The organism is Erwinia tasmaniensis Et1/99 (assembly GCF_000026185.1).
GTDB lineage: Bacteria > Pseudomonadota > Gammaproteobacteria > Enterobacterales > Enterobacteriaceae > Erwinia > Erwinia tasmaniensis.
This window is the reverse complement of the sequence record NC_010694.1, coordinates 1,380,649-1,438,319: the sequence shown is the minus strand read 5'-3', so window position 1 is coordinate 1,438,319 and position 57,671 is coordinate 1,380,649. Positions and strand designations below refer to the sequence as shown.

Sequence of the window (57,671 nt, the reverse complement as noted above, 5' to 3'; positions counted from 1 at the left end):
GTGGGTAACACCTTTTATTCACGCCTGGCATCGCGCTGTGACAGCGGCACGCAGCTGGCGAAGCAGCAGCTGTTACGCGCCGGGATAGTGCTGTATGGCTTTCGCCTGACGGTACAACAGCTTACCGATGTCGGGATAAGCGGGGTGTTGATCGATGTGCTAACGCTGGGCTCGACCTTTATTCTCGCCTGCTGGCTTGGACAGCGTCTGCTGAAACTCGACCGCGATACCAGCTGGCTGATTGGTGCCGGTAGCAGCATCTGTGGTGCTGCCGCCATTCTTGCCACTGAACCGCTGATCAAAGCCGATACGGCCAAAGTCGCCGTGGCTATCGCCACCGTGGTGATTTTCGGCACGTTAGCGATATTCATCTACCCACTGATGTGGCCACTGGTCAGCCACCTGCTACCGCTGCTGAGCGCCGGTGAATATGGCGTGTACATTGGCTCAACGATGCATGAGGTGGCACAGGTGGTCGCCGCCGGGCACGCGATTGGCCCCGATGCGGAGAACGCTGCGGTGATTGCCAAGCTGCTGCGCGTGATGCTGCTGGCCCCCTTCCTGCTACTGCTGGCGGCACGGGTACAGCGCAGCGAAGGCCCCGGCCGCAGCGGCCCGATCGCCTTCCCGTGGTTTGCCCTGCTGTTTATCGGCGTGACTTTATTTAACTCACTGCACCTCCTGCCAGCATCCTGGATCGCCCACATTACCCAGCTGGATAATCTGCTGCTGGCCACCGCGATGGCCGCGCTGGGGCTGACCACCCGCATCGACGCGCTCAAGCGTGCCGGGTTTAAACCGCTACTGCTGGGGCTGTTCCTGTTTATCTGGCTTATGGTCGGCGGCGGGGCGATCAATCTGCTGGTACAGCATTTGCTGGCATAATTTCACGCGCTTTCCGGTTATCATGGCCTGCCTGCCATTAAGCAGGTCATTAACAGGAGAACGGCATGAAATATATCGGTGCCCACGTCAGCGCAGCGGGCGGCGTGGATCGGGCGGTAGAACGCGCCTCGGAGTTGGAAGCCACGGCTTTCGCCCTCTTTACTAAAAACCAGCGCCAGTGGCACGCGGCTCCGCTCACTGATGAAGTGATTTCCGCCTTTCGCCTGGCCTGTGAAAAGCACCGCTATACCCCGGCGCAGATCCTCCCCCATGACAGCTATCTGATTAATTTGGGCCATCCGGTGGCTGAAGCGCTGGAAAAATCACGCGACGCGTTTCTTGATGAGATGAACCGTTGCCAACAGCTTGGCCTGACGCTGCTCAACTTCCATCCCGGCAGCCATTTGCAGCAGATTACGGAAGATGAGTGCCTGAAGCGCATCGCCGAGTCGATCAATATCGTGCTGAATAACACCGCGGGCGTTACCGCAGTGATAGAAAATACCGCCGGCCAGGGCAGTAACCTTGGCTTTCGCTTCGAGCATCTTGCGGCAATTATTGACGGCGTTGAGGATAAATCTCGCGTTGGGGTGTGTATTGATACCTGCCACGCCTTCGCCGGGGGCTACGATCTGCGTAGCGAAGAGGCGTGCGTCAACACCTTTGCCGAATTCGAGCGCATCGTGGGTTTCCAGTACCTGCGCGGCATGCATCTTAACGATGCTAAAAGCGAGTTTAATAGCCGGGTCGACCGTCACCACAGTCTGGGCGAAGGCAATATCGGCAAAGCCGCGTTTAGCTGGCTAATGAAGGATAAGCGTTTTGACGGTATCCCGATGATCCTGGAAACGATCGACCCAGAGATCTGGAAAGATGAGATTGCATGGTTGAAGTCAGAACAGAAGTAAAAATGACGGAGCGCGTTAACGCTCCGTCACGGTCAGCCTAGTCTCTGTCTTTAAGGGTGGCCTTTACACGGCCAACCCTTTTTTTAAGGCTGTCATCAGGCCTGGGCCACTTCCGTTTCCGGGCGTTTCAGCAGCGCGTAAGACAGGCCTGCTACCAGCGTACCGGCAATAATCGCCAGCAGGTAGCCCACTACCGGTGTGATCGCGCCAGGGATCAGCAGCACGAACAGACCACCGTGAGGAGCCATCAGCTTAGCGCCGATGGTCATGGAGATGGCTCCCGTTACCGCACCGCCAATAACGCAGCATGGCAACACGCGCATCGGATCACGGGCAGCAAAAGGAATGGCCCCTTCAGAGATAAAGCACATCCCCAGTACCAGCGCTGCCTTGCCTCCCTCCTGCTGACTTTTGCTAAATTTGCTACGCGCTACCAGCGTTGCCACGCCCATTGCCAACGGTGGCACCATACCCGCTGCCATGATCGCCGCCATTGGCGCATAGGTTTGCGAACTGAGCAGCCCGACGCCAAAAGCATACGCAACCTTGTTCAGCGGCCCCCCCATATCCAGACACATCATGCCGCCGAGGATAGCCCCCAGCACCACGGCGTTGGCCGTTCCCATATTTGCCAACCAGGCCGTCAGGCCAGACATGATGCCGGCAACCGGTTTACCCACCACGTAGATCATCAGCAACCCCGTGACCAGGCTGGAAATCAGCGGGATGATCAGGATGGGCTTCAGCGCTTCCATACTGGTTGGCAGCTTCAGTTTTGAGCTAAGGAATTTCGCCGCATAACCGGCAATAAAACCAGCGATAATCCCGCCAAGAAAACCGGCATTAATACTGGTCGCCAGCATACCGCCGACCAGGCCCGGTGCCAGACCAGGGCGGTCGGCAATGGAGAAAGCAATAAAGCCGGCTAAGACTGGCACCATCAGCGCCAGCGCGGTGCCGCCGCCGATCTGCATCAGCGCGGCCGCCAGCGTGCCGGGTTCTTTAAAGGCGGTGATACCGAAAGCAAATGACAGGGCGGTAATTAATCCCCCCGCCACCACCATCGGCAGCATATAGGAAACGCCGGTCAACAGGTGACGATAGGCTCCTGCCTTCTGCTTTTTCTCTGGCTGAGCGCTCTGCTCGCCACCCTGGGGCTGATACGGCTTGGCTTCCGCCACCGCTTTGTCCAGCTCCTGCGCGGTTTTCTTCAGCGCCAGACCGGTTGAGGTGCGGTACATCGGCTTCCCGGCAAATTTCGCCAGATCCACTTCAATATCCGCAGCGACGATCACCAGATCGGCCGCCGCCACCTCTTCATCGGTGATTACGTTGCCAGCACCGACTGAACCACGGGTTTCCACCTTGACCCACCAGCCGCGTTTTTTCGCCTCGGTGTTAATGGCTTCAGCCGCCATAAAGGTGTGCGCCACGCCGGTTGGACACGCGGTGACGGCTAATACGCGTTTTGGTCCGTTCGCCGTGGTTGCCGGAACGGCTGCCTCGGAAACGGGCGCACTATAAGGCCGGGCTTCAGTTTGCGCCTGCGCCAGTACCTGCGCCGGTTGACGCAGCAGCTGCGCGACATCCGCCAGATAGAGCGCTTTACCATTGAGCGCGGCGTCGGCCGGAATGTTTTGACCTGCCACGATCGCCAAATCGGCTTCCGCCGGGTTTTCGGTCAGCGTGATGTTGGCGCCGGCTGCCGCCGCCGTGGTGATTTTTTTGGCCAGATAGCCTGTAGCCAGTCCCAGTGAAGGATCGATTATCAGCAGCGTTTTCATTATGCGTCTCCTGCTGTCAGTGGTTAATAGGATGTAAGTCGACACGCGCCATCATCGCGGCTAGCCGCGTGCGGTCTGTCACGCCGACATTGCTCTGGCTGACGGCCAGCGCCGCCACCGCGGTAGCAAGACGCAACGTGTGCTCGCTGGATTCGCGCATCAGCAGTCCGTAAATCAAACCGCCTACCATAGAGTCGCCTGCCCCCACGGTACTTACCACCTCGCAGGCCGGTGGCTTCGCCATCCATTCGCCGGAGGCGTTAACCCATAGCGCCCCTTCAGCCCCAAGCGAAATCACCACGTGCGCGATGCCCTGCTCACGCAGCGCATGAGCGGCGTCGATCACATCTTGTAACGTCGGTAATTTTCGCCCTGCCCAGATTTCCAGCTCTCGGCGATTAGGTTTAACCAACCACGGTGCGGCCTTCAGTCCGGCAACCAGCGCCTCGCGGCTGCTGTCGAAAATGATGCATGGGCAGTGGCTGCGCAGTTGGGTCATCCACTCGGTAAAAGCATCGGGCTCGACACCGGCCGGCAGACTGCCGCTGACGCAAACCATGTCGAACTGGCCGAGCCAGGTCAGTGAGTCGGTGGTAAAACGATCCCAGTCCTGCGGCGTGACTTCAAATCCGGAAAAGTTCAAATCGGTTACATCACCGTCCTGCTCCGTCAGTTTGACGTTGATACGGGTACGTCCTTCCACCACCTGGAAACGGTTAGCAATACCCAGTTCGCTGAACAGCAGCTGAAAACCGTCCTGGTTTTCTTTGCCGAGGAAACCGCCAACGGTGACATCGATGCCTAAATCTTTCAGCACCTTAGCAACGTTAATCCCTTTTCCTGCCGCATGCAGCCCGGTCGTTTTTACCAGATTGACTTCGCCGCGCTCAATTTCCGGGGTATATCCTACCAGGTCATAGGCGGGATTAAGGGTGATAGTGGCTACGCGTCTGCTCATGCTGCCCCCTCGCCCAGACCCGCGGCGATAGCTTCACCGACCGCATCCAGGGCACGGCGCGCATCTTCACCGCTGGCGGTGAAGCGCAGACGATGGCCTTTTTTCACGCCGAGTGCCACCACCTTCATCAGGCTGCGACCGTTGGCCGGTTTACCGCTGCCGTCAAGATTAATCACGCTAACCTCGCAGTTATACTGCTTGATCACACTGACCAATGCGGTGCCCGGACGGGCGTGCAGGCCGTGCTCATTGCGGATGGTAAATTCTTCGGTCACCACGTCAGCCTGTTCGGACACGTCGCTGGTGAGTAATGCCAGAATACCGGCGGCATCTGCGCTTAACAGGCGCTCAGCCTGCTGTTTAATCAACAGATCGCTTAAGTAGTTCAACACGCTCAACGGCTGGTCATCGGCAACGGAAACCGTGATCAACAGTGCTGCCGTTTCCCCCTGTACATCGAAGGGTTTAGCCGCACGGCTAACCGCAACAGCGCTGGCCACGTTGCCATCCGGGCTGTCGCTCAGCCAAATGCCCTGGCCAAGGTTGAGGGGTTTTGCTGAAATGACGCCGGTGACGAAAGAGGCTTCTACCGCGCCCGTCTGTTGCAGACGTCCGGCGTTCAGCGCCTGTAACGTCATCAGATCGCTGGCGGCAACCTCGGTAGCAATCAGCGAGGTATCAAACTTGAATTCAGCAGCCAGCTTTTCGCCCATCAGGATGCTGCGTAACGTTTCGGCTGAATCGGTATTTTTGAGCTGCTCCGCCACGCTGTCGTCACTTAGCACGTGCGTCAGCTGGCGCAGCAATGCCAGGTGTTCGTCAGATTTCGCCGCAATACCGATCACCACATAGGCCGTCTGGTCTTCTCCCCAGGCGATGCCCTGCGGAAACTGGAAAACCTGTACGCCGGTTTTCAGCACCAGATCGCGGGTATCGGTTGTTCCGTGCGGAATGGCAATGCCGTTACCCAAATAGGTTGACGTTTGCTGCTCGCGCGCCAGCATGCCTTCGACATAGCCCGCGCCAACGTTTCCGGCTGCGGTTAATGCAGCGGCGACTTGACGAATGGCGTCCTGTTTATCATCAGCCCTGGCTCCAGGCTTGATGGCATTAAGTTCTAGTTGGAACATAGTTCTCCCCGTTGCTGAATTTGAATCGTTTCAGCTTATTTGAGAAAAAAAGCGCAACCGCTACAGTAACAACCTGAAGAGACAGCGCTGAAACGTTTCAATGATTTTGTTATGGTTCATGGAACCGTTGCAAGTTTTACCGTAAACGGCATAGCAGATTTTTGACAGTCAGCACATTTTGACGCGGGTTTTCGGAAAAATACGCTGGTAAAGAACGCGGCTGAAGCGGACGCTGAAGTCCCTCCCCTGCCTCTGATATCGTACCTGACGATTGTGACACATCGCCTATGGAGCCGTTTTTGCTTCCAGATCCAACAGAAACACCATCGCCTGCTCGCGGCTGGTGCCGCACATTTCCCGCTGGGGTTGTAGTCCGGCACACGCTTTTGGCCGCAGCGGGGAGCCAAAAATCATGCAGCGTCGCTGAGCATCCAGCTGAACGCATGGCGTATTTGCCGGTTTACCCTGCGGCATACCCGGTATAGGCGATGAAATAGAAGGAGCGGTACAACAGGCTCCGCAGGCGGCTCGACACTCCATACCTTTCTCCCGTCAGAAAAGCGCGACAATAGCAGGGCACGGTGCTGAATACTATGCTTACAGCAGCCGGGCGATGCTTCTTCTTCCCCGACTGACGCAGGCAGATCTTGCCTGGCGACGCGAGCGCGAGTAACGTGTCGCGATAAATTGTTTCCCTATCTACCCTCGAGACCTGTTTTATGCCAAGAGCTAACGAAATTAAAAAGGGCATGGCCGTGAACCTTAACGGCAAGCTGCTGTTAGTGAAAGATATTGATGTTCAGAGCCCAAGCGCCAGAGGCGCATCTACGCTGTACAAAATGCGCTTTACCGATATTCGGAGCGGGATGAAAGTTGAGGAGCGCTTTAAGGGTGATGAGATTATCGACACCATTTCGCTCAGCCGCCGTCAGGTGACCTTCTCTTATATTGATGGTGACGAGTACGTGTTTATGGATGATGAGGATTACACGCCGTACAACTTCAAGCGCGAGCAGATTGAAGATGAACTGCTGTTCCTGCCAGAAGGCGGCATTCCGGGGATTCAGGTTTTGACGATGGATGGACAGATTCTGGCGCTGGAACTGCCCCAGACGGTGGATATGGAAATTGTTGAAACGACCCCTGGAATAAAAGGAGCTTCAGCCAGCGCGCGGACGAAACCCGCCGCCATGAGCACCGGTCTGATTATTCAGGTACCTGAATATCTCAGTAACGGAGATAAAATCCGCATTCATATTCCTGAACGCCGTTATATGAGCCGCGCCGACTAGTTCAACGTCACTGTGCCATCATCCGATGGCACCAGAGCCTTTTTAAATAATCCACTAATTATTATTGATAGTGGATAGTGACCGTACCGCGGCGATGCTGGCCATCCAGCCAGGATATTCGCACATTACCAACGCTATTAGGCAACTTTTGCCATGCTGTATCTTCCAGCGCCAACGTTTTAATATTTGCCAGACCGGCCTTATTGCAGGATACATCGACTCGTTTCTGCTGTATTGTCGTATCGCAAAGTGATTCGACCACCGCTCCGATAAATGTAATAGTTCCCGAATCACTTCCTGTTTGGCTATTTCCTGCCAGTGCTATGCTCGTCCATGAGGCGAATAACATTATGACCGAAGCCGCTAATATACTCTTCATGCTAACCTCACTTTTTAAAACCAGTATTAGATAAATCTGTACTGATGTCAGAGCGGATAAGAATGATTGCCCTGTAACAATTTATCTTAGCACTGAAATCCAGCCGGACTTTCTCACTACGACGACCCTGTAGCGCCACTGATTATCGGCGTTGAAAAGCACAACTTTAATCATCGTCATCCACACAAGAGTTCTACCGCTCGTTACGCAGACGGGCAGAAAATGTCTCGAGGACTGATGTTGCAGGCCAACGGTAAGGCCCTGGCAAGGACGATGTAAGCAACCCAATGCCTGCCAGAGAAAATGAAGTGTTTTGTCAAATACTCAGTACATTCTTAGTTTATAATTCCGCGCATTATTAACCCGCTGCTTTTTATGAAGATGGCTTACCGGTATGAATTTTAAACGCTTATCACTTATCCTATTGCTAAATGTGCTCGGTTTAGCGCTGTTTTTTTCCTGGTATCTGCCGCCCCAGCATGGCCAGTGGTTTATTATTGATAAAACCATCTTCTATTGGTTTAACCAACACATACGCACCAGTCCGGCACTGCTGTGGCTGGTGGCAATCACCAATTTCCGAGCCTTCGATGGCGTTTCGCTGCTGGCAATGGGGGGACTTTATCTTTGGTTCTGGCAAAGAGAAACGCCACAAGGACGCCGCAGGATGTTCGCCATCGGAATTGCCATGCTAATTAGCGCGGTAGGTTTGAATCAGCTTGGCCATCTGATCCCGGTTTCACACCCCAGTCCAACCCGATATTTCCCAGACGTGAACCATGTAGCCCAGCTGACCGGCATACCGACCAAGGATTCTTCCGCTGACAGCTTCCCCGGCGATCACGGATTAATGCTGATTATTTTTGCCTGTTTTATGCTGCGTTATTTCACGCGTGGTGCATTTGTCGTTGCGGCGATGATCGTGCTGGTCTTCGCCATGCCGCGTGTGATGATAGGCGCACACTGGTTTACCGATATTGCCGTGGGTTCCTTGTCCATTGCGCTGGTGGGTATGAGCTGGTGGTTGCTCACACCGGCCAGTGATTATCTGGTTAACTGGCTACATCGTCATTTACCGGGTAAATATAAGCCGACGCGTTAAGGTCGGATTAACAGCGGGCGCGTCAGTGTTTACCGCCCGCTGTCCTCTTGTCCGCCACGTTCGTCTCCCGATGGCGATGATTTGTGGTTGCCATGATCAGGCTACCTTATCCCCTTCAGCAGCGTGATTTTCACTACGATGGCTATTCCATACATCCATGTCTTACGGGCAGAACAGATTACGCCGCTCCGCGCTCTGTTAAAACCAATTAATGCACGTCGATCGCACAGCAAAAACCTCTAAGAAAGTACTCAAAAGCTCTCGCCATGCGGCTTGTAATCGGGTAACCTCAAATTCGGTCAGACAATAAGCGTTAAATTATTTCGGTAACTTACATTTTGAATTGTGCTTATTAACACTTTTTAACGCTTTCCGAATTGTCTTATCACTATGTACTCATTTAATCTCGTTCTGTTTCGCACCTTTCTAGCGGCTCCGTCGCTAAGGACTTCAAGGGATCACACACACAATGGTCACGTCTCAACCTGTTCTGAGATATATCTTGCGGGCTCTCCCCGCCGTTGCATTAGCAACACTGTTGTCAGCATGTAGTTCGAACAGCGGACATAACGTACAAACTGATACTCATGCAGTTAAAGATAAAAATGGTTTTTTACTGCAAGCGTCTCAGGATGAGTTCGAACAAATGGTTCAGAACGTGGACATTAAATCCCGTTTAATGGATCAATATGCCAGCTGGAAAGGTGTCCGTTATCGTCTCGGCGGCACCAGTAAGCGCGGCATCGACTGCTCTGCTTTTGTCCAGACCACCTTCCGTGAACAGTTCGGTCTCGACCTGCCCCGCTCTACCTATGAGCAGGAAGATACTGGCAAAAGCATACAGCGTACCAAGCTGAAACCCGGCGATTTAGTGGTATTTCATTCGGGTTCAACGGGTCGTCATATTGGTATTTACCTTACCAATGACAACTTTGTTCATGCCTCTACCAGCAGCGGCGTAATGATTTCAAATCTGAACGACTCCTACTGGAAAAATCGCTTCCGTGAAGCTCGCCGGGTACTGAGCCGAACGCAAAGTTGATTGTAATCCGTTGAGTTCTGCGAAACAGAGATAATAAACGCTGCCCACGGCAGCGTTTAATTTATATACCCTTTCCGTTTTTTCACTCCCCATGCCGCGATATTTGTTTACTGCACGATTTGCCTTTCCTGTTGAATGGGATGTTTCTTAGCCAAGAAAAGACAAAGGTGTCGAAATGTTTCAATAAGTTAGAGACAAACTCCCTCGCCTCGTTATATCCTCCTTGACTGACGCTCGCGAAAGCAGTTTGCATCCGATACAGGCTAAAACGAGAGAGATAAAACTCTATGCCATTATCTACCACAGTCAGACGGCATGCTCTCCAGCCGCACAGAGTCGTATTTCTGAGTGCAGGTATTAGCTTTCTCTCATTTCTCCTTTTTATCGTCATCTCTGTCGCCGTCACCTGCCATCAACGCGCTGAAGCGCATAACCAACTGATCGGCCAGACTAGAAGCTACGTGATCCGTGTGATGGATGAACTCAAACAAATCCTGCTCCCTTTGCAAGCAGAAACATTTGACCACTGCGATCGCGTACGTGACGATCTGGCGGAACAGGCGGCATCGACTCCCAATATTCGCTACATTCTACTGGTAAACAATAACGCCGCCTTCTGCTCCTCGGCATCCGGCCCGATGAACAATGAAATACATCAAATATCCCCTTTTACTAACGACAACAAAGCGGTGGATATTCGTCTGGTTTCCGGTGCGCCGATGCTACGAGGCAAACCGGCTATGGTGTTGTGGTTGAGAAATCCCACCACGCCCGGTAACGGGGTCCTGGCTACCCTTAACTTAAATATGACGCCTTACCTCCTGCTGGCGTCGCAGCAGCGTGAAAATACCGGCATGGCTATTGTGACCGGAGATACCGCCATCACGACATGGAATGAGCAGGTCATTAACACCGATGCGCTGCCGCCAAATCCACTACGGCGCATTGCTATCCCCGGCTATCCCATGATGCTTTACTTTTACGGCGAAATACTCCCCGAGCGCGACCTGCACATCATCATCATGGCCGGGTTGCTGGTCGCTGTTCTGGTTGCCAGCATCTGCTACGTGCTTTTCAGACTGCGGCTGCGCCCAGGTAAAGAAATTATGCAGGGGATAAGACGTGGCGAGTTTCACGTAGAATATCAGCCCATCATCGCCACCGGCAGCGATACGGCATACGGGCTTGAAGCGCTGATGCGCTGGGTTCATCCCACCGAGGGCCGTGTACCGGCCGATGCTTTTATCAGCTATGCCGAAGGGCAAAATTTGATTGTGCCGCTCACGCGCCATCTGTTTGCCCTGATTGCCAGGGATGCCCATCAGCTGTGTAAAGTGGTGCCAGTTGGGACTAAGTTAGGGATTAATCTCTCACCCAGTCACCTGACCAACCCGGACTTTCGTAAGGATGTGCGTCAGTGGCTGGCGATGATGCCCGTTGACCATTTTGAGTATGTTTTTGAGATTACGGAACGTACGATGGTTTCGGAAAGCAATGCCGACGAGATGTTTGACTGGATACATCAGCAGAATATTAAAATTGCCATCGATGACTTTGGTACAGGTCATAGCGCTCTGCTTTATCTGGAGAAGTTTCATTTTGACTATCTCAAAATAGATCGCGGTTTCGTGCAGAGCATCGGCATGAAGACGGTGACGTCTCCGGTACTGGATACGGTACTGACGCTGGCGCGAGAACTGAAATTGAAAACCGTTGCGGAGGGTGTCGAAACAAATGCACAGGCACAATGGTTGATTAATCGAGGCGTCACCCACCTGCAAGGATACTTTTACAGCCGCCCCCTTGGCGTCCAGCAGCTCGCGAAATACTTTAGTGGATCGCAGCCAGCGTCTGAAGACTGCGCAGACATAAGCGGTTCGATCGCCCCTGTCAAAACAGGTAAATAACTTTTAATATCGTCTTATTCGCCAGCGCAATGGTGCCGGCTGGCCCATCGCGAATTCATCACTGCCCGGAGCCGTCAGACCATGATCGTGCGTGTTGCTGCCCTTGTCTTACTCGTCCTGAGCGTCGGCTATTCCCATGCTGAGAAAATCAATCAGAGCGACAGCTTTGCCCAGCTTGGAACTCCAAAATACCAAGCGGGATTCACCCACTTTGATTATACCAATCCGACTGCCCCCAAAGGCGGCGCGGTAACGCTCTCCGCCATCGGCACCTTTGATAATTTTAACCGTTCGGCAATGCGTGGCAACCCCGGCATCGGTACGGAAACGCTGTATGACCGTCTGTTTGTCTCCTCTGATGATGAAACCGGTAGCCTATACCCATTGATTGCGACCTTTGCCCGCTACCCGGATGACTACCGCTGGGTTGAGATTACCCTTAATCCGCAGGCCCGCTTTCATGACGGTTCCCCCATGACGGCGGAAGATGTGGCCTTCACTTTTCACCTGTTTATGACCCAGGGCGTGCCGCAATATCGCCTGGTTTATAAAGGCGTGACGGCAAAAGTGATTTCTCGACTGACGGTGCGTTTCGATTTGCCTAAACCCGATCGAGACCAAGTGATCTCCCTGCTTTCCACGCCGGTTTATCCGCGCCACTACTGGAAAGATCATAATCTTGCCGATCCGCTGCCAGCCCCGCCGCCGTCAAGCGGGCCTTACCGCATCAGCGCCTGGAAAATGGGCCAGTCCATCACCTATACGCGGGTAAAGGATTACTGGGCGGCCGATCTCCCGGTTAACAAAGGACGTTTTAATTTTGACACCCTCCGCTTTGACTATTACCTCGATGATAACGTTGCCTTTGAAGCATTTAAGGCTGGAGCCTTCGATTACCGCAGCGAAGGTTCCACCAAAAAATGGGCTACCCAGTATACCGGCAGCAATTTCGCCAACGGGTATATCGTCAAAGACGAGCAGCCTAACGCCGTAGCTACCAATACCCAGTGGCTGGCATTTAATATTCAGAAAAGTCAATTTGCCGACAGGCGAGTACGCGAAGCCCTGTCGCTGCTGTTTGATTTCGAATGGATGAACAAAGCGCTGTTCTACAACGCCTACAAACGGGCGGACAGTTATTTTCAGAATACCGAATACGCGGCGCGCGCTTATCCTGATGTCAAAGAACTGGCCGTTCTGACGCCGTTAAAAGGCCAATACCCGGCGGAAGTGCGCGACAAAATTTATCAGCCGCCTAAGACCGACGGTTCAGGCTACGATCGTGAAAAGCTGTTACAGGCGCTGGCCCTGCTGAAACAGGCGGGATGGGAGCTGAAAAACCAGCGGCTGGTCAATGTGAAAAGCGGCCTGCCGTTTCGTTTCGAACTGCTGTTACCCGGTGGGGGCAGCACGTCGTGGGTGCTGCCCTTCCAGCATAATCTCTCACGCGTCGGTATTACCATGGATCTACGCCAGGTGGACAGCTCGCAATACCTTGCGCGTTTGCGCAAGCGCGACTTTGATATGACACCCACGCGCTACCTCGCTTTCGCTACCCCCGATACCAACCTGAAGATTGTCTGGGCATCCGCCTATATTAATTCCTCATGGAATACCCCAGGCGTGTCCAGTCCTTTGGTTGATAACCTGATCGACCAGATTGTTCAGCACCAGGGGGATAAAGTCGCATTATTGACGCTTGGCCGGGTGCTTGACCGCGTGCTGTTGTGGAATAACTATATGATCCCAATGTGGTACACCGCCAACGATCGCTACGCGTACTGGAATAAGTTTTCCATGCCCGCTATACGACCTGCCTATGCGCAAGGTTTTGATAACTGGTGGTTTGATGTCAATAAAGCCGCACGGTTGCCGGCACAACGTCGTTAAGGAGCCTGACTGTGGGTGCGTATTTAATTCGTCGCTTATTGCTGGTCATTCCCACGCTGTGGGCGATTATTACCATTAACTTTTTTATTGTGCAGGTCGCACCCGGTGGGCCGGTAGACCAGGCGCTGGCCAACATCCAGTTCGGCCAAAGCACCGGGTTAGCGGGCGGCGGCGGCGAAGGGTCGGCGCACGGACGTAGTGCGCTGAACGCCCAGCCGGGCGACAGCCAGTATCGCGGATCGCGCGGGCTCGACCCGGAAGTGATTGCCGAGATAACCAAACGCTACGGTTTTGATAAACCGCTGCACGAGCGCTACTTCACCATGCTATGGAACTATATACGCTTTGACTTTGGCGACAGCCTGTTTCGCAGCAGTTCAGTCATTCAGCTGATAAAAGAAAGCCTGCCGGTATCGGTTTCACTCGGACTGTGGAGCACGCTGATTATTTACCTGGTTTCCATTCCGCTGGGGATCAAAAAAGCGGTGCGTAACGGCAGCGCCTTTGATATCTGGAGCAGCACGCTGATTATTATTGGCTACGCGGTCCCGGCATTCCTGTTCGCCAATATTATGATCGTGATATTTGCCGGCAGCAGCTATCTGGACTGGTTCCCTCTGCGCGGCTTAACCTCGCCGCAGTTCGATAGCCTGCCGTGGTACGGCAAAGTCACCGATTATCTTTGGCACATCTGCCTGCCGGTGCTGGCGACCACCATCGGCGGCTTTGCCACCTTAACCATGTTGACGAAAAATTCGTTTATGGATGAAATCCGTAAACAGTACGTGGTGACCGCTCGCGCCAAGGGGCTGGACGAAAAGAAAATCCTCTATCGTCACGTCTTTCGTAATGCCATGCTGCTGGTGATCGCCGGTTTTCCGGCCACGTTTATCAGCATGTTTTTTAGCGGCTCGTTGCTGATTGAAGTGATATTCTCACTAAATGGCCTGGGATTACTGGGTTACGATGCCACTATCCAGCGCGATTATCCGGTCATGTTCGCCACGCTGTATATTTTTACCCTGGTTGGCCTGTTGCTGAATATTTTGAGCGATATCACCTATACGCTGGTCGATCCCCGCATTGATTTTGAGGGCCGTCAATGAGCCGCTTAAATCCGATTAATCAGGCGCGCTGGGCGCGATTTAAACATAACCGCCGCGGTTACTGGTCGCTGTGGATCTTTGCAGTGCTGTTTATTCTTTGTCTTGGCGCGGAGCTACTGGCCAATGACAAACCGCTGGTGATGCGCTACCAGGACCGCACCTGGTTTCCGCTGCTGGTGAACTATCAGGAGAGCGACTTCGGCGGCCCGCTGGCGACGCCTGCGGATTACCAGGACCCCTGGCTACAATCACGTCTCGCGCAGAACGGCTGGGCTATCTGGGCGCCCATCCGCTTCAGCGACGACACGATTAACTTTGCCACCCGCACCCCCTTCCCTTCTCCGCCTTCCGCGCAAAACTGGCTGGGTACTGACGATAACGGCGGCGACGTGCTGGCGCGTATTCTTTACGGTACGCGTATCTCGCTGCTGTTCGGCCTAATGCTGACCCTCTCCTCCAGCGTTATCGGTGTCTTTGCCGGGGCGGTGCAGGGCTACTTTGGGGGCCGTGTGGACCTGTGGGGACAGCGCTTTATTGAAGTCTGGTCAGGCACCCCGACGCTATTCTTAATTATCCTGCTTTCCAGCGTGATCCAGCCCGGCTTCTGGTGGCTGCTGGCCATTACCCTGCTCTTTGGCTGGATGAACCTGGTCGGCGTGGTGCGCGCCGAGTTTCTGCGTACGCGTAATTTTGACTACATTCGCGCCGCACAGGCAATGGGCGTCAGCGACTGGCGTATTATTTCCCGCCATATGTTGCCTAATGCAATGGTTGCCACCCTGACCTATCTGCCGTTTATCCTTTGCGGCTCTATTACGACCCTGACGTCACTGGATTTTCTTGGCTTTGGGCTGCCGCTGGGTTCACCTTCATTGGGGGAGCTACTGCTACAGGGCAAAAATAATCTACAGGCTCCCTGGCTGGGCCTGAGCGCTTTCTTCACGCTGGCGATCCTGCTGTCGCTGTTAATCTTTATCGGTGAAGCGGTACGCGACGCCTTTGACCCGAGTAAGGTGTATTGATATGGCACTTCTAACTATTCAGGATCTTAGCATCGCGTTCCGCCAGCAGAGAGAGCAGCGCCAGGTGGTTGACGGGCTGTCACTGTCGGTAGAGGCAGGAGAAACGCGCGCGCTGGTCGGCGAGTCCGGCAGCGGTAAAAGCGTCACGGCCCTGTCGGTGATGCGCCTGCTGCCAACACCGCCGGTGGTTTATCCACAGGGCGATATTTTGTTTGCCGGGCAGAGCGTGCTGCACGCCGATGAGCGCACGCTGCGCGGACTGCGCGGTAACCGCATGGCGATGATCTTTCAGGAACCGATGGTTTCACTTAATCCGCTGCACACTATTGAGAAGCAGCTGTATGAAGTGCTGTCGCTCCACCGGGGAATGCGGCGGGAGGCCGCGCGCGGTGAGATGTTAAGCTGTCTGGAGCGGGTTGGCATCCGTCAGGCGGCGAAACGCCTGAATGATTATCCGCATCAACTCTCCGGCGGCGAACGCCAGCGCGTGATGATTGCCATGGCTTTGCTAACACGGCCTGAGCTGCTGATCGCCGATGAGCCCACTACCGCGCTGGATGTGACCGTGCAGGCACAAATCCTCACCCTGCTCAAAGAGCTGAAGCAGGAGCTGAATATGGGGCTGCTGTTTATCACCCATAACCTGAATATCGTGCGAAAAATCGCCGATAACGTCACCGTTATGCGCCACGGCCAGGCGGTGGAACACAATGCCACCCGGCTGCTGTTCAGCGCACCGCAGCATAGCTGGACCCGACAGCTGCTGAACTCCGAGCCGGAAGGGTATCCCGATCCGGCAGATGAGCAGGCAGCGCCGCTGCTGCGCGTTGAAAACCTGCAGGTGGCTTTTCCCATTAAGCAGGGGCTGATGAAACGCACCGTGGGCTTCCATCATGCGCTGAAGTCACTCAGTTTCACGCTGCATCCGGGGGAAAGCCTTGGACTGGTAGGAGAATCGGGTTCCGGTAAAAGCACCACGGCGCTGGCGCTGCTGCGACTTATCCGCTCACAGGGCGAGATCTGGTTTAATGACTCACCGCTGCATCTGTGGGGCCGCAAACGGATGCTTCCGGTACGTCGGCAGATCCAGGTGGTGTTTCAGGACCCTAATTCCGCGCTGAACCCCCGCCTGAACGTGCTACAGATTATCGCCGAAGGGCTACAGGTGCACCATCCGCAGCTGAATGCCGCCGAACGTGAAGCGCGGGTGATTAGCGCGATGGAAGAGGTCGGGCTCGACCCGGCAACGCGACAGCGTTATCCCGCCGAGTTCTCTGGGGGGCAGCGACAGCGTATTGCCATTGCGCGGGCGCTCATTCTACAACCGCGGCTGATTATTCTGGATGAACCCACATCATCCCTGGATCGTACGGTGCAAAAACAGATCCTGGCACTGCTGAAAAAGCTACAGCAGGAGCACAGGCTGGCCTATATCCTTATCAGCCACGACCTGCATGTGGTGCGCTCGTTGTGTCATCAGGTGGTCGTGCTGCGTCAGGGGGAAGTGGTGGAACAGGGGCGTAGTGAGACGATATTTAACGCGGCCAGCCAGCGCTACACGCAGGAGTTACTGGCGCTGGCATAATCACAACAGGGCTGGACGCTCGGAAAAGAAAGGCTCGGCGATACCCACACCAAAATTCTTCAGGCGGCAGGTGGTCGCGCTTTCATCGGCGCGATGTACAAACAGGCAAGGCTCCCCTTCCCACTCAACTACCGAACACGCCAGCTGGATTTCTGCCAGAGCGTCTTCGATTTTCTGCATGATCTCCCACGCACCCGCGCCATTGTGACTGAGCAACCGCAGCCCAATAAGATCGTCATCACTGCTCAAACGGTTGAGCGCCAGAGGCTCAAGTGCCAGGCCCACATGCCCGCTGCACCAGCGATAACTTTGCGGTAAACGATGTACCACTGAATTTTGCAGCGTATTCAACATAGTTCCCCCAGAGCAAATTTTAAACAATAATTTCACATATACTTCACAAGGTAAATCATCAATTGAGTAAAACGTTTTAACCAACTGATCGACAATATTTTTTTTGTTTTTCTTTTATCTGTTCACCGCATAAGAGCAGCCCACAGTTATTTATTTGTGAGATATATCTCATTAACTAGATATTTTTACCGCGAACGCATGAGAATAACAACCATTACCGCTACAGATTAGTCACTTTTTACCAACCGAAGTGCACAAATAATCAACATCATGACAGAGTTACGCGTGAGATCTGCTTGAAACTCAGGTAAAAGCGCCGTGGGCTGGCGCTTTTATGTCAACGCCAGGCTTATCGCAACAGGGGGATTGGCTGTCTACGCCGATGGCGCCTTGACGGGACGGGAAGCGTACGAAAATAGCAATATAGATAGCGTAGAGCAGATGAAAATTGCCCCGATCATCGGCCATGCGCTGGTAAAATCAATCACCGACAGTAGCGCCCCGGCCAATGCGCCCACGCCAAAACGTAGGGTGCCGGCAAGTGACGAAGCCGTGCCCGCCATATGTGGAAACTCTTCCAATATGATCGCCATCGCGTTAGATGAGACCATCGCCACACAGCCGATAAACATCGCCACGCCAAAGACCAGCGCAAGAAAGCCGAGATCTAGCGCGCTGGTTAACACCAGCCAGATACCCATACTGAACTGTATTAACAGCCCAAGACGGCACATGACGACCGGGCCGAAACGGCGCACGCAACGACTATTGAGGAGCGTCATCAGGAATAAAAACACGATATTCAGGGCAAAGTAGTAACCAAAATCCTGTGGGGAAATGTGGTTCAGCTCAATGTAAACGAACGGCCCGCTATTGATAAACGCAAACAGTCCGGCAAAAGAGAAGCCGCTCGCCAGCATATAGCTGAATACCCGTTTGTGCCGGAACAGCGCAAGGAAGTTATGCAGGGTGTTACGCAGGCTAAATTTTTGCCTGTTGGCCTTTGGCAGCGTCTCTTTGATCTGGGTGACCACCAGCAGCGTAGTAATAATGGCCGCCGCTGAAATCATCCAGAAGATAGCGTGCCAGCTCCAGATTAACAGCACCCAACCGCCCACGATCGGCGCTAACAACGGTGCAACGGTCGTGACCAGCAGCACAAAGGACATCATGCGCGAAAACTCTTCCTTCGAGTAGCTGTCGCGCATCAGGGCGCTGATCACTACGCTGCCCGCCGCCGCCGACAGGCCGTGCAGGAAGCGCATATGAATAAGCTGTTCAATCGTTTGCGCGAGGGCGCAGGCCGCCGCCGCGAGGGCGAACAGGAATGTACCGAGTGCAATGACCGGCTTGCGGCCAAAACTATCCGCCAGCGGCCCATAAATCAGCTGCCCCAGGGAAAAGCCGAGAATATATAAATTCAGCGTCATCTGAACGCTGCCCGCCGACACGGAAAACTCCCGCGCAATTTGCGGCAAAGCAGGCAGATACATATCGATTGATAGCGGCATTAACATCGCCAGCAGCCCGAGGATCACCACCAGCCCCGTGGACGAGTTCTTTTTCTTTGCCGCTTCAGTCATGCGCCTGCCCCTGCTTTTTTAGCGCACCAGCCCAACGCTGGCAATTTCTTCGTCGCTTAACGGACGATATTCCCCCGGCTGCATCCCGGTGTCGAGCAGGATCGCGCCAATGCGCTCCCGATGCAGCGCCACCACACGGTTACCGACTGCAGCAAACATGCGCTTCACCTGATGATAACGCCCTTCGCTGATGGTCAGGCGTACCAGATTTGGCTCAATGACTTCCAGCGCTGCCGGTTTGGTCAGCGTTTTTTCATTGTGCAGCTGAACGCCGTCAGCGAACTGCTGCGCGGTATCGTGACCAATCGGCGATTCCAGCGTCACCAGATAGGTTTTCTCGCAGTGATGGCGCGGGGAGGTGATCCGGTGCGACCACTGACCGTCGTCGGTCATCAGCACCAGTCCGGTGGTATCGATATCCAGACGCCCGGCGGCATGAAGCTTGTAAGCACTCGGCTCCTCAAGGAAGTACAGTATGGTTGGATGGTCCGGATCGTCGGTTGAACAGACGTAGCCCACCGGCTTGTTGAGCATAAAGTAGCGCGGCCCCAGCTGCTGTTGCAGCGCGTTGCCGTCATATTCTATCGCGCTGTCGGCGCTTAATTTATATGAGCCATCGCGCACGACCTCACCATCGACGGTGACTTTTTTTGCACGTAGCTCACGCGCGGCGATAGCACGGCTGACTTCCAGCTGCTGGGATAGAAATTTATCAAGTCGCATTAACTCTGCACTGCCTGTAATTAGTTTGAGGTAAAAACTGACGCTAAACGTCTGATGATGTGGCGCACGGCGCTCATCCTGAATGGCAGCCACAGTATAGCGGCAGATGCCCGCAAGGCCCAGAGGAGCGAGCACACTTATCCTGTTTTCATGACATAATAAGCCATCGTCAGTCATTTTTGAGTCTTCATGTCATTTACCTTACGCCCCTATCAGCAGGAAGCGGTGGATGCCACCATCAGCCACTTTCGCCGTTACACCCAGCCTGCCGTCATTGTTTTGCCCACCGGCGCGGGAAAAAGCCTGGTGATTGCCGAACTGGCGCGCGTGGCGCGTGGCCGCGTGCTGGTACTGGCCCATGTCAAAGAGCTGGTGGCGCAGAACCATGCCAAATACCTCGCGTACGGACTGGAGGCAGATATCTTTGCCGCTGGACTTCAGCGCAGGGAGAGCCAGGCGAAAGTGGTTTTCGGCAGCGTGCAGTCGGTGGCGCGCAACCTTGAGCAGTTCAGCGCGGCGTTTTCCTTGCTGATTGTCGACGAGTGTCATCGCATCAGCGATGCCGATGACAGCCAGTACCAGCAGATTATCAACAGGCTACGTCAGCATAATCCGGCACTGCGGCTGCTTGGCCTGACCGCCACGCCTTACCGTCTGGGCAAAGGCTGGATTTATCACTATCACTATCACGGCATGGTCAGAGGTGCTGAAAATGCCCTGTTCCGCGACTGTATTTACGAACTGCCGCTGCGCTACATGATTAAACATGGCTTCCTGGTTCCACCTGAGCGGCTGGATATGCCGGTGGTGCAGTACGATTTCAGCCGATTACAGGCGCAGGAAAACGGGCTGTTCAGTGAAGCCGACCTCAACCGCGAGCTGAAACAGCAGCAGCGTATCACCCCGCACATCATCCAACAGATTGTTGAGTTTGCGCAGCAGCGTGAAGGCGTGATGATTTTCGCCGCAACGGTAGAGCATGCGCGCGAGATCCTCGGTCTGCTACCGGGAAGTAAGGCGCTGATCTCGGCCGCCACCCCTGCCGCCGAACGTGATGCGCTGATTAACGCCTTCAAGGCGCGCGAACTGCTGTATATGGTCAACGTTGCGGTACTGACCACCGGCTTTGATGCGCCGCACGTGGATCTTATCGCCATTTTGCGCCCTACCGAATCGGTCAGCCTGTATCAGCAAATTGTCGGCCGCGGTCTGCGCCTCAGTCCGGGAAAAAGCGACTGCCTGATCCTCGACTATGCCGGTAATCCTCACGATCTGTACACGCCGGAAGTCGGTACGCCCAAGGGCAAAAGTGATAACCAGCCGGTGCAGGTATTTTGCCCCGGCTGCGGCTTTGCCAACACCTTTTGGGGAAAAACCACCCGCGACGGCACTATCCTTGAACACTTTGGCCGCCGCTGCCAGGGCGTTCTGGAAGACGACGAAGGCCAGCGTGAACAGTGCGATTATCGTTTTCGCTTTAAACACTGCCCGCACTGCAACGCCGAGAATGATATTGCCGCACGCCGCTGTCGCGAGTGTGACGCCATCCTGGTCGATCCGGACGATATGCTGAAAGCGGCGCTGAAGCTAAAAGATGCCCTGGTGCTACGCTGTGCGGCGATGGTGCTGGAGAGCGGCAGCGACGAGCACGGCGAATGGCTGAAGGCACGATACTATGACGAGGACGCAACTGAAGTCAGTGAACGCTTCCGCCTGAAAACCCCCGCGCAGCGCACCGCGTTTGAGCAGCTTTTCTTGCGCCCGCATCAACGCGCGCCCGGCGTGCCGCTCGGCTGGAAAAACGCCGCAGATATTCTTGCGCTCCAGCCGCTGCTGCGCCATCCCGACTTTATTGTCGCGCGCAAACAGCGCCATTTCTGGGCGGTGCGCGAAAAAGTCTTTGATTACCAGGGCCGTTTCCGCCGCGCAAATGAACTGCGCTAGCGTTAATACATTGCCCGCTGCAGCAAACATCGTTATAATGCCGCCCGCTTTTGCTATGCGAAAGCAGAACAATACCACCTGCTGCTGGGTCGCCTGTAGCAGGAATAAAACTTGAAGAGACTTAAAATGTTCACTATTAATGTTGAAACCCGTAAAGAGCAGGGCAAGGGTGCGAGCCGCCGCCTGCGTACAGCTAACAAATTCCCGGCTATCATCTATGGCGGGAACGAAGCGGCTGTTGCTATCGAACTGGACCACGACTCCGTAATGAACCTGCAATCTAAGCCAGGTTTTTACGACGAAGTGCTGACTCTGGTTGTAGATGGTAAAGAAACCAAAGTAAAAGTTCAGGCTGTACAGCGTCACCCGTTCAAGCCAAAACTGCACCACATCGACTTCGTTCGCGCTTAATCGCCCGACCGTTACTGATGTGAAAAAACGCCGCTTAATGCGGCGTTTTTTTTGCGTTCGGTTCTCGCCCGACGGCAAAATTTTGCCACGGGCGGCGGCGTATTCCGCGCGTCAGGTTCAGCTCTATACGTCCATTATTTCGCACCGGTGCGGCGCTGTAACTGGTCGCGCAGATTTGGCGGAGTTCCCTTGATGGTTAAGGTATCCGTAGCCGGGTCCCAGAAGATACGTTCGCCTAACAGCATCGCGTCAAAATTCAGCGTCAGACCGCCACCGCTGCCGGCGAATTTCGTCAGCTGGCGCAGCGTCGTGCGATCTGCCGGGAAACTCTCCTCCAGCTCATAGCCCTGATCCTGGGTAAACGCCTGGAAGGTTTTCTCGCCGAGCGGAGCCAGTTCGTTTGAAAGATCCTGTAGCGCGATCTCTTCACCCGCCTGCAGCTGCTCATTACAGTAGCTGTAAACCTGCTGACGGTAATTCTGCCGCTCATTTTTATCCAGGCTGGCTTCTGCACAGTAGTCATCAACCGCCTGTAGCAGGCCACGGTTTTGCGCTTTGGTGTCCAGACCCACGCTGGCACCGAGGAAATCCATAAAGAAATCGGCCACTTTTCGCCCTACCCGCCCGCGCAGGAAGGTCAGATAGCGCGTCGAGTCGGGGTGGGTTTCCCATTCGGTCAGATCGATACGCGCAACGATATCAGCATGATTGATATCAAGATAATGCGTGCTGCTGATATCCAGTTCTTCATTAACCCGCATGCTGTTCTGACTGCTTAATACCGCAATCAGCAGATATTCAACCGCCAGATAGCGATAGTGGCCGAACAGCACGATCCCGCCCTCGGCGAAGGGGTATTTTCCCAACTCATCACGTAAACGCGCGCTGGCAGCACGGCTGAAAGCAAGGAAATCATCCTCACCTTTGCGGCAGTTGCGCAACGCATCGGCCAGTTCACTCTCTTCATTAAACAGGCCATAGGCTTTGCTTTTGGCGCTGTACACACGATGCAGTTCTTCCATCATCGCCGTGACGGTCGGGTTAGATGGCAACAAAGAGTCGCGCAGCACCAGTTCCAGCGTTTGTTCGTCGCGCTTAATCATCTGATGAAGGGCGATCTGATCGATATCCAGACTCATGGTAAACTCTCCTTTAGACACAGGCGCGTATTCAAACACCGTGCGTCTTTACGATCAACTGCAACAACGGTGCGCAATTCATTCGGGGTTGATGACGATAAAAAAGCAGAAAAAAGCGCGCTCTTACGGTAAGATAGCGCCTTTTAAACCTTAGTAAAATTGACGTTATGGCACAATCATCCCGTTACAGCAACGAACGCGTGGAGAAGATCCTCGCAGAAATGGTTCAGGTCCTGGAAAAAAACCAGACCCCTACCGACCTTTCCCTGATGGTTCTGGGAAATATGGTGACCAATTTACTTAACACCAGCGTTGCGCCGGCTCAACGCCAGGCAATGGCGCGCTCGTTTGCCGATGCTCTCCAGGCCTCGGTGCGCGATGACCCATCCCACTGATGAGATGATACTGATTCCATTATGGTAACTAACCAGCAGCGCTACCGTGAAAAAGTCTCCCAGATGATCGGCTGGGGGCACTGGTTCGCCCTGTTTAATATCATCTTTGCCGTTATTCTCGGTAGTCGCTACCTGTTTATTTCAGACTGGCCAGCTTCGCTGGCCGGACGAATCTATTCCTTCAGTAGCTGGATCGGACACTTCAGCTTTATCGTCTTTGCCGCCTATCTGCTGATTATATTTCCTCTCACCTTCGTGGTGATGTCACAACGCCTGCTGCGCTTCCTGTCGGCCATCATCGCCACGACAGGATTAACCCTAATTCTGGTCGACAGTGCGGTCTTCGACCGTTTCCACCTGCATCTTAACCCGGTGGTATGGGAACTGGTGGTTAACCCCGATCCGAGCGAGATGGCGCGCGACTGGCAGCTGATGTTTATCAGCGTGCCGGTTATTTTTCTCGTTGAGATGCTGTTCGCCACCTGGAGCTGGCAGAAGCTGCGCAGCCTGAACCGCCGCAGCTTTGGCAAACCGCTGGCCGGGCTGTTTATCAGCGCCTTCTTTGCCAGCCATCTGATGTATATCTGGGCGGATGCTAACTTTTACCGACCGATTACCATGCAGCGCTCTAACCTGCCGCTCTCCTACCCCATGACGGCCCGGCGCTTTCTTGAGAAGCACGGCCTGCTGGATGCGCAGGAATACCAGCGCCGTCTGGTACAGCAGGGTAGCCCTGAGGCGCTGTCGGTGGCTTATCCGCTGAGTGATATTACCTTTAGCGATAATGCCACGCGCAACAATTTGTTGGTGATAACGGTTGATGGGCTGAATCAAAGCTCGATGACGCAAACCTTACCCAACCTGACGCGATTTGCCGGAAACAACGTCCGCTTCAGCCAGCACTTCAGTGCCGGAACCAGCGATGATAACGGTCTGTTCGGTCTTTTTTACGGTATTTCGCCAAGCTATATGGACGGCGTGCTGTCTTCACGCACGCCTTCTGCGCTGATTAATGCGCTGGGACAGCGTGGCTACCAGTTTGGCCTGTTTGCCAGCGACGGTTTTTCATCTCCGCTTTATCGCCAGGCCTTGCTGTCAGATTTCTCGCTGCCTGCGGGCAGCAACGGTCAGTCTAATGCCGCAACGACTTTGCAATGGCAGCGGTGGCTCAACGGACATAATAACCCGACTGCTCCCTGGTTCTCTTATCTGTCACTGTCGACATCCGACGCTAACGGTAAGGCACGTCAACCTGATGCCCGCCGCTATCAGCGTGCTGCGGCTGACGTTGATGAGCAGATACAGAACGTGCTCAATACGCTGGAGCAAAAGGGCCTGCTGGCAAATACCGTGGTGGTGATCACCGCGCAGCATGGGGTGGTGCTGGATGGTGATAGTCACAATGGCAATCGCGCTATGCTACAGGTGCCACTGGTGGTGCACTGGCCAGCGACCCCGGCACAGACGGTGAATAAACTCACCGACCATCAGGACATTATGACCACCCTGATGCAGCGCCTGCTGCATATTACTACTCCAGCGGCTGACTACTCGCAGGGTGAAGATTTATTTGCCACTCAACGCCGCCGTAACTGGGTGACAAGCAGAACTGACCAGCTGCTGATCACCACGCCAGAAGAGACGCTGGCGCTGGATAATAACGGGAACTACTCCGCGTGGGATTTGCAGGGCAATCTGCTGAAGGATCGTAAACCTCAACTGGCGCTGCTGCTGCAGGTATTGACAGACGAAAAACGATTTATCGCAAATTAGCTGTACAAATCTAACGCAGTCAACGCGTTAGCGGCTTGCATTTCACATGCAGTTGAGTAAGATAGCTACATCTGTCGGCACGTAGCGCAGCTTGGTAGCGCACCGTCATGGGGTGTCGGGGGTCGGAGGTTCAAATCCTCTCGTGCCGACCAAAAAAATCCCCTAAAAACCAACCCTTAGCGGTTGGTTTTTTTATATCTTGGATTTGCCGATGGTAAAACGATGGTAAAACTATGGTAAAACCTCACCCGTTTCATGTTGATATCGCGGTATTGATCATCAGTTGAGGATGGAAATTGCCATATTGCTGATTTTTCGTGACATTTTGTTTTATGATGCACTGCTATCTTTTTGACCCTCGATTCGAATAATCTCATTCATCGCCTCCTCCGCGTCTGTAATCGCGCGCTTCACAAGATTGAACAGGGATGTATACTTCAGTGTGAGATGCAGTCGTTCACGCTACTGGCTATTGATCTCTGATTTTAATGTAGGAATTGCTATTTTTGTTAGTGCACGTGTGATTTCATTATCAATATAACAAATTGATTTAGTTATATATTTTTGGGTTTTGATTACCACTCTTTACTACTCTGAGCAAGGTTTACGCCTGGTCATTGTTGATGCGAGAGGCCCATGTTGGCCCTTCCCTGTGCAGATACCCAGCCTGATTAAAAATCCATTTCACTGATAACATAAGCATATGTTAACATTCAGCTAATTTTGTTAGAGGTGAATGAAGCGCATGCTGAAAATGCGAATGGTTTACGATGATGAGGCGAGGAAAAGTGGCAAAGGAAGCCTCATGGTATACGGTGTCGGAAATTTTCCGGTACTAAGTGGCCGCACAACTCATGTCAATGACCCAAACTGTGAATACCTTGCTGATGAGGGTTTTATACCCGTTGGTCGTTATTGGATCGTGGATGCTTTAAAAGGCGGGGTTTACACTCAGGCACGGCGACAATTTCTCGACTTCCTTCATAACATCAATCACGCACAATGGTTTGGACTTTTTAATTCGCAAACTATTAACGACTATACGTTCGTAAACGGCACAAAACGTACTGGGTTTCGGCTACATCCTGTACGCCCCGATGGCAGCGGCAAATCTTGGGGCGGTATAACCCTTTTCAGGGCCAGTGATTTCGAACACATTAGAAAGGCATTACTTCGCGTCAACAAAGTCAAGGTGCCAAGGCCATGCAGTGGGCCTATGAATATGTCGATGCCTTGGGGAGAGCTGATTATGCCAAATGCGTTGTTTATGAAAGCAACCTTTGCCATCATCTATCTGGTAGTGGCTATGTTGCTTATAAAATTTATTGCTCCACTCAACAATCTCGTTTTTTCTCTGGGCTCATGGCTTTTCTTTAAGTTAGATTCAGGGGGATTGGGATTGATTGGCAGTGATTATCAGTGGGGAGAAGACCCGGCAACGCTTTGTGTTGCCCTCGCCTCATTGGTACTACTCGCCTGGCTGATTTCACGTATCCTTAAGCTGGTTATATACAGATGGTGATGATGATGGACTTAAGAAAAAAGCTACGTTGTGTTTCATTGGCGTTCAGCTTAAGAATAAAAAAAAGAATAAAAAAAAGCAAAATAAAGACCGTTTTGATACTCCGTTATGACCGAATTGGCGATATGGTCGTTACTACTCCCTTGATTAGAGTGCTACATCAGCACGGATACGAAGTTAGCACCATATCCCAAAAAGACAGTATAGATTTTATTTCAAAAAACCCATACGTAAAAAACACCTACGTCTGGAGCAGGGATACCAAGAAGTTCATTAAAAATATCCTGGCAATACGAAAGAATAAATATGACATCGCTATCGACATGCGCGAACAGTTGGAAGTAAAGACTTTTCTATTCAGTCTGATGACTGGTGCAAGGTATTTAGTTGGGTTCAATAAAGAGAATATCAGAGGGTTCGATAAATCTATTTTCTACAACAACCCCAACAATCATATAACTATGAAAATGGATGCCGTTTTAAGGGAAGTTTTCGACATTCACGGAGCTGATTTAAGCTACGACGCCTTTGTTGATGACGAGATAGAATCCAGAGCCATTACCTTTTATGATTCTTTTCGCAAGGAAAATGAAAAGTTTATCGTTATAAACCCCTTCGCTTCTTTAAGGGAGAGGGATATGTCTTATGAACAGCTGAGCTACCTTATAGAGCAAATCAAGACTGCCTATCATGAGCATTGTATCGTTCTTATTGGTCATCTTGATCTTCTCGAGCCACTCAGAGGTTTAGGGGTCAAGATATTCGAATCTGAAACCATACTTGATGTTATCCCAGTGATTAAGCACAGTGATCTGGTTGTTACGGTTGATACTGCCGCCCTACACATAGCGGGCGCGTTCAACAAAAAAATCGTTGCTCTGTATGGACTATTTTATTGGGACGAGCATGCGCAATGGCTCAAGTGGGATTTTTTCAACTCCAAAGCCCTTCCAGAAAACTTTGATATTAAAAATTACCTCCACAATAATGAACATGCGTGGGGTGTAAAGACAAATAATATAAGTGAAAGCCTTTATTCAGAAAGAGGCAGACTGATAAATACAATTCCAAAAGAAGATATTGCTTCAACAGCCATAAAAATATTAAATTTGTAATGGGTAATTATTGGGGTGCTGAACACCCCTCTATCATATACTCAAGGAATAACTGGCCATTCTATATCAGGAGCTTACGATGAAGCGACTGGATTCAAAAGCACCCTATATTTTTTCCATTCCAAACTCTGAGCCTTCTTTTCTTCTGTCGCTATATCCAGTTCTACTGCATCCTGAAGAACAGGTGTTTTTTGTGATGCTTCGTCCATTAACCGCTTTTTACGCGCATTCGCTTCACTTACCTAGTCGATGACCGGATCGGTCAGCATTGGCAAGTCGCTACCATCAGGCGTCATAATTTTCCCATTTGACTGCCCATTCATCAGATTTTCGTCGTAAGGGTAAGCAACGCCCGCCGGTGCGTAATCCGGCTCCGCTGGCAACGCCGGAAGCGCTAAACCAAAGTGGGTCCATCGATTTTATGCACGACGCGCTGGTCTGTGGGCGAGGTTTTCGGACCTTTGACGTGGTGCATGATTTTAACCATGAGGCTCTGGCTATTGAAATTGACCTGAATATCCCGGCGCAGCGCGTCGTGCTGGTGCTGGTGCTGGTGCTGGTGCTGGTGCTGGTGCTGGACAGGATAGTGGCAAACCGTGGATATCCGTTGAAGATGCGGATGGATAACGGGCCGGAGCTGATATCACTGACTCTGGCGCAATGGGCTGAAGGCCACGATGTGATGCTGGAATTTATCACGCCGGGTAAGCCAACGCAGAACGCGTTTATCGAACGGTTTAACCCAACGTACCGGGCCGAAATATTGGATTTACCTGTTCAGAACGCTGAATGAAGCACGGGAAACGACGGAACGCTGGCTGAATGAATATCACAGTGAGCAATCCCATGGATCCCTGAATAACCTGTCGCCGGAAGAATACCGGCTGAAGGCTTAGAGGCCGGAATGATCAAAAAGTGTGGGGAACTAGAACTGGGATACTTACAGGATCACCTTCATTTTTTTAATTTATACCCACATGACTCACGAATAATCAATTCAGGTTTAAGAAGATGTTTAACGGCTGGGGCATCGGGATCTTTCACTCTTCTTAAAAGCGTCTGACTGGCCAGTTCACCAACCTGATGACTGTGTAAAGCCACGGTAGTCAGCGGTGGATTGCTGAAAGCAGTGTTTGCCACGCCATCACTTCCCACAACCGCAATATCTTTTCCGGGTATCAGGCCTTGTTGACCAATTTCACTGATCGCCCCCATGGCAATGAGGTCGTTATAACAAACGACGGCGGTTGGACGTTTCTTTGAAGCCAGCAGCTGGCGCATGGCATCTTTCCCGCCCTGCATACTGATATTGCAGGCCACCACCCAGGGCTTATGTAATGCTATCCCATTGTGCCGCAGGCAGTGCTCGTAGCCATCTTGCCTGACCACGCTGACACTGTTAATTCTATTGCGTCCAATAAAGGCAATATCCTGGTGTCCCAGATCGATCAGATGCTGGGTTGCAATTTTAATGCCTGCGTAATTATCGCAACCAATATAATCCGACTCATCATCATTTAACGAGCGCATGACGGTTACAAAAGGCATTCCCCAGCTTTTTAGCGTCTTTGTCAAAGTGGGCGGTGTATATAATGCAGGACAAAGAATTAAACCCGTTGCCTTTTGCTCACGCATTGACGACAGCACCTTTTCCTGTAGCTGAATATCTTCGCCGGTATGGGAAAGCAGCGTGATAAACCCCGACTCCAGTAACCGTCGCTCGGCGCCAATCAACAGCTCAACAAAAAATGAGTTTGTCAGGTCGTTGACGACCATAGCGACAACGTTGCTGGTGCCCTGCCTGAGACTGGCTGCACTACGGTTGTAAACGTAGTTAAGATTTTCGGCGGCTTTTCTCACTTTTTCAGCGGTTGCTGGCTTAACCAGCGAGCTGTTATTTAACACCAGTGAGACCGTTGATTTAGACACCCCTGCCGCCCGCGCAATGTCCAAAATCGTTATCGTGCCGTCTTTATCTGACAATCCCACGCGCAAAACTCCCTGTTAAAATTTCCGTCAAGATTAGCTGGCCTACCCGGCAAAATCTATCATAACCCCGTAATTCATCCATCATTACCCGGACGTCATCGCTGAAACGCCACTTTGAGACTTTGATCAAACTTCTCAACACAATATTTTAACCTTATTGACACATAAATCGTTCGATTATAGATTTTTGGAACGTTCCAAAGAAAGATTGGAACGATTAGATGGCAGAGTTTTAAGAAAGCGTTCGATTCTGAAAGTTCATTTTCAGACGGCAGGCCTGCTCTGTTACGGGTGAGACAGAACTTAAGCTCTGTTTTGCTGCTCCTGAAATCATCAACATGTGAACGCTATGAAAAAACTCATCTCCGCAGAAAAAGCAGCCTCTTTGATCGATGATGATGCCTGTGTAACGGTCAGTTCTGCCAGCGGGCTGAATTGCCCTGATGCCGTACTTTCAGCCCTGGGGAAACGTTATAAAGATGAAGCCAAACCGCGCAATCTGACCCTGGTCCACCCCATCGCGGCGGGTGATATGTATGGGATTGATGGCATTGAGCACCTGGCGCAAAGCGGGCTGCTCAAAAAAGTCATTGCCGGTTCACTGCCGAGCGGCCCTTCATCGCTGCCGATGCCGACGATCTGGAAAATGATCGTTGAGGATCAGATAGCAGGCTACAACGTGCCAAGCGGCGTGCTTTTTGACTTACACAAAGATGCAGCGGCCAAACGCCCCGGCGTTTTGACTAAAGTGGGCCTGGATACCTTTGCCGATCCTGAACGTCAGGGATGTGCGATGAACGCGCTTGCTGAAGCCGAGCCAATTGTTTCCCGAATCGAATTCTCCAACCAAAGCTGGCTGCACTTCCACCCTCTGATCCCTGATATTGCCATTATCCGCGCCACAACGGCCGATGAACGCGGCAACCTCTCCTTTGAACACGAAGGGGGGCTGTTGGGTACGGTGGATCAGGCTCTTGCCGTGCGTAATAACGGCGGGATTGTTATCGCTCAGGTTAAGCGTGTGACAAAAGCAGGAACGATCAAGCCTCATCATGTCCACGTTCCCTGCAATCTCGTCGACTATGTTGTTGTCGCACCTGAGCAGATGCAAACAACCATGGTGCAATACGATCCGGCCATAAGCGGTGAAATCTTTCATCCTGAAAGCGCTTTCGAGTTAGCTCCGTGGGGCACCGAAAAACTGATCGCCCGCCGTGCTGCCATGCAGCTACAAAAAGGGATGACCGCCAATCTCGGTTTTGGCATCTCTGCCAATGTGCCACGCATATTGCTTGAAGAAGGCATGGATGGCGAAGTGACGTGGGTTATCGAACAGGGTGCTGTCGGAGGGATGCCGCTGCTAGGTTTTGCCTTTGGCTGTTCGGCAAATGCCGATGCCATTGTTCCGGCTTCGACGCAGTTCACCTATTTCCAGGGGGGAGGCTTCGATATCGCCCTGCTCTCTTTCCTGCAAATTGACCGATACGGCAATGTCAACGTGTCGAAGTTACCGGGTAAACCCTATCTGACCGCAGGCTGTGGCGGCTTTGTCGATATTACCACCCACGCCAGGAAGCTGGTGTTCTCTGGCTACTTCAAAGCCGGAGCCAAACAGCATATTCAGGACGGCCAGCTGGTTATCACCCAGGAAGGTAAAACCAGCAAGTTTGTCAACGACGCCGATCACGTCACCTTTAGTGGTCGCATGGCCATCGAGCGCGGTCAGGATGTGACTTACGTCACCGAGCGCTGCGTGATGAAGCTGACTTCCGATGGGCTGATGGTGACGGAAATTGCACCGGGAATAGATCTTGAAAGCGACATACTCGATCAGGCCGAATTCAAACTTATCGTTTCTGACGATTTGAAAATGATGGACCCGCGCCTGTTCCACGAATGCCAAATGGGCATGACCTTAACGGAGGTACAGCATGGCCGATAACTCTGGAAGCGTACTGCTGGAGATGCGCGGAGCTATCGCGATCGTTACCCTGCACCGGCCGGAAAAATTGAACGCCCTTACGCCGTCGATGCTGGCAGAACTGGCACGCGTTGCGGACGAAATTGATGACAACCCCGCCATACGGGTGGCTATTTTAACCGCATCGGGCGATCGCGCCTTTTGTGTCGGCGCGGATATTAACGTCTGGTCATCCATGCAGCCTCTGGATATGTGGCGTAAATGGATTAGAAACGGCCATCGCGTTTTCGACCGGCTTGCCACCCTTCAGGTTCCCCTTATTGCCGCCATTAACGGCCATGCTTTTGGCGGCGGTCTGGAGCTGCTGGCCACCACAGATATCCGCATTTGCGATCCTGCTGCGACCTTTGCGCTGCCGGAGGCAGGCATTGCAACCTGTCCCGGCTGGTCCGGTACGCAGCGTCTGGTTCAGCTTACCGGCCCAGGTCAGGTCAAATATCTGGCACTGACCGGCACCAGGATGGACGCGAAACGCGCCTTTGAAACCGGGCTGGTACAGGAAATCAGCGCGGCCAACCAGTCGCTAGCCTGCGCCATCGCGCTGGCGGAGAAGATCGCCGCACTGGCCCCGGTTGCCGTCCAGCTCACCCGTCAGATTATTGATGCAGGCCTGGGCAATAACACGGCGATGACGCTTGAAGGCCTGGCGGGTTCGCTTTCAGCGACAACCGCTGACGCCAGAGAGGGGCTTGCCAGCTTTACTGAACGCCGTAGCGCACTTTACCAGGGAGAATAATATGAGTTTTTTAACCGCCGAGACATCTATTCTGGCTCATTACACCCCTTATCAGGGCATGATGTTGATTGATGGTGAACTGTGTCATTCGGTGACGGGCAAACGTGTGGATCGCATCGGCCCCGCGCACGGGATTGTGGTAGCTAATTACCCGGAGGGCAGTAAAGAAGACGCCGGGCTGGCGATTTCTGCCGCACACCGGGCGCTTGATAAGGAGTGGGCTACGCTGACCGCCAGCGAGCGTGCGAAATTATTATTAAAAGTGGCGGAGGGCATTGCAGCACGCGTTGATGAAATGGCGATGATTGAATGCCTGGAAACGGGTAAACCGCTGAGTCAGGCGCACGGCGAAGTGTCAGGCTGCGTGGATCTGTGGCGCTATGCCGCCTCCCTCGCGCGTACTTTGCACGGGGAAAGTTACAATAATTTGGGTGATTCAATGTTAGGCGTGGTCGTGCGCCAGCCTGTCGGTGTGGTCACCATGATTACGCCCTGGAATTTCCCCATCTGGATCCTTAGCCAGAAGCTTCCTTTTGCCCTGGCAGCGGGTTGCACTGTGGTTATCAAGCCAAGCGAGTTCACCAATGGTACGACGTTAATGCTGGGTGAAATTCTGATTGAAGCGGGTTTACCGCGCGGGGTGGTCAATATCGTCACCGGATTAGGTGAAGAAGTCGGCGCTCCGCTGTCGACGCACGAACTGGTCGATATGGTCTCCTTCACCGGTTCGACGCGCGTCGGCACCCTTATCGCCGCTGAAGCAGGCCGCAGGTTGAAAAAGGTTTCGCTGGAGCTGGGCGGTAAGAATCCACAAATTATCTTCCCTGACTGTGATTGGGATGCAGCGGTAGACGCGGTGGTATTTGGCGTGTACTTCAATGCGGGCGAATGCTGCAACAGCGGTAGCCGAATTCTGGTGCACAAAGATATCGCTGATAAATTTACCCGCGCGGTGGTGGAGAAATCACGTCTGGTACGGGTTGGCGATCCGCTGAACCCGGAGGTCAAAATCGGTGCAATCATTAACGAAAACCAGATGATAACCATCGAAAAGGCGATTCAGTCCGCGCGCGATCAGGGCGCTGAGATCTTACTGGGCGGTGAACGTATCCCTAGCCGCCAGGGCCTGTTCCTTGAGCCGACTATCGTGGGTAACGTCACGCCAGGCATGGACATTGCCAGAGAGGAAGTCTTCGGGCCGGTGCTGTCCATTCTGACTTTTGAAGATAAAGATCAGGCAATCAAAATTGCTAATGATACCTGCTATGGACTTTCTGCTTCCGTCTGGAGCAAAGATATTGATATTTGCCTCGAGGCCGCGCGCAAAATAAAAGCGGGTACGGTGTGGGTTAATACTTTCCTGGACGGATCGCCAGAATTGCCGTTCGGCGGATTTAATCAGTCCGGATTAGGGCGGGAATTAGGCAGGCACGCCGTTGAAGATTATACAGAGCAAAAAACCATTCAATTACATATTGGTGAAAGAACAAATTGGTGGCTGGCAAAGTCATAATATGACAGTCCCTGCGCTTAATAAAAAGAGTTTTATAAAATATATAGCTGTCTTTGTTCTGACGGCTATAGTCCGATTACGTGAGGTTATCAGTGAAATACGATTATATCATCATCGGGGGCGGCTCCGCGGGGTGTGTGCTGGCTAACAGGCTCAGCGAAGACAAAACGAATAACGTATTATTATTAGAAGCCGGGGGCGGTGATGACCACCCGTTATTTAGCATGCCAGCGGGCTTTGCCAAAATGACCAAAGGCCGTGGCAGCTGGGGATGGCATACCGTCCCGCAAAAAAACCTTAATAACCGTATATTACGTTTTACACAGGCCAAAGTTATTGGCGGTGGCTCATCGATAAATGCCCAGGTTTATACGCGTGGGTCGCGCCATGATTATGACAGCTGGGAGAGCCTGTATAACGTGAAAGGCTGGTCTTATGACGAGGTATTACCTTATTTTAAGAAGGCTGAAAAAAACCAACGTTTTATTAATCAGTATCATGATTATCGCGGGCCTTTAGGCGTTTCCAATCCAGTCAGCCCGCTGCCCATTTGCGAAGCCTTTTTCCAGGCAGGCCAGCAGTTAACTATGCCTTTTAACGGTGACTTTAACGGTGAAAGACAGGATGGCCTGGGTTATTACCAGCTCACTCAATTAAACGCGCGGCGATCTTCAACATCTAAGGCCTATCTCAACCCGGTAAATAAACGGCCTAACCTGACCATTATGCTGAACACCCTGACTTTACGCATTGTTTTGCAAGGCAAGCGTGCGGTCGGGGTAGAAATTGCTGATAAAAATAATGGTAATAAGCAGGTAGTGCGTGCAGAAAGAGAAGTTATTCTTTCTGCAGGAGCGATAGGATCGCCGAAAATACTGATGCAGTCAGGTATCGGCCCTGCCGGCCATTTACAAAGCCTGGGAATTAACGTCCAGCATAACCTGGAAGGTATCGGCAGCAATTTACAGGATCATCTGGACCTGTTTGCCATCGCGGAATGTACCGGCGATCACACCTACGACCCATGTCTGAAGCCACACCACGCGGCCTGGGCGGGGCTGCAATATCTGCTATTGAAAAAAGGCCCCGTGGCATCAAGCCTGTTTGAAACAGGAGGATTTTGGTATCTCGATAAGGATGCCCGCTCACCGGACGTCCAGTTCCATCTTGGCCTCGGCTCCGGTATTGAGGCGGGAGTCGAAAAAATGAAAAACGCCGGGGTCACGCTGAACTCCGCCTTTCTGCGTCCCCGCTCCCGCGGCACCGTTCGCCTGGCAAACGGCGATCCGCTTTCTGCACCTCTGATTGACCCCAATTACTGGGCCGACCCTTACGACCGTGAAATGTCAATGCGCGGGCTGAAGCTGGTATGCGAAATTCTGTCTCAGGATGCGCTGAAACCCTATATCAAGGCGATCCATCTGCCCGGCCCGCAGGTCAGAACAGATAAAGAATTATTCGAGTACGCCTGCCTGAATGCGAAAACCGATCATCACCCGGTAGGCACATGCCGCATGGGTATTGACGGCGATCGTCAGGCGGTGGTTGATGAAAAACTTTGCGTCTTCGGTATTGAAGGTCTCAGAGTCGCCGACTCTTCGGTTATTCCACAGGTGCCGAGCAGTAATACCAATGCGCCAACCATCATGGTGGCAGAAAAGGCGGCCGAACATATCCTCGGTCACCTTTAGATAACGGGCATCAGTTTACTGATGCCCTTACTAAGGACGGCCTGATAAATAAGATTAATTAGCCAGAGGTCATGATGAGTTACGATCACAATATCGCCGCTGTTGCCTCACCATCCGATAAAACCATTTCCGTAAAACTTGCCTTCAGCATGATAACGTCCCTGTTTTTTCTTTGGGGATTTTCTCATGGCCTGCTGGACGTCCTGAATAAACACTTTCAGGACTCCCTTAATGTGAGCAAGGCAGGATCCGGTTTTCTACAGATGGCCTATTACGGCGCTTACTTTATTGTTGCCATGCCAACCGGCACATTAATGACCCGAATGGGCTATAAATCCGGCGTCATTGCCGGTCTGTTTTTATTTGCCGTCGGCGCCCTGCTCTTTGTGCCCGCAACCTCGGCAGGGACATTCTCTTTCTTCGTTTTCGCCCTGTTCATATTAGCCTGTGGCTTAGGCTGCCTGGAAACGGCGGCAAATTTATATGCTGCGGCTTTGGGGGCAGCGGAAGACTCGGAGCGCAGACTGAATTTCGCGCAGTCATTTAATGGATTAGGGGTGTTTATGGGGCCAGTTATAGGCGGCTCGCTATTTTTTTCCCCCGATATGAATATTGCAGGCAACCGCGTCGACCCGGTGATGTCAACGTATGTTGCCCTGTCATTACTGGTGCTGCTGCTGATGATTGCCTTTATTTTCATCCGTCTGCCTGATATTCAGGAAAAGAGCGGCTACAGCCTGTCTTCTTCATCGGTAAGCCTGTGGAAAAAAACGCAGTTTACTGGCGCGGTGGTTGCCCAGTTCTTCTACATGGCTGCCCACGTAGGTATTGCGTCATTCTTTATTAACTATGCTCTCGACCACTGGAGCGGCTCTTCCGTCCAGTTAGCCTCTTACTTACTCTCTGCCGCCATGCTGACCTTTATGATTGGCCGCTTTGTCAGTACCTGGCTGATGAAATATTTTCGTCCGCGCTCGATGCTGATCGCCTATGCAATGATTAACCTCGGGCTTTGTCTATTGGCAGTCTGCGCTATTGAAAAAGTCTCGGTTATCGGCCTCGTGGCTATCTTCTTCTTTCTTTCAATTATGTACCCCTGCATTTTTGCTATGGGCGTAAAAAATCTGGGCAGTCAGACCAGGCGTGCCGGTTCCTGGCTGGTGATGACCTTAGTTGGCGGGGCAATATCACCCTACATCATGGGATGGGTGGCCGACAGCAGCTCGATGGCGTTAGCCTTTTTAATCCCTGCCTTCAGCTTCTGCGTCATTATTTTTTATGCTTTGAAATGCGTTAAATAACGCTTCCGCTCTCGTTGAACTGAAATTCAGGAATTAAGATGAGAACTATCAGTAAACCTATACTGGACAGCCTTACCCAGGTTCCCTTTCCCAAAGGCTTTAACAAAGTGGCTGAAACAGAGCTGCGTAATATTGATGGCAAGGAGATCCCTTTCTATCGTTATGAAGCCGTCGTCGTAGGCACCGGCGCAGCCGGTCTGCGCGCTGCGGTAGAGCTGAAACGCAGAAATGTGAACGTGTTGCTGGTCACTTCTGGCCTGTATATGGGAACGTCCGCCTGTTCGGGTTCCGATAAGCAAACCCTGTACACCGCCGCAACGGGAAAAAATGGCGATAATTACCATCATCTTGCTGAAGCGCTGAGCGCAGGCGGGGCAATGGATAAAGATGTCGCCTACGTTGAGGCCGTGGGTTCGATACATACCCTCGGCGGGCTGCAATACCTTGGTCTGGCGCTGCCGGAAGATGGTTTTGGTTCAATATTGCGCTATCAAACCGACCATGATGAGGCCGGTCGGGCCACCAGCTGTGGCCCGCGCACCTCCAGACTGATGGTAAAAGTGCTGCTTGAAGAAACGCAAAGGCTGAGCATTCCCATGCTAAGCGGATCGACCGCCCTGCAGCTGCTTAAACATAAAGACGATCGGGGTTCAGAAAGCTGTGCAGGTTTGCTTATCAGTACCCGCAGCGCGGCAAATAATGCCTGGCGGTTAGGCATTGTCGAGTCTCCTTGCGTGGTACTGGCCACCGGCGGCCCCGGCGATATGTATCGCGACAGCGTCTATCCGAAAAAATGTTACGGCTCTTTGGGGCTTGCCCTCGAAGCCGGCCTGACGCTTTGCAATATTAGCGAAAGCCAGTTTGGCATCGGCACGCCGCGCACCGCCTTCCCGTGGAATTTATCAGGAACCTATGTGCAGGTTATGCCCTCTATTTATTCCGTTGATCGGGAGGGTAAAGAGCACAATTTCCTCGCCGGGTATTACCGTACTACGCGAGAACTGGCGTCCAACATCTTCCGCAAAGGCTACCAGTGGCCTTTTCATGCCACGCGCACGCTCGATTATGGCTCGAGCCTGGTGGATATGGCGATTGCCGCAGAAATCCGCGCGGGGCGTAAAGTCCGTATGGACTTCAATCGTAATCCTGAACCGGTTACTGCGGGCGAGCCATTTTCACTCGACGACCTTGATGAGGATGTTCTCACCTGGCTGAGGAATAATGGCTGTGATGACAGTTTGCCCATTCAGCGCCTGAGAAAAATGAATCCGCTGGCCATCGAACTTTATGCCATGCACGGCCATGATATCACCCGCCAACCGCTGGAGTTCACCGTCAACAATCAGCATATGAATGGCGGTATCGATGTGGATATCTGGGGTGAAAGCAGTCTGCCCGGCTGTTTCGCCGTTGGAGAAGTGGCCGGAACGCACGGTGTGACGCGTCCGGGCGGCGCGGCGCTCAATTCAGGGCAGGTGTTTGGCGTGCGCGTAGCGCAAAAAATAGCGCACGACCTGTCAACATCGCTTCCCCGTAGCGACTGCAAAGTGCTCTATCAGGAGGCCATCGCCTCCGTCATCTTATGGGCCGAAAAATCACAATCAGATCAGGCTATTCCCCTCGATGCGTTAAAAACGGAAATACGTGACCGGATGTCGGACAAGGCTGGCTACGTGATATCCGCTGAAGAAACGCCACGGGAGAAGTTAAAAGCACACACCTTATTGGCTAAGGTGCTGGAGCAGGGGATCAAAATAAACGGTCTTGCCCAACTGGCAGAATCCGTGCTTTGGCGTCATTTCGCCCTCACGTCGGCGGCGGTGCTCACGCAGTTAGATGATTACATCCGGCACGGCGGCGGAAGCCGGGGTGCGAGGATCATTCTTGATAAACAGGGACAGTCGGTTCCGGTTGGCAAAGATGGCAACATTGAAAAGTGGCGCTTCCGACCTGAATCGATCGGCGACAGAGCTTATAAGCTCCAGATTAACTGGCATGCGGGTCAATTCTGCTGCAGTTCAAGAGGGGTGAATCATGCCGTTGTGCTCGACAAGGTATTCTTTGAAAAAAACTGGCCGGACTATCTGATGGGCGATATTTATGAAAAAAAATAGCATCTATCAGAATGTTAACAGGCTAACTCAGTTGCTGAATCTATTTACAGCGCATGCTGTCGGGCAGGAAAAATGATGAAAATTGCCATTGTTTTCGGCAGCACGACCCGATACACGGAGATGGTTGCCGACAAAATCGCCAGTCGGCCCGGCTTTGAAAATGCCGATTTAATCGATGTAGAGGATATGAATTTTGCCAGTTTAACCGACTATAACCTGCTTATTTTTGGTATTCCCACCTGGGACTATGGTGAACCACCGTCATCCTGGCAAGACGTGTGGGATGAACTGGATCAGTTCGATTTTTCAGGACAGCTCTGCGCCTTTTATGGCCTGGGTGACCAGTCAGGCTATGCCAGATGGTTTGTCGATGCGATGGGCATACTGCACGATAAAATTGCCGCTAAGGGCGCCATTGTCATCGGCGAATGGTCAACGGCTGGCTATCAGTTTGATAGCGATAAAGCCCTGACTAAAGATAAAAAAAACTTTGTCGGCCTCGCTATTGATGACGTTAACCAACAGGCGTTAACGGATGAAAGAATTGCGCGCTGGTGTAGCCATTTGAACAGCCTTATCTCCGCAACGAATAAATTCGAGAGACCCGATGGAAAAAATAAACATTGCCGTGATCGGTGAATGCATGATTGAACTGTCCGGTAGCGGCGGAGCGTTGAAACAGAGCTTCGGCGGCGACACGCTGAACACCGCGGTCTACCTGGCAAGGCGGATGAAAACGCACGATGCAGAAATCAGCTATATCACCGGATTAGGAACAGATTTATTTAGCGATGCGATGATTTGCGCCTGGCAAGAGGAAGATATTCATACCGAGCACGTCGTGCGTATGCCCTCCAGGCTACCGGGCATGTATCACATTGAAACGGACGCCGCTGGTGAACGCCAGTTTCATTATTGGCGTGCGGAGTCCGCCGCGCGTTTTTGGCTGGATACCGAACAAGGCAACGCAGTATGTCACAAGCTACAGGCCTTCGACGTGCTTTACGTGAGCGGTATCAGTCTGGCGATCCTCGATCCCTCGTCACGAAATAAGCTCTTTCAGATTTTCCAGACTTGCCGCTCGCGCGGTGGAAAAATTATCTTTGATAACAATTTCCGGCCGGCGCTATGGTCATCCACGTTTGCAGCACGGCAGGTCTATCGTCAAATGCTGTCCTGCACGGATATGGCCTTTTTGACACTGGATGATGAGGCGCTGCTCTGGGGAAATGCGTCGCTTGCGGCCCTGCAATCACGCTGTCAGTCTGCGGGTATTGGGGAAGTCGTGGTGAAAAGGGGCAACAACTCTTGCCTGGTTTTCACTGACGGCGAGATGGCTGAAGTTCCTGCCGTGCGCTTACCCGCTTCAGCCGTCATTGATACCACCGCTGCGGGTGATTCCTTCAGCGCCGGGTATCTCGCCGCCCGCCTGCGGGGCGATACGGTGACCGACTCGGCCCGGCAGGCCCACCGTCTGGCAAGCCTGGTTATCCAATATCCGGGGGCGATTGTGCCCCTAACCGCGATGCCTGAATAACACCCCTGCAAGGAATATCATGAACAATTCTCAATTGAGCGCATTACAGGTTTTACAAACGGGCCCGGTGATCCCTGTTTTGGTGATTGACAATGCCGATCAGGCCGTGCCTTTGGCAAGGGCGCTTCTGCAAGGCGGCGTGCGCGTACTGGAAGTGACTCTGCGGACGGCATGTGCGCTTGAAGCGATATCCAGGATAGCAAAGGACGTGCCGGAAGCGATTATCGGGGCCGGGACGGTGACCAATATTCAGCAGTTCAATGAAGCCGAAGCGGCAGGCGCTAAATTTATTATCAGCCCAGGCCTGACCGATTCGCTGCTAAACTACGCCAGCGGTTCTGATCTCCCCCTCATCCCGGGGATCGGCAGCGTTTCAGAGCTGATGATGGGCAAAGACGCCGGGCTTAACGAATTCAAATTTTTCCCGGCCGAGACGAATGGCGGTCCACAGGCGCTTAAAGCGCTGGCTTCCCCGTTTCCCTCCGTCAGATTTTGCCCAACCGGCGGCATCACGCCGCAAAACGCCCGACATTATCTGGCGCTGCCCAATGTGGTTTGCGTTGGCGGTTCATGGCTGGTGACTGCGCAAGACCTGCGCGAAAATAATTATCAGCGGATGACTTCACTGGCCAGACAGACAGCAGAATTAGCCATCATTCAGGCTTAACATGCGGTGCCGCTCGTCACACGGACGGCACGTCAGATCTATGACTGCCCCTTCTCTGGTCAGACGGGGGTTTTCATTGTTCCGCACCATCCCTGCCACAAATCTGTCATGCTCCGATCACACGCCGCCGCTACACTGTGTCCATTCTCTAAAATGGAATAAATCTCATGGCCATTATCAGCGCCAGTAATCTCAAAGATGCGGAAGAACTGCTTTATTCAGGTATTAACAAAGTGGCTCTGGCCTATGATATCAACGGCGACGACTTCTTTCGTCTTGCCTGCCACTGGTGCCAGCGTGGGGCAACCATCTCTAAAGAGAGCCAGTATTTTATCGTGTCATTGAAAGGGTTCACCATCCCACCCAACGACTGATAACGCGCGTTTTTTTGATATCAGTCCGCTAACCTGCTCACCGATTTCTCTTATTATTACGGACGATCCGCTAAGTCCGCCACCGTCGCAGAGGACTCATGCCGACCTGTAGCCTCGAAATTCGCATCTCGGTAGTGGATGGCAGAGCCGTGTAGCAATCCGATCGGGTGCCAACATGAATTATCGAACCGCCGGCACGCTGAATATCAGTGAGGTTGATCCTCAACACGACGCTCGTCGGCAACCAGCTGCTGCAAATCGCTGCCATAGAGCTCCGCCATCGGGATCAGCGCCTCAACGATACGACAGCTGTCCAGCGTTGCCATGCCGGAAGGTGCCTGAAAATAACGCATAAAGTGCAGCCAAATACCGTTCATCCGTATGCTCCTCTGTTGAGTGAGCCTGTAGTTAACCCGAATCCTCCCGCGGATGAAATACGCATTTTGCACAGCCTTTGCCGCTTCCCGGCAATAGCGCGTAATCCCATTTAGCGACTGATTTAAGCCGGATATGTTGTTTTACAGCCGCCGCTCCCGCCGCCAATAATTGCCAGCATCTTAACCTGTTAAGGAGCAGTGATGGCTTACCGATTGAGCGTACTGGATAAGAGCCCGCTGGCCGAGGGCGAAGACGCGACGGCGGCGCTGGCTCGCACGCTGACGCTGGCGCAACGGGCCGAGGAGCAGGGATATCACCGCTTCTGGCTGGCTGAACATCATAACAGCCCGGCGCTCGCCAGCCCGTCGCCGGAGGTGTTGATCGCCTGGATCCTGGCGCATACCCGCCGCATCCGCGTCGGCTCCGGCGGCGTGATGTTGCAACACTACAGCCCCTACAAGGTAGCCGAAAACTTTAATCTGCTGGCCTCGCTGGCACCCGGCCGGGTTGATCTTGGCGTAGGCAAAGCGCCTGGCGGCCTGCCGCTGTCGACAAAGGCGCTGCAGGCAGGCGTCCACCCGGAGGAGAAAGGCGATTTTGCCCAGCAGCTGGCGGCGCTGGAGGGCTGGCTTAACCCCACGCCATTGACTGAGCAGAGTGAAGATCGGCTGCTGGCAACCCCGCTTCCCCCGCTTTCCGCCAGCCGTTTTCTGCTCGGTGCCAGCGAAGCGAGCGCCCGCCTGGCGGCAGAACTGGGCTGGCAGTTTGTCTTTGCCGCACATCTTAACGGTGACAGGCAGGAGATGGCGCGAGCACTGGATCTGTTTCGCTCTCACAGCGGTGGCCAGAATGCGCTGCTGGCCGTGCAGGCCATTGTCGCTGATACGGCGTCACAGGCGGCGCTGCTGGCAGCGGATTTACAGCACTACCGCGTGCATATCGATGGCGATCAGAGCGTTACCGTTGGTAGTCTGGCACAGGCAGAGGCCTATGTCCGCCAGGCAGGGGCTACGGCGTATCGCATTGAGCCGCGCACGCTTACCGTGCTGAAAGGCACCGCCGCACAGGTGCACGACGAGCTGGAACAGCTTCACCAACGCTTTGGCGTCGAGGAATTTATCATCGATACGCCGATTACCAGCGGCACGCCGCGTCTTAAATCCCTGCAGCTACTGGCCAGCCATCTGCGCGTTGCCGCGTAAGGAGTCCGTCACCATGAACCCCTCTCTTGAACAACAGCTGATTGCCTGGCGTCGTGAACTGCATCAGTTTCCCGAGCTGTCACATCAGGAATTTGCCACCACCGCACGCATTAAAAGCTGGCTGACTGAGGCGGATATCACCCCGCTGCCCTGGGATCTCACCACCGGCGTGGTGGCGGAGATCGGGCAGGGTGAACCCCTGATCGCCCTGCGTGCGGATATCGACGCCCTGCCGATTGAGGAAGTGACTACGGTGGATTTCCGCTCGCAGCATAAGGGGGTCATGCATGCCTGCGGCCACGATCTGCATACCTCGGTGATGCTGGGTGCAGCAAAGTTGCTGAAAGCGCGCGAGGAAGCCCTGCCGGGGCGCGTGCGCCTGTTGTTTCAGCCGGCGGAGGAGCGCTTCGGCGGCGCTAAAACGCTGATCGAGGCGGGCGCATTACAGGATGTCAGCGCTATATTTGGCATGCACAATGCGCCGGAGTTGCCGGTGGGCATTTTTGCCACACGCGGCGGCCCGTTCTATGCCAACGTCGACCGTTTTACGATTGAGGTCAACGGCAAAGGGGCGCACGCCGCACGTCCACAGGAAGGCGTTGATGCCATCGTTATCGCCAGCCAGATTGTTGGGGCGCTACAGACGTTAGTCAGCCGCAGCTATAGCCCGCTGGAAACGGTGGTGGTCAGCGTCACGCGCATTGAAGGCGGCAATACCTGGAACGTGCTGCCACAAAAGGTGGTGCTGGAGGGGACGGTACGCACCTACAACGCGCAGATACGCAGCGAGCTGCCGCAGCGCATGCGCCAGCTGATAACGGGCATCGCCAGCGGTTTTGGCGCGTGCGCGGAACTGGGATGGCATCCCGGCCCACCAGCCCTGATCAACAGCCAGCACTGGGCAGAGTTCAGCAAGCAGGTGGCAGCACGCCAGAACTATGAGGTTCAGCACGCCGATCTGCAAATGGGAGGTGAGGATTTTGCCTTTTATCTTCATCACATCCCAGGGGCTTTCGTCAGTATCGGCAGCGCCAGCGAGTTTGGACTGCACCATCCGGCATTTAACCCGGATGAAGCCCTGCTCTACCCCGCAGCGCACTATTTCAGCCAGCTGGCGGAAGCGGCCCTGCACGATATCGCATGACCGGCAGCAGCGCTGCCCGGCTCATTTTCCCGTAAACACATATCAGCACAGGTCACTATGAAACAGACATCGCGATTACTCGCCCTGCTGGCCACCTCTTTGTGGATCGCCACCATGGCAAACGCCGAAACGGTGAAGATTAACGGCACCGGCATCAGCGTTGAGGCCAATAGCGCCCCGGTTCATGCTCCGCTGAACCCACAGGCCGTGGCCCTGCTGCCGAAAAACCTCAATCTGGCGGTGCCGGGTAAGTTTACCGTTGCCGTTGCCGCACTTAACTCCCCGCCGCTGACGCTCTTTTCCGATGACAACAAGACCCTGCTCGGCAGCGAAGTGGATATCGCCCGGCTGGTGGCAGACAGCCTCGGGCTACGGCTGAACGTGGTGCCGACCTCATGGGAAGACTGGCCGCTTGGCGTCAGCTCCGGTAAGTATGACGCGGCGATCACCAACGTCACGGTCACCAAAGCGCGCAAAGAGAAATTCGACTTCGCCACCTATCGCCGCGACTCGCTCGGTTTCTACGTCAAATCTGACAGCAGCATCACCAAAATCAGCCAGGCGGAAGATATTGCCGGGCTGCGGATTATTGTCGGTTCCGGCACCAATCAGGAAGCGATTCTGCTGGCGTGGGATGAGCAAAATCAGAAGAAAGGGCTGAAGCCGTTTATTCCCAACTACGTTAAAGACGATGCGGCGCAAACGCTGGCGCTACAGTCCGGCCGCGCCGACGCCTATTTTGGCCCCAACGTCATCGGTGCCTGGAAAGCGGCACTGACCGGCAGGACTAAACGGGTGGGCACCGTGGACGGCGGCTGGCCAAAGGCGGCCCATATTGCCGTGACGCTGAAGAAGGACAGCGGGCTGGTGACGGCGGTTAACGCCGCGCTAAATGGCGTGATCAAAGGGGGCGAATACGACAAGGTGCTGAACCGCTGGGGAGAAGGCGTTGAGCGCCTCGACCATTCTGAAATCAACCCGCCCGGGTTGGGCGACTGACGGAGAGAAAAATGAGCGAGGAACATTTCCGCCAGCTGTCTCCGGAGGCGCCAGAGCTGGAACCGATTATTGCCGGGCTGTTTGGGGAATACAGCGCCCGCTATGGCGACTTTTTCGCACGGGATGCCGAAATTGAACTGACCGAATGGTATCTGCCGCCACAGGGGATGTTTGTGGTGCTGGAACGGAACGGAGAAATTATTGCGATGGGGGCTTACAAGGCGTTTGATGCGCAGACCGCCGAGCTGAAACGGATCTGGACGCGCGACGATCTGCGCCGTCAGGGGCTGGCGCAACGGGTGCTGGTGGAGCTGGAGCAACGGGCGCGGCGGGCGGGTTATCGTCAAGTCTACCTGACCACCGGCTTCCGCCAGCCGGAGGCGGTACGGCTGTATTTGTCACACGGCTACCAGCCCCAGTTCGACACCACGCGCGATACTGAGGAGTACAGCAAGCCGCCGTTCGACGGTCGTCTGCGCTTTACCAAATCGCTGCATCACACCGTGACTGCCGGAGCCGCCGATGAAATCCAGTGAAACCCTGCGCGTGGTGCCGGCACGCTACCCGCTGCGGCTGTTCGGTGCGGCCATCGCGCTGTTTATTCTTGCTATTGTCGTGCAGTCGGTGGCGTTTAATCCGCGCTGGGAATGGTCGGTATTTGCCCACTGGTTTTTTGCCCCGGCTATCCTGTCCGGTCTGGGCCAGACCCTGCTGCTGACGCTGACCGCCAGCGTGCTGAGCATTTTCCTCGGCGTGCTGCTGGCGCTGGCCCGACTCTCTCCTTCGTGGCTGCTGTCCGGGCTGGCGTTCAGCTATATCTGGCTGTTTCGCTCGCTGCCGCTGATCGTGGTGCTGATTATTCTTTACAACTTCTCTTATCTCTACGATCGGCTGTCGCTGGGCATTCCCTTTACGCCGCTGACCCTGGCCTCTTTTAAGACCATCGACGTGCTCGGTCAGTTCAGCACCGCCGTTACGGGGCTGACGCTGGTGCAGGCCGCTTACACCGCCGAGATCGTGCGGGGCGGCATCACCGGCGTCGACCACGGGCAGTTTGAGGCCGCCGCCGCCCTCGGGCTGCCGTCATCACGCCGCACCCTGCGTATTATTCTGCCACAGGCGCTGCGCGCGATTATCCCCAGCGGTTTTAATGAAATCATCAGCCTGGCGAAAGGCACCGCGATGGTTTACGTGCTGGCGATGCCGGAGCTGTTTTACACTATCCAGATGGTCTACAACCGCACCCAGCAGGTGATCCCGCTGCTGATGGTCGCCGCCGTCTGGTATCTGCTGATCACCACCCTGCTGTCCGTGGTTCAGCACTATGTTGAACGCCGGCTTGCGCGGAGCAGCGCGCGCCAATCCGCCAGCCGCCAGCCTGCTTCACCTCCGCGCGCGGCCATCACCCCAATCAGGAGCTAATCATGTCTGAAGCTATCGATCTGAACTACGTACCACAATCAGGGCATATTTCGATTACCGGCGTGAGCAAAAGCTACGGGCGTTTTAAGGCGCTGGATGAGGTTTCACTGGAGATAGCGCCCGGCTCTGTCACGGTGATCCTTGGCCCATCGGGTTCGGGCAAATCGACGCTGCTACGCGCCATAAATCATCTGGAGCGCGTCGACCGGGGCTTTATTCGTATCGACGGCGATTACATGGGTTACCGCCGCAAAGGGGATAAACTTCACGCGTTGAAAGAGAAAGCGATCCTTAAACAGCGCGCCGGCGTGGGATATGTCTTTCAGAACTTCAATCTGTTTCCCCATCTGACGGTGCTGGAAAACATCATTGAAGCGCCGCTGGCACACCGGCGGATGACGCATGCCGAAGCCGTTGCGCGTGCCGGGCAGCTGCTGGAGTCGGTCGGACTGGCTCATAAGGCCCACGCCTGGCCGCGCCATCTGTCCGGCGGGCAGCAACAGCGGGTGGCCATTGCCCGTGCGCTGGCGCTCAATCCTAAGGTTATCCTGTTTGATGAGCCGACTTCAGCGCTCGATCCGGAGCTGGTCGGAGAAGTGTTGGACACCATCAGGCAGCTGGCACGTTCAGGTACCACGCTGGTGGTGGTGACGCACGAGATAGGTTTCGCCCGCGAGGTGGCCGACCGGGTGGTATTTATGGTTGAGGGTAAAATCATTGAGCAGGGCAACGCCCGCCAGGTACTGAATCATCCGCAGCACCCTCGCACCCGTCATTTCCTCTCTAAAGTCCTGTGAGACGCGCTATCCGGGGGGATAATCCCCCGGTGCCGCATCAGCTTTCTGGCGTATCGGTACGCTGCACCGCATCCAGCGTTGCCTGCTCACGCTCAATGCCGGTCAATTCTGTCAGCACCCCGTTACGCATCTCCAGCAGGCGGTCGGCATGCAGAAAATAGTGATCGTCGTGGCTGATGGCAAATACCGTTTTGCCCATTTCACGCAGCCATGGCAGCAGCTCGCGGTAGAAGATACGGCGGAAATGCGGGTCCTGATCCGCGGCCCACTCGTCCAGCAGCAGGATATCGCGCTGCTCGGCGGTGGCCAACAGCAGCGCCAGCCGCTTGGTCTGACCTTTTGATAACTTGAGGTTCAGGATACGGTTGCCCTCCAGTTCAATTTTGTCCTGCATTTGCAGGCGCACCAGCCAGCTCCGCACCAGAGCCGGATCGGCAGGCTGCCCGTCATCGTCCGTCAGGCGGTCAAACAAATGCACATCGGTGAACACCGCCGAGAACAGCCGACGATAGCTGCCCATCGCAGCAGGATGTACCGCCTGGCCATCAAGCAGGATGTCGCCAGCAACCGGCTGATAAAGTCCGGTCAGTAACATCGCCAGCGTTGACTTGCCGCTGCCGTTGCCGCCAATCAGAAATACCAGCTCGCCGCGCTTCAGCGTCATGTTAATCGGCCCGACCTTAAAACCCTGTTCACCGTAGTGAAACGACAGATTACGCAGCTCCAGCGTTTGCCAGCTTTTCGCCACCGGCGGCTGTAGGAAATCGGCCTGATATTCAGCCAGCTTAAAAGTATTGAGTTTGTTAAACGCCACCTGGGCACTCAGCAACGTGGGCAACGCCCCCACCGCCGACAGCATCGGGGTACGCAAAAACAGCAGGGTCAGTGAGTAAGTGGACGCAACGGCGGTATCCGCCCAGCCGAGACCGTTTGCCAGCCAGAAAGCCAGTCCGATAGCTCCCAGCATCATGATGTTAGACCAGTTCACGGCGCTGAGATGGAAGGTGTCGGCGCGCACGATGTGATGGCGGTACGTTTTCGCATTTTCACCATACACGTTGTCAAAGATCTGCTGCGCGCGCTGGCGATTTAGCGTCAGCTCTTTGCGCCCTTCAATAATGGTCTGGAAATCAGCGTAAAGGCGGTCTTCCGTATCGCGCAGCGTCGCCATATGCCGATAGACGCGCGTCACCAGCAGCCAGCCGCCGATAATCGTCAGCGCCACCCACAGGGCGGTCACCATCAACATTTTCGGTGACAGCCAGCCGAGATAAGCCGCAGAAGCAACGGTCAGGATAATTCCCTGAATCAGCTCGGGCAGGCGCACAAAGGCAAACGTTATCGTGCGCACGTCGCTGGTCAGTGCCGCCAGCAGGCTGGCGCTGCCAATCTGCTCAATGCGCTCGACCTGAGTATCAAGAATACGTTTGATAAATTCGCTGCGCAGGCGACAGACAAAATGATGTCCGAGCAGCGTCAGCGCCAGCTGAGATCCCAGCGTTACCGCCAGCAACAGCAGCAGCAGGCCGAGAAACTGCGGCAACACACTTAGTGAAGAATTCAGGGAAACGATCAGTTCGCGATTGATAAAGGCGATCAGGCCAATACCCAGCGCGGCGCTGAGCAGGCTCAGTCCGATGACCAGAATAAACGGCCAGCGATACTGTTTATAGACGATGTGAAGCAGCTCCATCAGGACATTCCGGCAGGTAGAAAGCAGCCCGCAGTGTAATCACAACTCACGTCAGATCAATAACAATTCGCACCGGCTATCGGTGCGATCCGTGTTCTAGCGCGCGCGGCGAAACGTCAGATTGAAACGGAATGCGCCGGTAAGCGGATGAATGCCTGCCTTAAGCGGCAAAATACCGTGATAGCGCAGGCGCGATGGTCCGCCCCACACCACCACATCGCCGTGTTCCAGCAGCACGCGTTGAGTGGCGTCACCGCGTTCAAACCCGCCGAATAAAAATACGGCGGGCAGCCCGAGCGATACCGAGACGATCGGCTGACGCAGATCGCGTTCGTCCTTATCCTGATGCAGGGTCAGTTTCGCACCGGGCTCATAGCGGTTAATCAGACAGGCATCAGGGTTAAAACCAGCGAATCCCGCCTCCCGCGCGCATTCCTCAGCCAGCCGGTGAAATGTCTGCGGCATCGCGGGCCAACCCTGACCGCTGAACTCATCCTGTGCGCTGTATTGGTAACCGCGTGAGTCGGCAGACCAGCCCAAAGCGCCGCAGTTGGTCATCGCCACCGACATACGATGCCCACCCGGCGTTATGCGGTGATGAAACGGATTGCGGGCGGCAATCCGTTCGATCTGCTGCATCAGCTGCCCGGTAATATCACGGGCGCGGCGGCGCAGGATCAGCGCGCCCGCCGCCAAGGGTTCCTGCCAGGGGTCGTCTTCCGCGAACAGATCGAGCATTTTGACTCCTTAACGAGGCTTACGGGGAGCTGGGCTGAATAAATGCTGCAAACTGCGGCGACATCCAGCTGGTAAATGTCTCACCCTGCTTGAAAATCAGATAGACCGCCAGTTTATCGCGCAGCGCCAGCGCTTTGGCCCGCTCCGGGCCGAGTACCATCAGCCCGGTATCCCAACCGTCGGCCTCCAGCGCCGTGGTGGCAATCACCGTGGCGGAGACCAGGCTATGCTGGATCGGTCGCCCTGTTACCGGGTCAATAACGTGAGAAATGCGCTTGCCGTCCAGTTCATAATAGTTGCGGTAGCTGCCGGAAGTGCTGATACCGTGCCCTTGTAAATCAACGATAGCCTGTACCGCATTTTCACGATCGGTCGGTTTCTGGATCGCCACCTGCCAGGCCTTGCCCTCGGCATTATGACCTCTGGTCAACACCGCGCCGCCGACCGAGACAAGATAGTGATTAATGCCTTCCTGCTCCATCAGCCGCGCCAGATGGTCGGTGGCAAACCCCTCGCCAACGGTGGAAAGGTCAACATACAGCGCCGGCAGATCCTTTTGCAGATATGACTGCCCAGCACGATTGATCACCTGCAAATGGGGCAGTCCGGTTAGCTTGCGCGCGTCGTCGATCTGCTGCTGCGTACGGGTTTTCATCGGCTGCTTATCCGGGCCGAATCCCCACAGGTTCACCAGAGGGCCAATAGTAATATCCATTGCGCCGCCGGTCTGCTGACCAATACGCAACGACTGGGTAACGATATCGGCCATCTCCGCGCTGACGGGCTGCGGTTCGCTGCCACGATATTGATTGAAGCGTGACAGAACCGAGTCATTTTTCCAGGTCGACAGCTGATAGTCATCGTCATCAAGACGCTGCTGGATCGCATTTTGCAGCGTTTTTTTCCGCGCCGGATCGACTCCCGCGAGGCTCACACGCCAGATTGTTCCCATAGTGCGCCCTTGTAACACCATTCCTTCAGATCCTGCCGGAAGCTGATGATTGTCACACGCTGCCAGCAGGCAAACCACGATAAACCCCGTAAAGCACCGCCAAATAGTGTTCATTTTGTATCTGTAACCTTAATTAAAAATTGGTACGAACCGAGCTGTATCGGCGAAAAATGCGCTATTCGACATCTTGATCTCCACTTATTTGCTCATCAGAATAAGGTCATGCAGAAGCAACATGCTGTTCCCATTCTTCCTCTTACAGGAGAGCCGACATGATTTACTGCGCGTTGCTGGTGGTATTCGCGGCAGCGATTATCTTTGCCGGCTATAAGCATTACAAGCAGACCCGTATGAAAAAGCTGCACGGCCCCTATCAGCGCTAGCATCGGGCCGTTCCTGTCGGCCGGCCCGATATTGACGCTTTCAGGCACCACTCTGGCGCGTATTGCACCTGACTGGCGCAATAATGTGCCACAGGTAACCTGACAATCCCCTCAATCAACTCTTTATCACCTGGCACGTTTCATGCTTATTTCCTGTTACAGTGATTAACAGGGGATCGAGTGATGTATCGTAAAAATTTGCTGAAAGCGAACCTGAAACGGCTGCGGCTGCTACGTTTCTCATCCTTTACGCTAGGTGGCTCTGGCCTGGAAGGCAGCTATTTATCGACGATGGCGGTGCAGAAGCCTGAAAAAAAACCGGCGGGCGGTTTCAAAGCATAATGGAACAACGGATCTGACGGCAAATAAAAACGCCCGCTGCAGGGTGCAGCGGGCGTTTTGTTAAGACGGCTGGCGCTTCAGGGCAGTTTAGAACTGATAAACCAGACCCGTTGCTACCACATTGTCGGTATTGATGCCGGCCGCTTTGGTGAAGTCATTTTTGTCCAACAGGTTGATTTGATAATCAACGTAGGCAGACATGTTTTTATTGAAATAATACGTTGCGCCCACGTCGACGTACTGCTTCAGGTTCTGGGTTCCCCAGTTCTGAATATCCGTTCCGCGCGAGGTCACGTAGGCCAGAGAAGGACGCAGGCCAAAATCAAACTGGTATTGCGCAACCAGCTCCCAGTTTTGCGCTTTATCAGCAAAACCGTAGGCGCTCAGATTATCGCTGCTGCCGAAACGGGTTGCGTTATAAGACTGGGTGTACATGGCAGCCAGGTAGATATTGTTTGCATCATATTTCAAACCGCCTGAATAGGCTTCTGCTTTGTCACCACGACCTGACAACGCGCCCCGGTTCTGGCTATCGGTACGGTCGGATGAGAACATCGCGGCACCCGCGCTAAACCCTGCCCCAAAATCGTAGGAGGCAGACAGGCCATAGCCGTCACCATTCTGCGCGACGACGCTGCGGTTACCGGCAACTTCAGCGTTACTGTCATTCTTGCCCTGATACTGAATGGCAAAATTCAAGCCGTCAATCAGACCAAAGAAGTTGTTATTACGGTAAGTAGCCATGCCGCTACCGCGCTGGAACATATAGTTATCAGCGCCGTAGGTATCCCCACCAAACTCCGGCAGCACGTCGGTCCAGGCTCCGATGTCGTACAGCACGCCGTAATTACGGCCATAGTCAAAGGAACCCGCATCGCCGAACTTCAGGCCGGCATAACCAACACGCGTAAAGCTGTTGGCGGTGCCCTCGGCTTCCGTGGTGTTTAACGCCGCCTGATACTCCCACTGGCCGTAGCCCGTTAACCGATCGGAAATCTGCGTTTCACCCTTGAAGCCGAGTCGCATATACGACTGGTCACCGTCTGAATCAGAATTGTTGGAAAAATAGTGCAGGCCATCCACTTTTCCAAACAGGTCGAGTCTGTTTCCATCTTTATTATAAATTTCAGCCGCACCTGCTGAGCCAGCGGTCAGTAGTGCTGGAACCATCAGGGAAAGAGCGCGAAGTTTCATTTTAATACCTCTGAATTATTAGTTTTATAATGCCACTGCGTGCTAAATAGCGAAATTAAGCACTGGGTGCCATAGTAAGGTTCGAAGGGTAATAATCCATCAAGAAAATGCTACTATTTTCTTAAAAGTGTTGCTGTTGCGGCCTAACATATTTCCATATGTGTAGATACCAGAAACTTCCTATTAGAACACCCTAAGGAGAGGAGATTAAGGCACACAATGGAAAGAAATTCTCAAAATATTGAAAGTCATGCGGTTTGATAACTATAAGACCATGGGCACTGAATGATAAAACTCATTCCTGACTAAAAGGTATTATTCCCCCGCTATCATCATTTTTATTTTTATCTTCATTTCACGGAATGAACCGCAAAACTTAGTATTCCCGCCAGGCTTTATGCCTGGCGTTTTTTTTGCCTGTTTACCACTATCAAACGAAAATTATCAGCAACGGTAATTAAAATATTACACAGAAAGCATCGCTCATTATTTAGACAGCAAGGGGGGGAGGGGTCCACTATTTTCGCGTCGTAAACCTCATTCTTTCGGAACAGGGGAATTTGATGAAAGCTCAAGGCTGAAGTCGCTTTACGCTGTTTAATTACACAGTCACCTCCACATTATGCGCAGGATAACCTGGATATTATCCCCTCACTGCCGTGCTGGCAGCAACCCGTATAAGGCCCCGAAACACCGCAGGGCAACGTCCATTGGCTTTCAAAATGAACAATGACAATTTGTTTACTATCAACAGCATTAATACAAACCACCCTCATCATCATGTTGTAAATACAGTGAGCAAAAGCTCTTTAAAGGAATATTCTGATAAACATACCGGTTTATTTAGGTTATTAATCTCAGATATCTTACAGAATTGTACCAATCACTCTTCAGCCTCGGGATTTACTTTTTAACTGGTCGTACTTGTGGTAGAAGTTGGCATGGATTGAACGAAATGCAGCAGGGATAAAAATGAGCAAAATGGACGTGCAGACCTGTTTCATTGGCCTACTGGCACCCCGTCATGGCATCCGTCTGGTGTTCCCCACTGAGGCCACTGGCCTGGTCTCAAGAGACCACAGGGTACTTTCGTGGCAAGGTGGCGCCAATCTTGTACCCGTGTGGATCATCAGGGTAAGGGGGGCGGTGAAGATATTGTCAGATTCCACAATTTCACACATTACAACCTCAGGATATACGCGTATTCTGAGTGCCCGGCTTCTGGCCGGATTTATCTCACTTTTTTTCAGCTTCAGCCTGGCGCACAGGGCCACGGCGAGGCTGCTTTCAGCAGTGGCGACCAGCGCCCGGCTGATGACAAGGTAATTGGGGTTTTACTGCATGTTGCCATACAAATTTCCGCTAACTTCAGGCAATGTAACACGCTTTTTTGTGGTGTTTATTCTGGTGCTGCTAATGGCCACCGGGTTTATGATCCACAATGCGGTTAACGCCTGGTTGACGGAAAAGCGCTACGCGATGGAAGATATTACCCAGGCCATGCAGAAGCGCATCGATACCTATCGGTTAGCCGCCTGGCAGATATATGAGAATCTGGCTGCCGATGCTACGAGTCGTCCAGCGACCAGCAATCTGCAGGAAACGCTTTTGCACCCGGACGTCTTTTATGTGGATAAGCCCCGTCGGAAAACCGAAGCGCTGATTTTTGGCCCACACGAGGGAGCTGCGCTGGAGATGACGAATCGCATGTCCGGCTATCTTGATACTCTGTGGGGTGCGGAGAACAGCACCTGGTCTATGTACTTTCTTAATGGTCAGGACAACAGCCTGATCCTTGTCTCCACGCTTCCACTGAAGGATATGACGACGCGCGATAAAGAAAATGCCATCAGCAATATTGTTGAGGCACGGCGCGCGGAGATGCTGCAGATGGCCAACGCGCTGGATGAACGCGAAAGCTTTTCACCGTTGCGCCGCTTTACCTGGCAAAACGATTACTATTTTACCGTGCGCACCACCTTCAATCAGCCGGGTCATCTGGCTACCGTTGTCGCTTTCGACCTGCCGGTGAATGACATCATCCAGCGCAATATGCCGCTGGATAATTTCCGCCTGAAGCAGGATGCGGTTCCTCTCCTGGCTGAGAACGACGATCCGACAAGCAGTACTTACGTCACCTGGATGAACCCAGATATCGCCGTGACCGCCACCCTGCCCGGCACCCCACTTCAGCTAATATACCGGGTACCTATCACCGGTCTGGTGGTGGATACCCTGCATAATTTACTTTGGCCGCTGCTGGCAAATCTCGGACTGTTGTTGCTGTCACTGGCGGGGCTGCTCCTGTTGCGCCAGCAGTCTCTGCGCCCAAGTGAAAATTTGAGCGCAGAGCTAGAATCACAGCGTCTGCTAAATGAAGAGATTGTTGGCAGACTGCCGCTTGGGCTGCTGGTGTACGATTTTGTCAATAACCGCACTATTATCAGCAATAAAATTGCCGACCATCTGCTGCCACATCTTAACCTGCAAAAAATTATTAATATGTCCGATCAGCATCAGGGCGTTTTGCAAGCTACGGTGAATAACGAGGTCTATGAAATCCGACACGCGCGCAGCGAACTGTCACCTCATACCCAGCTGTTTATGATGCGCGATCAGGATCGAGAATTACTGGTCAACAAGAAGCTACATAAAGCGCAGCAGGTGCTGGATAAAAATCACCAGGCGCGCCAGCAGTTGTTACAGAATCTCGGGCAGGTGTTACAACGCCCGTTACAGGATGTGATTGCCAATTTACAGCAGCTTGGCAATGAGCAAGATCTCGAACAGCTTGATGTCTCTTTAGAGGCTTCCCAGTCACTCAGCCGTCTGGTCGACGATATCGTCTTGTTGAATCAGTTGGAAACCCTTGACTGGGCACCGAACGCCAGCCGTTTCAAACTGCAGTCCCTGCTGGACGAACGGGTGGGAGAAATCCTGCCGATGATACGGCGTAAAGGACTGTCGCTCACCGTTGCCAATCATCTGAACAGCGATGAGATACGCTTTAGCGATCGCAGAGCCTTAGCAAAAATTCTCTCCACCTTATTACATTATGCCGTCACCACCACCAGCTGGGGGCGAATAAGTATCACCGTTACCTCACCCAAAGATCGCCAGGACAGGCTATCAATTGAAGTGGTTGATACGGGGGCGGGACTGTCCGCAGACGAAATGGCCAATGCCGAATTCCCCTTTCTTGGTGAGACTCATCAGGATCGCTTTGGCCAGGCTTCAGGTATGGCTTTTTTCCTGTGTAAACAGCTGTGCAAACAGCTGGGGGGACAGCTGGAGATTGGCGCTCGTCAGGATATCGGTACGCGCTACAGTGTTGAACTCCATGCTCCGCTGGAACCGCAGCCAGAGCGTGAGGAAAAGCTGTTAGAAGGGGTGAATGCACTGATTGATATCACCGTTGAAGACGTGCGTAAAATCGTTGTTCGCCAGTTAGAAAACTGGGGAGCCAGCTGCATCACGCCAGATGAACGTTTCTCTGGCCAACAGCACGATGTTCTCATTACTGACGAACCCGAGCGCTTAACCCCCTGGTCACTGCTGGTGACGGATGATGACCCCGGTTTTACGCCGTTAGCCGGAAACCAGTATCGGGTGAATTTCAATATCAGTAGCGCGATGCAGGATGCGCTGTTGATGCTGATTGAACAACAGCTGGCGCACGGCGAGCTGGCTGACGATGGCGCTGAACAGCAGGACACGGCCCAGCTGTTTACCAGCGGCTACCTGCAGCTTTTTATAGAGACAGTACCAGATGATATCAAGAGACTGTATAATGAGGCTGCAAACAGAGATTATAGTACGCTGGCGCAGACCGCACATCGGCTGAAAGGTGTGTTTGCCATGTTGAATTTATCACCGGGTAAGCAGCTTTGTGAAACATTAGAGCGTCACATCCAGAACTGTGATGAAACTAACATTAAAACGACCACCAGTGAAGTTGACACTTACGTCAAAGATCTCCTGCAGCAAGGTAACCAATAATATGAATAATCTGAATGTCATTATTGCCGACGATCATCCTATTGTTCTGTTCGGCATTCGTAAGTCACTCGAACAAATTGAGTGGGTCAACGTGGTTGGCGAGTTTGAAGATTCGACGGCGTTAATTAACAGCCTGTCCAAACTCGACGCCAACGTGCTGGTCACCGATCTCTCTATGCCCGGTGAAAAATATGGCGATGGCATTACGCTGATCAAATATATCAAGCGCCATTACCCTGACCTGTCGATTATTGTTCTGACCATGAATAATAACCCGGCCATTCTCAGCGCCGTACTGGATCTCGACATCGAAGGTATCGTTCTGAAACAGGGTGCGCCTACCGATTTGCCTAAAGCCCTGGCTGCCCTGCAGAAAGGCAAGAAGTATACCCCGGACAGCGTAGCGAAACTGTTGGAGAAAATTAGCGCGGGTGGCTACGGTGATAAACGTCTGTCACCGAAAGAGAGCGAAGTACTGCGCCTGTTTGCCGAAGGCTTCCTGGTCACCGAAATAGCCAAGAAACTCAACCGCAGCATTAAAACCATCAGCAGCCAAAAAAAATCGGCGATGATGAA

At 53.4% G+C, this 57,671-nt stretch carries 49 protein-coding genes, 1 tRNA gene and 3 pseudogenes (2 of these 53 only partly in view); 37 read left to right on the top strand and 16 right to left on the bottom strand.

Annotated elements, in window-relative coordinates; all coding sequences use genetic code 11:
- Positions 1-885 carry the 3' portion of a YeiH family putative sulfate export transporter gene (locus tag ETA_RS07475; RefSeq protein WP_012441018.1) on the top strand. The gene continues 171 nt to the left of window position 1, outside the view, so only the last 885 of its 1,056 coding nucleotides appear in the window; the start codon falls outside the window, past its left edge; it ends in the stop codon at positions 883-885.
- A gap of 65 nt (positions 886-950) precedes the next feature.
- Complete coding sequence (gene nfo, locus ETA_RS07470; protein ID WP_012441017.1) at positions 951-1,793, top strand: deoxyribonuclease IV; 843 nt, start codon at positions 951-953, stop codon at positions 1,791-1,793.
- Between the two features lie 95 nt (positions 1,794-1,888).
- On the opposite strand, the gene fruA is transcribed toward nfo, so the two are convergent.
- From fruA to ETA_RS07450, 4 genes are all read right to left on the bottom strand, one after another.
- Positions 1,889-3,577 (bottom strand): PTS fructose transporter subunit IIBC, encoded by a 1,689-nt coding sequence (gene fruA / locus ETA_RS07465; protein WP_012441016.1) that lies wholly within the window; start codon positions 3,575-3,577, stop codon positions 1,889-1,891.
- A gap of 16 nt (positions 3,578-3,593) precedes the next feature.
- On the bottom strand, positions 3,594-4,535 hold the full coding sequence (fruK, locus tag ETA_RS07460) for a 1-phosphofructokinase (RefSeq protein ID WP_012441015.1): 942 nt from the start codon (positions 4,533-4,535) through the stop codon (positions 3,594-3,596).
- Positions 4,532-5,665, bottom strand: a complete 1,134-nt coding sequence (gene fruB / locus ETA_RS07455; RefSeq protein ID WP_012441014.1) for a fused PTS fructose transporter subunit IIA/HPr protein — start codon at positions 5,663-5,665, stop codon at positions 4,532-4,534. Before fruB ends, fruK begins: the two co-directional genes overlap by 4 nt.
- Before the next feature lie 285 nt (positions 5,666-5,950).
- Positions 5,951-6,205, bottom strand: a complete 255-nt coding sequence (locus ETA_RS07450) for a YkgJ family cysteine cluster protein (RefSeq protein ID WP_012441013.1) — start codon at positions 6,203-6,205, stop codon at positions 5,951-5,953.
- Between the two features lie 179 nt (positions 6,206-6,384).
- On the opposite strand from ETA_RS07450, the gene yeiP reads away from it, so the two are divergent.
- On the top strand, positions 6,385-6,957 hold the full coding sequence (yeiP, locus tag ETA_RS07445) for an elongation factor P-like protein YeiP (protein ID WP_012441012.1): 573 nt from the start codon (positions 6,385-6,387) through the stop codon (positions 6,955-6,957).
- Between the two features lie 61 nt (positions 6,958-7,018).
- On the opposite strand, the gene ETA_RS19895 is transcribed toward yeiP, so the two are convergent.
- Positions 7,019-7,336: a hypothetical protein gene (locus ETA_RS19895; protein WP_157861788.1), complete on the bottom strand. Its 318-nt coding sequence runs from the start codon at positions 7,334-7,336 to the stop codon at positions 7,019-7,021.
- A gap of 394 nt (positions 7,337-7,730) precedes the next feature.
- Between ETA_RS19895 and ETA_RS07440 the strand changes: the two genes are divergently transcribed.
- The 7 genes from ETA_RS07440 (at position 7,731) to yejF (ending at position 16,990) form a co-directional block, all read left to right on the top strand.
- The gene (locus ETA_RS07440; RefSeq protein WP_012441011.1) at positions 7,731-8,438 is read left to right on the top strand and encodes a phosphatase PAP2 family protein; all 708 of its coding nucleotides are present in this window, start codon (positions 7,731-7,733) and stop codon (positions 8,436-8,438) included.
- A 469-nt stretch (positions 8,439-8,907) separates the two neighbouring features.
- A complete protein-coding gene (gene mepS, locus ETA_RS07435) occupies positions 8,908-9,480 on the top strand; it encodes a bifunctional murein DD-endopeptidase/murein LD-carboxypeptidase (RefSeq protein WP_012441010.1) in 573 nt (190 codons plus the stop codon).
- 287 nt (positions 9,481-9,767) lie between these two features.
- Positions 9,768-11,387: a cyclic di-GMP phosphodiesterase gene (locus ETA_RS07430; protein ID WP_012441009.1), complete on the top strand. Its 1,620-nt coding sequence runs from the start codon at positions 9,768-9,770 to the stop codon at positions 11,385-11,387.
- 81 nt (positions 11,388-11,468) lie between these two features.
- Entirely contained in the window at positions 11,469-13,277 is a 1,809-nt protein-coding gene (locus tag ETA_RS07425) for an extracellular solute-binding protein (protein ID WP_012441008.1), read from the top strand.
- A gap of 11 nt (positions 13,278-13,288) precedes the next feature.
- On the top strand, positions 13,289-14,383 hold the full coding sequence (locus ETA_RS07420; RefSeq protein WP_012441007.1) for a microcin C ABC transporter permease YejB: 1,095 nt from the start codon (positions 13,289-13,291) through the stop codon (positions 14,381-14,383).
- Positions 14,380-15,405: an ABC transporter permease gene (locus ETA_RS07415; RefSeq protein ID WP_012441006.1), complete on the top strand. Its 1,026-nt coding sequence runs from the start codon at positions 14,380-14,382 to the stop codon at positions 15,403-15,405. The genes ETA_RS07420 and ETA_RS07415 overlap by 4 nt, the downstream gene beginning before the upstream one ends.
- 1 nt (position 15,406) lies before the next feature.
- Positions 15,407-16,990: a microcin C ABC transporter ATP-binding protein YejF gene (yejF, locus tag ETA_RS07410; protein ID WP_012441005.1), complete on the top strand. Its 1,584-nt coding sequence runs from the start codon at positions 15,407-15,409 to the stop codon at positions 16,988-16,990.
- Here the strand turns inward: yejF and ETA_RS07405 are convergent, their stop codons facing one another.
- The 3 genes from ETA_RS07405 to rsuA all read right to left on the bottom strand — a co-directional run bounded on the left by ETA_RS07405 (position 16,991) and on the right by rsuA (position 19,650).
- Positions 16,991-17,344: a YejG family protein gene (locus ETA_RS07405; protein WP_012441004.1), complete on the bottom strand. Its 354-nt coding sequence runs from the start codon at positions 17,342-17,344 to the stop codon at positions 16,991-16,993.
- Positions 17,345-17,718: 374 nt separating this feature from the next.
- Positions 17,719-18,927, bottom strand: a complete 1,209-nt coding sequence (locus ETA_RS07400) for a Bcr/CflA family multidrug efflux MFS transporter (protein ID WP_012441003.1) — start codon at positions 18,925-18,927, stop codon at positions 17,719-17,721.
- 18 nt (positions 18,928-18,945) lie between these two features.
- The gene (gene rsuA / locus ETA_RS07395; RefSeq protein ID WP_012441002.1) at positions 18,946-19,650 is read right to left on the bottom strand and encodes a 16S rRNA pseudouridine(516) synthase RsuA; all 705 of its coding nucleotides are present in this window, start codon (positions 19,648-19,650) and stop codon (positions 18,946-18,948) included.
- 189 nt (positions 19,651-19,839) lie between these two features.
- Between rsuA and ETA_RS07390 the strand changes: the two genes are divergently transcribed.
- Both ETA_RS07390 and rplY read left to right on the top strand, forming a co-directional pair.
- Entirely contained in the window at positions 19,840-21,594 is a 1,755-nt protein-coding gene (locus ETA_RS07390) for a DEAD/DEAH box helicase (RefSeq protein WP_012441001.1), read from the top strand.
- Between the two features lie 126 nt (positions 21,595-21,720).
- Positions 21,721-22,005 carry a 50S ribosomal protein L25 gene (gene rplY, locus ETA_RS07385; protein WP_012441000.1) on the top strand — a complete coding sequence of 95 codons (285 nt, stop codon included), beginning with the start codon at positions 21,721-21,723 and terminating at the stop codon, positions 22,003-22,005.
- Between the two features lie 134 nt (positions 22,006-22,139).
- Here rplY and yejK read toward each other — a convergent pair whose 3' ends face one another.
- The gene (gene yejK / locus ETA_RS07380; RefSeq protein WP_012440999.1) at positions 22,140-23,144 is read right to left on the bottom strand and encodes a nucleoid-associated protein YejK; all 1,005 of its coding nucleotides are present in this window, start codon (positions 23,142-23,144) and stop codon (positions 22,140-22,142) included.
- Between the two features lie 167 nt (positions 23,145-23,311).
- Here yejK and ETA_RS07375 point away from each other — a divergent pair, with 167 nt between their 5' ends.
- From ETA_RS07375 to ETA_RS07350, 5 genes are all read left to right on the top strand, one after another.
- Complete coding sequence (locus ETA_RS07375; protein ID WP_012440998.1) at positions 23,312-23,539, top strand: YejL family protein; 228 nt, start codon at positions 23,312-23,314, stop codon at positions 23,537-23,539.
- A gap of 21 nt (positions 23,540-23,560) precedes the next feature.
- Positions 23,561-25,312 (top strand): LPS biosynthesis-modulating metalloenzyme YejM, encoded by a 1,752-nt coding sequence (gene yejM, locus ETA_RS07370; RefSeq protein ID WP_012440997.1) that lies wholly within the window; start codon positions 23,561-23,563, stop codon positions 25,310-25,312.
- Between the two features lie 75 nt (positions 25,313-25,387).
- Positions 25,388-25,464 (top strand) — tRNA-Pro (locus tag ETA_RS07365).
- 593 nt (positions 25,465-26,057) lie between these two features.
- Complete coding sequence (locus ETA_RS19720; protein WP_197531936.1) at positions 26,058-26,834, top strand: DUF2778 domain-containing protein; 777 nt, start codon at positions 26,058-26,060, stop codon at positions 26,832-26,834.
- A 2-nt stretch (positions 26,835-26,836) separates the two neighbouring features.
- On the top strand, positions 26,837-27,949 hold the full coding sequence (locus ETA_RS07350) for a glycosyltransferase family 9 protein (protein WP_231853304.1): 1,113 nt from the start codon (positions 26,837-26,839) through the stop codon (positions 27,947-27,949).
- A gap of 74 nt (positions 27,950-28,023) precedes the next feature.
- On the opposite strand, the pseudogene ETA_RS19210 reads toward ETA_RS07350, so the two are convergent.
- Positions 28,024-28,176: pseudogene (locus tag ETA_RS19210) on the bottom strand (tail fiber assembly protein); the annotation flags it as partial.
- 98 nt (positions 28,177-28,274) lie between these two features.
- Here ETA_RS19210 and ETA_RS07345 point away from each other — a divergent pair.
- Positions 28,275-28,845, top strand: a pseudogene (locus tag ETA_RS07345) (integrase core domain-containing protein); the annotation flags it as partial.
- Between the two features lie 58 nt (positions 28,846-28,903).
- Here ETA_RS07345 and ETA_RS07340 read toward each other — a convergent pair.
- Complete coding sequence (locus ETA_RS07340; RefSeq protein WP_049778749.1) at positions 28,904-29,938, bottom strand: LacI family DNA-binding transcriptional regulator; 1,035 nt, start codon at positions 29,936-29,938, stop codon at positions 28,904-28,906.
- A gap of 349 nt (positions 29,939-30,287) precedes the next feature.
- Here ETA_RS07340 and ETA_RS07335 point away from each other — a divergent pair, with 349 nt between their 5' ends.
- The 10 genes from ETA_RS07335 to ETA_RS07290 all read left to right on the top strand — a co-directional run bounded on the left by ETA_RS07335 (position 30,288) and on the right by ETA_RS07290 (position 41,852).
- On the top strand, positions 30,288-31,880 hold the full coding sequence (locus tag ETA_RS07335) for an acyl CoA:acetate/3-ketoacid CoA transferase (RefSeq protein ID WP_012440993.1): 1,593 nt from the start codon (positions 30,288-30,290) through the stop codon (positions 31,878-31,880).
- Positions 31,870-32,655 (top strand): enoyl-CoA hydratase/isomerase family protein, encoded by a 786-nt coding sequence (locus ETA_RS07330; protein ID WP_012440992.1) that lies wholly within the window; start codon positions 31,870-31,872, stop codon positions 32,653-32,655. Before ETA_RS07335 ends, ETA_RS07330 begins: the two co-directional genes overlap by 11 nt.
- A gap of 1 nt (position 32,656) precedes the next feature.
- Positions 32,657-34,168, top strand: a complete 1,512-nt coding sequence (locus ETA_RS07325) for an aldehyde dehydrogenase family protein (RefSeq protein ID WP_012440991.1) — start codon at positions 32,657-32,659, stop codon at positions 34,166-34,168.
- Positions 34,169-34,260: 92 nt separating this feature from the next.
- On the top strand, positions 34,261-35,859 hold the full coding sequence (locus tag ETA_RS07320; RefSeq protein ID WP_042958780.1) for a GMC family oxidoreductase: 1,599 nt from the start codon (positions 34,261-34,263) through the stop codon (positions 35,857-35,859).
- A gap of 74 nt (positions 35,860-35,933) precedes the next feature.
- Entirely contained in the window at positions 35,934-37,160 is a 1,227-nt protein-coding gene (locus tag ETA_RS07315; protein ID WP_042958777.1) for an MFS transporter, read from the top strand.
- 38 nt (positions 37,161-37,198) lie between these two features.
- Complete coding sequence (locus tag ETA_RS07310) at positions 37,199-39,274, top strand: FAD-binding protein (protein WP_012440988.1); 2,076 nt, start codon at positions 37,199-37,201, stop codon at positions 39,272-39,274.
- A gap of 75 nt (positions 39,275-39,349) precedes the next feature.
- Positions 39,350-39,913, top strand: coding sequence for a flavodoxin (locus ETA_RS07305; RefSeq protein ID WP_012440987.1), 564 nt, complete (start codon positions 39,350-39,352; stop codon positions 39,911-39,913).
- Positions 39,882-40,811: a 2-dehydro-3-deoxygluconokinase gene (gene kdgK, locus ETA_RS07300; protein ID WP_042958776.1), complete on the top strand. Its 930-nt coding sequence runs from the start codon at positions 39,882-39,884 to the stop codon at positions 40,809-40,811. Before ETA_RS07305 ends, kdgK begins: the two co-directional genes overlap by 32 nt.
- 19 nt (positions 40,812-40,830) lie before the next feature.
- Positions 40,831-41,478 (top strand): bifunctional 4-hydroxy-2-oxoglutarate aldolase/2-dehydro-3-deoxy-phosphogluconate aldolase, encoded by a 648-nt coding sequence (locus ETA_RS07295; protein WP_012440985.1) that lies wholly within the window; start codon positions 40,831-40,833, stop codon positions 41,476-41,478.
- A 167-nt stretch (positions 41,479-41,645) separates the two neighbouring features.
- Complete coding sequence (locus tag ETA_RS07290; protein ID WP_012440984.1) at positions 41,646-41,852, top strand: hypothetical protein; 207 nt, start codon at positions 41,646-41,648, stop codon at positions 41,850-41,852.
- Between the two features lie 206 nt (positions 41,853-42,058).
- Here ETA_RS07290 and ETA_RS20130 read toward each other — a convergent pair whose 3' ends face one another.
- The gene (locus ETA_RS20130; protein WP_167310302.1) at positions 42,059-42,229 is read right to left on the bottom strand and encodes a hypothetical protein; all 171 of its coding nucleotides are present in this window, start codon (positions 42,227-42,229) and stop codon (positions 42,059-42,061) included.
- A gap of 201 nt (positions 42,230-42,430) precedes the next feature.
- Here ETA_RS20130 and ETA_RS07285 point away from each other — a divergent pair, with 201 nt between their 5' ends.
- From ETA_RS07285 to ETA_RS07260, 6 genes and pseudogenes are all read left to right on the top strand, one after another.
- Positions 42,431-43,432, top strand: a complete 1,002-nt coding sequence (locus ETA_RS07285; RefSeq protein ID WP_012440982.1) for an LLM class flavin-dependent oxidoreductase — start codon at positions 42,431-42,433, stop codon at positions 43,430-43,432.
- A 13-nt stretch (positions 43,433-43,445) separates the two neighbouring features.
- Entirely contained in the window at positions 43,446-44,576 is a 1,131-nt protein-coding gene (locus ETA_RS07280) for a M20 peptidase aminoacylase family protein (protein ID WP_012440981.1), read from the top strand.
- 129 nt (positions 44,577-44,705) lie between these two features.
- Positions 44,706-45,575 (top strand): annotated as a pseudogene (locus tag ETA_RS07275) (ABC transporter substrate-binding protein); the annotation flags it as partial.
- 11 nt (positions 45,576-45,586) lie between these two features.
- The gene (locus ETA_RS07270) at positions 45,587-46,111 is read left to right on the top strand and encodes a GNAT family N-acetyltransferase (RefSeq protein WP_012440979.1); all 525 of its coding nucleotides are present in this window, start codon (positions 45,587-45,589) and stop codon (positions 46,109-46,111) included.
- Positions 46,098-46,997: an amino acid ABC transporter permease gene (locus ETA_RS07265; protein ID WP_012440978.1), complete on the top strand. Its 900-nt coding sequence runs from the start codon at positions 46,098-46,100 to the stop codon at positions 46,995-46,997. Before ETA_RS07270 ends, ETA_RS07265 begins: the two co-directional genes overlap by 14 nt.
- 2 nt (positions 46,998-46,999) lie before the next feature.
- Entirely contained in the window at positions 47,000-47,794 is a 795-nt protein-coding gene (locus ETA_RS07260) for an amino acid ABC transporter ATP-binding protein (protein ID WP_012440977.1), read from the top strand.
- A 37-nt stretch (positions 47,795-47,831) separates the two neighbouring features.
- Here the strand turns inward: ETA_RS07260 and ETA_RS07255 are convergent, their stop codons facing one another.
- The 3 genes from ETA_RS07255 to apbE all read right to left on the bottom strand — a co-directional run bounded on the left by ETA_RS07255 (position 47,832) and on the right by apbE (position 51,291).
- The gene (locus ETA_RS07255; RefSeq protein WP_012440976.1) at positions 47,832-49,487 is read right to left on the bottom strand and encodes a multidrug ABC transporter permease/ATP-binding protein; all 1,656 of its coding nucleotides are present in this window, start codon (positions 49,485-49,487) and stop codon (positions 47,832-47,834) included.
- A gap of 96 nt (positions 49,488-49,583) precedes the next feature.
- Positions 49,584-50,225, bottom strand: a complete 642-nt coding sequence (gene alkB, locus ETA_RS07250) for a DNA oxidative demethylase AlkB (protein ID WP_012440975.1) — start codon at positions 50,223-50,225, stop codon at positions 49,584-49,586.
- A 19-nt stretch (positions 50,226-50,244) separates the two neighbouring features.
- A complete protein-coding gene (gene apbE / locus ETA_RS07245) occupies positions 50,245-51,291 on the bottom strand; it encodes an FAD:protein FMN transferase ApbE (RefSeq protein ID WP_012440974.1) in 1,047 nt (348 codons plus the stop codon).
- 449 nt (positions 51,292-51,740) lie between these two features.
- On the opposite strand from apbE, the gene ETA_RS19890 reads away from it, so the two are divergent.
- Entirely contained in the window at positions 51,741-51,902 is a 162-nt protein-coding gene (locus ETA_RS19890; protein ID WP_157861786.1) for a hypothetical protein, read from the top strand.
- Between the two features lie 87 nt (positions 51,903-51,989).
- On the opposite strand, the gene ompC is transcribed toward ETA_RS19890, so the two are convergent.
- Positions 51,990-53,096 carry a porin OmpC gene (gene ompC, locus ETA_RS07240; protein ID WP_012440973.1) on the bottom strand — a complete coding sequence of 369 codons (1,107 nt, stop codon included), beginning with the start codon at positions 53,094-53,096 and terminating at the stop codon, positions 51,990-51,992.
- 1,341 nt (positions 53,097-54,437) lie between these two features.
- Here ompC and rcsD point away from each other — a divergent pair.
- Together rcsD and rcsB are read left to right on the top strand one after the other, a co-directional pair.
- Positions 54,438-57,095, top strand: a complete 2,658-nt coding sequence (gene rcsD, locus ETA_RS07230; RefSeq protein WP_042958771.1) for a phosphotransferase RcsD — start codon at positions 54,438-54,440, stop codon at positions 57,093-57,095.
- Between the two features lies 1 nt (position 57,096).
- Positions 57,097-57,671 carry the 5' portion of a response regulator transcription factor RcsB gene (gene rcsB / locus ETA_RS07225; protein WP_012440971.1) on the top strand. It continues 73 nt past the right edge of the window, so the window shows 575 of its 648 coding nt (coding positions 1-575); it begins with the start codon at positions 57,097-57,099; its stop codon lies beyond the right edge, outside the window.

Coding starts and splice junctions, on each gene's coding strand:
- nfo (WP_012441017.1), top strand. CDS start 951: ATGAAATATATCGGTGCCCACGTCAGCGCAGCGGGCGGCGTGGATCGG.
- fruA (WP_012441016.1), bottom strand. CDS start 3,577: ATGAAAACGCTGCTGATAATCGATCCTTCACTGGGACTGGCTACAGGC.
- fruK (WP_012441015.1), bottom strand. CDS start 4,535: ATGAGCAGACGCGTAGCCACTATCACCCTTAATCCCGCCTATGACCTG.
- fruB (WP_012441014.1), bottom strand. CDS start 5,665: ATGTTCCAACTAGAACTTAATGCCATCAAGCCTGGAGCCAGGGCTGAT.
- ETA_RS07450 (WP_012441013.1), bottom strand. CDS start 6,205: ATGGAGTGTCGAGCCGCCTGCGGAGCCTGTTGTACCGCTCCTTCTATT.
- yeiP (WP_012441012.1), top strand. CDS start 6,385: ATGCCAAGAGCTAACGAAATTAAAAAGGGCATGGCCGTGAACCTTAAC.
- ETA_RS19895 (WP_157861788.1), bottom strand. CDS start 7,336: ATGAAGAGTATATTAGCGGCTTCGGTCATAATGTTATTCGCCTCATGG.
- ETA_RS07440 (WP_012441011.1), top strand. CDS start 7,731: ATGAATTTTAAACGCTTATCACTTATCCTATTGCTAAATGTGCTCGGT.
- mepS (WP_012441010.1), top strand. CDS start 8,908: ATGGTCACGTCTCAACCTGTTCTGAGATATATCTTGCGGGCTCTCCCC.
- ETA_RS07430 (WP_012441009.1), top strand. CDS start 9,768: ATGCCATTATCTACCACAGTCAGACGGCATGCTCTCCAGCCGCACAGA.
- ETA_RS07425 (WP_012441008.1), top strand. CDS start 11,469: ATGATCGTGCGTGTTGCTGCCCTTGTCTTACTCGTCCTGAGCGTCGGC.
- ETA_RS07415 (WP_012441006.1), top strand. CDS start 14,380: ATGAGCCGCTTAAATCCGATTAATCAGGCGCGCTGGGCGCGATTTAAA.
- yejF (WP_012441005.1), top strand. CDS start 15,407: ATGGCACTTCTAACTATTCAGGATCTTAGCATCGCGTTCCGCCAGCAG.
- ETA_RS07405 (WP_012441004.1), bottom strand. CDS start 17,344: ATGTTGAATACGCTGCAAAATTCAGTGGTACATCGTTTACCGCAAAGT.
- ETA_RS07400 (WP_012441003.1), bottom strand. CDS start 18,927: ATGACTGAAGCGGCAAAGAAAAAGAACTCGTCCACGGGGCTGGTGGTG.
- rsuA (WP_012441002.1), bottom strand. CDS start 19,650: ATGCGACTTGATAAATTTCTATCCCAGCAGCTGGAAGTCAGCCGTGCT.
- ETA_RS07390 (WP_012441001.1), top strand. CDS start 19,840: ATGTCATTTACCTTACGCCCCTATCAGCAGGAAGCGGTGGATGCCACC.
- rplY (WP_012441000.1), top strand. CDS start 21,721: ATGTTCACTATTAATGTTGAAACCCGTAAAGAGCAGGGCAAGGGTGCG.
- yejK (WP_012440999.1), bottom strand. CDS start 23,144: ATGAGTCTGGATATCGATCAGATCGCCCTTCATCAGATGATTAAGCGC.
- ETA_RS07375 (WP_012440998.1), top strand. CDS start 23,312: ATGGCACAATCATCCCGTTACAGCAACGAACGCGTGGAGAAGATCCTC.
- yejM (WP_012440997.1), top strand. CDS start 23,561: ATGGTAACTAACCAGCAGCGCTACCGTGAAAAAGTCTCCCAGATGATC.
- ETA_RS19720 (WP_197531936.1), top strand. CDS start 26,058: ATGCTGAAAATGCGAATGGTTTACGATGATGAGGCGAGGAAAAGTGGC.
- ETA_RS07350 (WP_231853304.1), top strand. CDS start 26,837: ATGATGGACTTAAGAAAAAAGCTACGTTGTGTTTCATTGGCGTTCAGC.
- ETA_RS07335 (WP_012440993.1), top strand. CDS start 30,288: ATGAAAAAACTCATCTCCGCAGAAAAAGCAGCCTCTTTGATCGATGAT.
- ETA_RS07330 (WP_012440992.1), top strand. CDS start 31,870: ATGGCCGATAACTCTGGAAGCGTACTGCTGGAGATGCGCGGAGCTATC.
- ETA_RS07325 (WP_012440991.1), top strand. CDS start 32,657: ATGAGTTTTTTAACCGCCGAGACATCTATTCTGGCTCATTACACCCCT.
- ETA_RS07315 (WP_042958777.1), top strand. CDS start 35,934: ATGAGTTACGATCACAATATCGCCGCTGTTGCCTCACCATCCGATAAA.
- ETA_RS07310 (WP_012440988.1), top strand. CDS start 37,199: ATGAGAACTATCAGTAAACCTATACTGGACAGCCTTACCCAGGTTCCC.
- ETA_RS07305 (WP_012440987.1), top strand. CDS start 39,350: ATGAAAATTGCCATTGTTTTCGGCAGCACGACCCGATACACGGAGATG.
- kdgK (WP_042958776.1), top strand. CDS start 39,882: ATGGAAAAAATAAACATTGCCGTGATCGGTGAATGCATGATTGAACTG.
- ETA_RS07295 (WP_012440985.1), top strand. CDS start 40,831: ATGAACAATTCTCAATTGAGCGCATTACAGGTTTTACAAACGGGCCCG.
- ETA_RS07290 (WP_012440984.1), top strand. CDS start 41,646: ATGGCCATTATCAGCGCCAGTAATCTCAAAGATGCGGAAGAACTGCTT.
- ETA_RS20130 (WP_167310302.1), bottom strand. CDS start 42,229: ATGAACGGTATTTGGCTGCACTTTATGCGTTATTTTCAGGCACCTTCC.
- ETA_RS07285 (WP_012440982.1), top strand. CDS start 42,431: ATGGCTTACCGATTGAGCGTACTGGATAAGAGCCCGCTGGCCGAGGGC.
- ETA_RS07280 (WP_012440981.1), top strand. CDS start 43,446: ATGAACCCCTCTCTTGAACAACAGCTGATTGCCTGGCGTCGTGAACTG.
- ETA_RS07270 (WP_012440979.1), top strand. CDS start 45,587: ATGAGCGAGGAACATTTCCGCCAGCTGTCTCCGGAGGCGCCAGAGCTG.
- ETA_RS07265 (WP_012440978.1), top strand. CDS start 46,098: ATGAAATCCAGTGAAACCCTGCGCGTGGTGCCGGCACGCTACCCGCTG.
- ETA_RS07260 (WP_012440977.1), top strand. CDS start 47,000: ATGTCTGAAGCTATCGATCTGAACTACGTACCACAATCAGGGCATATT.
- ETA_RS07255 (WP_012440976.1), bottom strand. CDS start 49,487: ATGGAGCTGCTTCACATCGTCTATAAACAGTATCGCTGGCCGTTTATT.
- alkB (WP_012440975.1), bottom strand. CDS start 50,225: ATGCTCGATCTGTTCGCGGAAGACGACCCCTGGCAGGAACCCTTGGCG.
- apbE (WP_012440974.1), bottom strand. CDS start 51,291: ATGAACACTATTTGGCGGTGCTTTACGGGGTTTATCGTGGTTTGCCTG.
- ompC (WP_012440973.1), bottom strand. CDS start 53,096: ATGAAACTTCGCGCTCTTTCCCTGATGGTTCCAGCACTACTGACCGCT.
- rcsD (WP_042958771.1), top strand. CDS start 54,438: ATGTTGCCATACAAATTTCCGCTAACTTCAGGCAATGTAACACGCTTT.